This window comes from Paraburkholderia sp. CNPSo 3272, assembly GCF_024206495.1.
Classification (GTDB): domain Bacteria; phylum Pseudomonadota; class Gammaproteobacteria; order Burkholderiales; family Burkholderiaceae; genus Paraburkholderia.
Window position 1 is genome coordinate 1 of sequence record NZ_JAMBPQ010000034.1, and the last position, 57,671, is coordinate 57,671.

The 57,671-nt window shown below is 64.7% G+C and carries 49 protein-coding genes, 1 tRNA gene and 2 rRNA genes (1 of these 52 running past the window's edge); 36 read left to right on the forward strand and 16 right to left on the reverse strand.

The features are described 5' to 3' along the window. Together M3I53_RS29045 and rrf are read left to right on the forward strand one after the other, a co-directional pair. Nucleotides 1–218 (forward strand): 23S ribosomal RNA (locus tag M3I53_RS29045); the annotation flags it as partial. A 171-nt stretch (nt 219–389) separates the two neighbouring features. Next, nucleotides 390–503, forward strand: a 5S ribosomal RNA gene (rrf, locus tag M3I53_RS29050). Between the two features lie 123 nt (nt 504–626). Here the strand turns inward: rrf and M3I53_RS29055 are convergent. Further along, nucleotides 627–1,820, reverse strand: a complete 1,194-nt coding sequence (locus tag M3I53_RS29055; protein WP_254319275.1) for a M20 aminoacylase family protein — start codon at nt 1,818–1,820, stop codon at nt 627–629. Nucleotides 1,821–1,998: 178 nt separating this feature from the next. Here M3I53_RS29055 and M3I53_RS29060 point away from each other — a divergent pair, with 178 nt between their 5' ends. Together M3I53_RS29060 and M3I53_RS29065 are read left to right on the forward strand one after the other, a co-directional pair. Continuing rightward, nucleotides 1,999–4,077 carry a molybdopterin-dependent oxidoreductase gene (locus tag M3I53_RS29060; protein ID WP_254319276.1) on the forward strand — a complete coding sequence of 693 codons (2,079 nt, stop codon included), beginning with the start codon at nt 1,999–2,001 and terminating at the stop codon, nt 4,075–4,077. Nucleotides 4,078–4,225: 148 nt separating this feature from the next. Continuing rightward, nucleotides 4,226–5,899, forward strand: coding sequence for a long-chain fatty acid--CoA ligase (locus M3I53_RS29065; protein ID WP_254319277.1), 1,674 nt, complete (start codon nt 4,226–4,228; stop codon nt 5,897–5,899). 168 nt (nt 5,900–6,067) lie between these two features. Here M3I53_RS29065 and M3I53_RS29070 read toward each other — a convergent pair whose 3' ends face one another. Next, on the reverse strand, nt 6,068–7,282 hold the full coding sequence (locus M3I53_RS29070) for a porin (RefSeq protein WP_254319278.1): 1,215 nt from the start codon (nt 7,280–7,282) through the stop codon (nt 6,068–6,070). Nucleotides 7,283–7,589: 307 nt separating this feature from the next. Here M3I53_RS29070 and coq7 point away from each other — a divergent pair, with 307 nt between their 5' ends. From coq7 to lpxC, 18 genes are all read left to right on the forward strand, one after another. Further along, a complete protein-coding gene (gene coq7, locus M3I53_RS29075) occupies nt 7,590–8,252 on the forward strand; it encodes a 2-polyprenyl-3-methyl-6-methoxy-1,4-benzoquinone monooxygenase (protein ID WP_254319279.1) in 663 nt (220 codons plus the stop codon). A 396-nt stretch (nt 8,253–8,648) separates the two neighbouring features. Beyond that, nucleotides 8,649–9,077 carry a division/cell wall cluster transcriptional repressor MraZ gene (mraZ, locus tag M3I53_RS29080; protein ID WP_028207782.1) on the forward strand — a complete coding sequence of 143 codons (429 nt, stop codon included), beginning with the start codon at nt 8,649–8,651 and terminating at the stop codon, nt 9,075–9,077. Between the two features lie 17 nt (nt 9,078–9,094). Next, nucleotides 9,095–10,048 carry a 16S rRNA (cytosine(1402)-N(4))-methyltransferase RsmH gene (rsmH, locus tag M3I53_RS29085; RefSeq protein ID WP_254319280.1) on the forward strand — a complete coding sequence of 318 codons (954 nt, stop codon included), beginning with the start codon at nt 9,095–9,097 and terminating at the stop codon, nt 10,046–10,048. After that, a complete protein-coding gene (ftsL, locus tag M3I53_RS29090; protein ID WP_254319281.1) occupies nt 10,045–10,401 on the forward strand; it encodes a cell division protein FtsL in 357 nt (118 codons plus the stop codon). The genes rsmH and ftsL overlap by 4 nt, the downstream gene beginning before the upstream one ends. Beyond that, complete coding sequence (locus tag M3I53_RS29095; RefSeq protein ID WP_254319282.1) at nt 10,398–12,293, forward strand: penicillin-binding protein 2; 1,896 nt, start codon at nt 10,398–10,400, stop codon at nt 12,291–12,293. Before ftsL ends, M3I53_RS29095 begins: the two co-directional genes overlap by 4 nt. Next, nucleotides 12,290–13,840, forward strand: a complete 1,551-nt coding sequence (locus M3I53_RS29100; protein WP_254319283.1) for a UDP-N-acetylmuramoyl-L-alanyl-D-glutamate--2,6-diaminopimelate ligase — start codon at nt 12,290–12,292, stop codon at nt 13,838–13,840. The genes M3I53_RS29095 and M3I53_RS29100 overlap by 4 nt, the downstream gene beginning before the upstream one ends. Continuing rightward, nucleotides 13,837–15,273 carry a UDP-N-acetylmuramoyl-tripeptide--D-alanyl-D-alanine ligase gene (gene murF / locus M3I53_RS29105; protein WP_254319284.1) on the forward strand — a complete coding sequence of 479 codons (1,437 nt, stop codon included), beginning with the start codon at nt 13,837–13,839 and terminating at the stop codon, nt 15,271–15,273. Before M3I53_RS29100 ends, murF begins: the two co-directional genes overlap by 4 nt. A gap of 20 nt (nt 15,274–15,293) precedes the next feature. Next, entirely contained in the window at nt 15,294–16,463 is a 1,170-nt protein-coding gene (gene mraY / locus M3I53_RS29110) for a phospho-N-acetylmuramoyl-pentapeptide-transferase (RefSeq protein WP_254319285.1), read from the forward strand. 28 nt (nt 16,464–16,491) lie between these two features. Next, entirely contained in the window at nt 16,492–18,009 is a 1,518-nt protein-coding gene (gene murD / locus M3I53_RS29115) for a UDP-N-acetylmuramoyl-L-alanine--D-glutamate ligase (protein ID WP_254319286.1), read from the forward strand. Further along, entirely contained in the window at nt 18,006–19,271 is a 1,266-nt protein-coding gene (gene ftsW, locus M3I53_RS29120) for a putative lipid II flippase FtsW (protein WP_254319287.1), read from the forward strand. The genes murD and ftsW overlap by 4 nt, the downstream gene beginning before the upstream one ends. Then, nucleotides 19,268–20,371, forward strand: a complete 1,104-nt coding sequence (gene murG, locus M3I53_RS29125) for an undecaprenyldiphospho-muramoylpentapeptide beta-N-acetylglucosaminyltransferase (RefSeq protein ID WP_254319288.1) — start codon at nt 19,268–19,270, stop codon at nt 20,369–20,371. Before ftsW ends, murG begins: the two co-directional genes overlap by 4 nt. Continuing rightward, on the forward strand, nt 20,368–21,762 hold the full coding sequence (murC, locus tag M3I53_RS29130) for a UDP-N-acetylmuramate--L-alanine ligase (RefSeq protein ID WP_254319289.1): 1,395 nt from the start codon (nt 20,368–20,370) through the stop codon (nt 21,760–21,762). Before murG ends, murC begins: the two co-directional genes overlap by 4 nt. A gap of 5 nt (nt 21,763–21,767) precedes the next feature. After that, entirely contained in the window at nt 21,768–22,709 is a 942-nt protein-coding gene (locus M3I53_RS29135) for a D-alanine--D-alanine ligase (RefSeq protein ID WP_254319290.1), read from the forward strand. Nucleotides 22,710–22,769: 60 nt separating this feature from the next. Then, on the forward strand, nt 22,770–23,525 hold the full coding sequence (locus tag M3I53_RS29140) for a cell division protein FtsQ/DivIB (RefSeq protein WP_254319291.1): 756 nt from the start codon (nt 22,770–22,772) through the stop codon (nt 23,523–23,525). A 27-nt stretch (nt 23,526–23,552) separates the two neighbouring features. Next, nucleotides 23,553–24,785, forward strand: a complete 1,233-nt coding sequence (gene ftsA, locus M3I53_RS29145) for a cell division protein FtsA (RefSeq protein WP_028207794.1) — start codon at nt 23,553–23,555, stop codon at nt 24,783–24,785. A 141-nt stretch (nt 24,786–24,926) separates the two neighbouring features. Then, entirely contained in the window at nt 24,927–26,129 is a 1,203-nt protein-coding gene (gene ftsZ, locus M3I53_RS29150) for a cell division protein FtsZ (protein ID WP_028207795.1), read from the forward strand. A gap of 262 nt (nt 26,130–26,391) precedes the next feature. Then, the gene (locus M3I53_RS29155; protein ID WP_028207796.1) at nt 26,392–26,901 is read left to right on the forward strand and encodes a peroxiredoxin; all 510 of its coding nucleotides are present in this window, start codon (nt 26,392–26,394) and stop codon (nt 26,899–26,901) included. 259 nt (nt 26,902–27,160) lie between these two features. Further along, the gene (lpxC, locus tag M3I53_RS29160; RefSeq protein WP_028207797.1) at nt 27,161–28,078 is read left to right on the forward strand and encodes a UDP-3-O-acyl-N-acetylglucosamine deacetylase; all 918 of its coding nucleotides are present in this window, start codon (nt 27,161–27,163) and stop codon (nt 28,076–28,078) included. Nucleotides 28,079–28,178: 100 nt separating this feature from the next. Here the strand turns inward: lpxC and M3I53_RS29165 are convergent, their stop codons facing one another. Next, complete coding sequence (locus M3I53_RS29165; RefSeq protein ID WP_254319292.1) at nt 28,179–28,652, reverse strand: DciA family protein; 474 nt, start codon at nt 28,650–28,652, stop codon at nt 28,179–28,181. A gap of 344 nt (nt 28,653–28,996) precedes the next feature. Between M3I53_RS29165 and secA the strand changes: the two genes are divergently transcribed. The 4 genes from secA (at nt 28,997) to mutT (ending at nt 34,482) form a co-directional block, all read left to right on the forward strand. Further along, a complete protein-coding gene (secA, locus tag M3I53_RS29170; RefSeq protein WP_254319293.1) occupies nt 28,997–31,801 on the forward strand; it encodes a preprotein translocase subunit SecA in 2,805 nt (934 codons plus the stop codon). A gap of 119 nt (nt 31,802–31,920) precedes the next feature. Continuing rightward, nucleotides 31,921–33,162 (forward strand): bifunctional glutamate N-acetyltransferase/amino-acid acetyltransferase ArgJ, encoded by a 1,242-nt coding sequence (gene argJ / locus M3I53_RS29175; protein WP_254319294.1) that lies wholly within the window; start codon nt 31,921–31,923, stop codon nt 33,160–33,162. A gap of 19 nt (nt 33,163–33,181) precedes the next feature. Continuing rightward, nucleotides 33,182–34,054 (forward strand): ATP-binding protein, encoded by an 873-nt coding sequence (locus M3I53_RS29180; protein ID WP_254319295.1) that lies wholly within the window; start codon nt 33,182–33,184, stop codon nt 34,052–34,054. After that, nucleotides 34,051–34,482, forward strand: coding sequence for an 8-oxo-dGTP diphosphatase MutT (mutT, locus tag M3I53_RS29185; RefSeq protein ID WP_254319296.1), 432 nt, complete (start codon nt 34,051–34,053; stop codon nt 34,480–34,482). The genes M3I53_RS29180 and mutT overlap by 4 nt, the downstream gene beginning before the upstream one ends. A gap of 95 nt (nt 34,483–34,577) precedes the next feature. Here the strand turns inward: mutT and M3I53_RS29190 are convergent, their stop codons facing one another. From M3I53_RS29190 to M3I53_RS29230, 9 genes are all read right to left on the reverse strand, one after another. Further along, nucleotides 34,578–34,772, reverse strand: coding sequence for a DNA gyrase inhibitor YacG (locus tag M3I53_RS29190; protein WP_069268498.1), 195 nt, complete (start codon nt 34,770–34,772; stop codon nt 34,578–34,580). 49 nt (nt 34,773–34,821) lie between these two features. Next, entirely contained in the window at nt 34,822–35,577 is a 756-nt protein-coding gene (gene zapD, locus M3I53_RS29195) for a cell division protein ZapD (RefSeq protein ID WP_254319297.1), read from the reverse strand. 128 nt (nt 35,578–35,705) lie between these two features. Beyond that, entirely contained in the window at nt 35,706–36,326 is a 621-nt protein-coding gene (coaE, locus tag M3I53_RS29200; RefSeq protein WP_254319298.1) for a dephospho-CoA kinase, read from the reverse strand. Nucleotides 36,327–36,330: 4 nt separating this feature from the next. Next, nucleotides 36,331–37,248 (reverse strand): A24 family peptidase, encoded by a 918-nt coding sequence (locus M3I53_RS29205; protein WP_254319299.1) that lies wholly within the window; start codon nt 37,246–37,248, stop codon nt 36,331–36,333. Nucleotides 37,249–37,276: 28 nt separating this feature from the next. Further along, a complete protein-coding gene (locus tag M3I53_RS29210; RefSeq protein ID WP_254319300.1) occupies nt 37,277–38,497 on the reverse strand; it encodes a type II secretion system F family protein in 1,221 nt (406 codons plus the stop codon). Beyond that, nucleotides 38,494–39,780, reverse strand: a complete 1,287-nt coding sequence (locus M3I53_RS29215; RefSeq protein WP_254319301.1) for a GspE/PulE family protein — start codon at nt 39,778–39,780, stop codon at nt 38,494–38,496. The genes M3I53_RS29210 and M3I53_RS29215 overlap by 4 nt, the downstream gene beginning before the upstream one ends. An 84-nt stretch (nt 39,781–39,864) precedes the next feature. Then, nucleotides 39,865–41,184 (reverse strand): HlyC/CorC family transporter, encoded by a 1,320-nt coding sequence (locus tag M3I53_RS29220; protein ID WP_254319302.1) that lies wholly within the window; start codon nt 41,182–41,184, stop codon nt 39,865–39,867. A gap of 191 nt (nt 41,185–41,375) precedes the next feature. Continuing rightward, nucleotides 41,376–41,452 (reverse strand) — tRNA-Pro (locus M3I53_RS29225). Nucleotides 41,453–41,489: 37 nt separating this feature from the next. Then, entirely contained in the window at nt 41,490–42,482 is a 993-nt protein-coding gene (locus tag M3I53_RS29230) for a polyprenyl synthetase family protein (RefSeq protein ID WP_254319303.1), read from the reverse strand. Between the two features lie 293 nt (nt 42,483–42,775). On the opposite strand from M3I53_RS29230, the gene rplU reads away from it, so the two are divergent. The 4 genes from rplU (at nt 42,776) to proB (ending at nt 45,892) form a co-directional block, all read left to right on the forward strand. After that, nucleotides 42,776–43,087 carry a 50S ribosomal protein L21 gene (gene rplU, locus M3I53_RS29235; RefSeq protein WP_007180329.1) on the forward strand — a complete coding sequence of 104 codons (312 nt, stop codon included), beginning with the start codon at nt 42,776–42,778 and terminating at the stop codon, nt 43,085–43,087. Between the two features lie 26 nt (nt 43,088–43,113). After that, entirely contained in the window at nt 43,114–43,377 is a 264-nt protein-coding gene (rpmA, locus tag M3I53_RS29240) for a 50S ribosomal protein L27 (RefSeq protein ID WP_028207811.1), read from the forward strand. 207 nt (nt 43,378–43,584) lie between these two features. After that, entirely contained in the window at nt 43,585–44,676 is a 1,092-nt protein-coding gene (gene cgtA, locus M3I53_RS29245) for an Obg family GTPase CgtA (protein WP_254319304.1), read from the forward strand. A 97-nt stretch (nt 44,677–44,773) separates the two neighbouring features. Beyond that, nucleotides 44,774–45,892: a glutamate 5-kinase gene (proB, locus tag M3I53_RS29250; RefSeq protein WP_254319305.1), complete on the forward strand. Its 1,119-nt coding sequence runs from the start codon at nt 44,774–44,776 to the stop codon at nt 45,890–45,892. 103 nt (nt 45,893–45,995) lie between these two features. Here the strand turns inward: proB and M3I53_RS29255 are convergent, their stop codons facing one another. Next, nucleotides 45,996–46,565 (reverse strand): CNP1-like family protein, encoded by a 570-nt coding sequence (locus tag M3I53_RS29255; RefSeq protein WP_254319306.1) that lies wholly within the window; start codon nt 46,563–46,565, stop codon nt 45,996–45,998. A 119-nt stretch (nt 46,566–46,684) separates the two neighbouring features. After that, nucleotides 46,685–47,374 carry an RNA pyrophosphohydrolase gene (locus M3I53_RS29260; RefSeq protein WP_254319307.1) on the reverse strand — a complete coding sequence of 230 codons (690 nt, stop codon included), beginning with the start codon at nt 47,372–47,374 and terminating at the stop codon, nt 46,685–46,687. Between the two features lie 265 nt (nt 47,375–47,639). Between M3I53_RS29260 and M3I53_RS29265 the strand changes: the two genes are divergently transcribed. Continuing rightward, on the forward strand, nt 47,640–49,376 hold the full coding sequence (locus tag M3I53_RS29265; protein WP_254319308.1) for a proline--tRNA ligase: 1,737 nt from the start codon (nt 47,640–47,642) through the stop codon (nt 49,374–49,376). A gap of 36 nt (nt 49,377–49,412) precedes the next feature. Then, complete coding sequence (locus M3I53_RS29270; RefSeq protein ID WP_254319309.1) at nt 49,413–50,012, forward strand: MarC family protein; 600 nt, start codon at nt 49,413–49,415, stop codon at nt 50,010–50,012. Between the two features lie 86 nt (nt 50,013–50,098). Here the strand turns inward: M3I53_RS29270 and M3I53_RS29275 are convergent, their stop codons facing one another. Both M3I53_RS29275 and ffh read right to left on the reverse strand, forming a co-directional pair. Next, entirely contained in the window at nt 50,099–50,650 is a 552-nt protein-coding gene (locus tag M3I53_RS29275; RefSeq protein WP_254319310.1) for a hypoxanthine-guanine phosphoribosyltransferase, read from the reverse strand. Nucleotides 50,651–50,796: 146 nt separating this feature from the next. Next, on the reverse strand, nt 50,797–52,164 hold the full coding sequence (gene ffh, locus M3I53_RS29280) for a signal recognition particle protein (protein ID WP_254319311.1): 1,368 nt from the start codon (nt 52,162–52,164) through the stop codon (nt 50,797–50,799). A gap of 115 nt (nt 52,165–52,279) precedes the next feature. On the opposite strand from ffh, the gene M3I53_RS29285 reads away from it, so the two are divergent. From M3I53_RS29285 to M3I53_RS29300, 4 genes are all read left to right on the forward strand, one after another. Continuing rightward, complete coding sequence (locus M3I53_RS29285; protein WP_254319312.1) at nt 52,280–53,209, forward strand: inner membrane protein YpjD; 930 nt, start codon at nt 52,280–52,282, stop codon at nt 53,207–53,209. 22 nt (nt 53,210–53,231) lie between these two features. After that, nucleotides 53,232–53,558, forward strand: coding sequence for a PP0621 family protein (locus M3I53_RS29290; protein WP_254319313.1), 327 nt, complete (start codon nt 53,232–53,234; stop codon nt 53,556–53,558). After that, a complete protein-coding gene (ampD, locus tag M3I53_RS29295; protein ID WP_254319314.1) occupies nt 53,555–54,193 on the forward strand; it encodes a 1,6-anhydro-N-acetylmuramyl-L-alanine amidase AmpD in 639 nt (212 codons plus the stop codon). The genes M3I53_RS29290 and ampD overlap by 4 nt, the downstream gene beginning before the upstream one ends. Before the next feature lie 559 nt (nt 54,194–54,752). Next, a protein-coding gene (locus M3I53_RS29300; RefSeq protein ID WP_254319315.1) for a ribonucleoside-diphosphate reductase subunit alpha crosses the window boundary here: on the forward strand, nt 54,753–57,671 show its 5' portion. 72 nt of this gene lie beyond the right edge of the window; the window shows 2,919 of its 2,991 coding nt (coding positions 1–2,919); the start codon lies at nt 54,753–54,755; its stop codon lies off the right edge, out of view.

A 57,671-nucleotide genomic window follows, 5' to 3' on the forward strand; every position in this document is an offset into this window, starting at 1 on the left:
TGTACCGGTTGTCACGCCAGTGGCATCGCCGGGTAGCTATGTTCGGAAGAGATAACCGCTGAAAGCATCTAAGCGGGAAACTCGCCTTGAGATGAGATATCCCCGGGGCTTCGAGCCCCTTGAAGGGTCGTTCGAGACCAGGACGTTGATAGGTCAGGTGTGGAAGCGCAGTAATGCGTTAAGCTAACTGATACTAATTGCCCGTAAGGCTTGATCCTATAACAGGTGTGCCTCCGCCCCGCGTGGGTGAGCAGGACGCACAGGTTGAGATCATGTGTTGTGCCGGAAACAACACAACCCCAATTCAGCAAAAAACCTCTTTACGCTTCTTCCCGATTGGCTGTGGCGCCAGGTCCGAAAGACCCGAGCCGACGCAGCAACCCGTCATGCCTGATGACCATAGCGAGCTGGTCCCACCCCTTCCCATCCCGAACAGGACCGTGAAACAGCTCCACGCCGATGATAGTGCGGATTGCCCGTGTGAAAGTAGGTAATCGTCAGGCTCCTTATGCTGTAACGTCCCGAACCCCGGTGTCTCCGAAAGAGCACCGGGGTTCTGGCGTTTACGCATCTTCAGATGCATGAAAAAAGCCGTCTTGGACGGCTTTTTGCATTGGTGCCCAGAATCACTGCTGTGCCAGAAATTTCGTCGCCAAATGCACCCAAAACGACGACCCGACCGGCAGCAGTTGATCGTTGAAGTCATAGCTCGCGTTGTGCAGCATGCAAGGGCCTGCGCCGTGTCCGGCATCCCGGTGGCCGCCTTCGCCATTGCCGAGAAACGCGTAGCAGCCGGGCTTTTCCAGCAGCATGAACGAGAAGTCCTCGGCGCCCATGGTCGGTTCGACGTTCGCGTCGACGTGATCGGCGCCGACCACCTCACGCATGACCTCCGCGGCGAACTGCGCCTCCGCGCTGCTGTTCACCGTCGGCGGATAGTTGCGATGGAAGGTGATGTCGACCGAGCAGTCGTACGCTTGCGCCGTGCCCTCGGTGATCTTGCGCAGTCGCGATTCGATCAGATCCAGCGTTTCCGTCGTGAAGGTACGCACCGTTCCCGCGATCCAGGCCGTATTCGGCACAACGTTGACCGCATCGCCCGCATGAATCTGTGTGATCGAGAGCACGGCCGTATCGAGCGGCTTCTTGTTGCGCGTGATGATGCTCTGCAACCCGTTCGCGATCTGCACCGCCGTAAAGACCGGATCGCGGCCATTGTGCGGCAACGCGGCGTGCGAACCTTCGCCTTTGATTTCAATACGGAATTCGTTGCTCGAGGCCATAATCGGCCCTTCGGTCACGCCGAAGTACCCAGCCGGCATGCCCGGCCAGTTGTGAATGCCGAAAACGGCGTCCACAGGAAACTGTTTGAAGAGGCCGTCTTCGATCATGGCTTTCGCGCCGGCGCCGCCTTCTTCGGCGGGCTGGAAAATGAAGACGATCGTGCCGTCGAACTGTCCGTGCCGTGCGAGATATTGCGCCGCGCCAAGCAGCATCGCCGTATGGCCGTCGTGGCCGCACGCGTGCATCTTGCCCTGGTTGCGAGAGCGATGATCGAACGTGTTGAGCTCCTGGATCGGCAACGCGTCCATATCCGCGCGCAATCCGACCATCCGTTTGCCGGTGCCGCGTTTGAGCACGCCGACGACGCCGGTCTGGCCCATGCCGCGATGCACTTCAATGCCCCATTCCGTGAGCTTCGCCGCAACGAGATCGGAGGTTTGGGTTTCTTCGTAGCGCAATTCGGGATGCGCGTGGATCGTTCGTCGGAGGCCTTGGATTTCGCCTTGTGCGGCCTGGATTTCCGGAATCAGTTTCATGGCGGACGGTGCTCAAAAAGTGGGCGCCCGGCCTTCGTCTCCAGAATAGGCCGGGTCTAGACGGACCATTCTACGCCGAACCTTTTTTTTCGCGCCAACCCACAGGGTGCGTACAAGGCTCGCACGCCGAACATAATAAAATCGCTGTTACGACAGACGCTTCACCCACGGATTTCCGATGAACGCTCCAGCCGAATTTGCTCGTGCAGTTTGCCCACACGATTGTCCCGATACCTGCGCGATGCGCGTGACCGTCGAAAACGGCCGGGCGATCAAGGTGAGCGGCGACCCCGACCACCCGCCCACGCAAGGCGTGCTGTGCACGAAGGTCACCCGCTATGCGGAGCGTGTCCATCATCCGAAGCGATTGACGCAGCCGATGAAGCGTGTGGGGCGCAAGGGGGAAGGGCATTTCGAGCCCATCAGCTGGGAGGAAGCCTGTCGAATCGCGGCCGAACGCCTCGGCGAAATCGCGCAGCGAGCGCCCGAAGCGATCCTGCCGTACAGCTATGCCGGCACCATGGGACTGGTTCAGGGCGATAGCATCGCCCAGCGCTTCTTTCACAAGCTCGGCGCATCGCGTCTCGATCGCGCGATCTGCGCGGCCGCGGGCGCCGCGGGCCTGCGTTATACGTTCGGCTCGAGCCTCGGCATGCTCACCGAGTATTTCGCCCAAAGCGAGGTGATCCTGATCTGGGGCGCCAACCCGATCGCGTCGAACCTGCACTTCTGGACCCGCGCGCAGGAGGCGAAACGCAACGGGGCCAAGCTGATCGCGATCGACCCCTATCGCTCGCTGACGGCCGAGAAGTGCCATCAGCACATTGCGCTCAAGCCCGGCACCGACGGCGCGCTCGCGCTCGGCATGATGCACGTGCTAATCACCGAGGACCGTCTCGATCACGATTACATTGCGGCCCACACGCACGGCTTCGACGCGCTGAAGGCCCGTGCGCTCACCTACACGCCCGCGCGCGTCGCCGCGATCTGCGGCATCGAGGAACAGGTCGTCGTCGATCTCGCGCGCCTCTATGCCTCGACGCGCAAGGCGGCAATTCGCATGAACTACGGCCTGCAGCGCGTGCGCGGCGGCGGCAACGCGGTGCGCGCCATCGCCTGCCTGCCCGCGTTGACCGGCGCGTGGCGCGATCGCGCGGGCGGCGTATTGCTTTCGTCGTCGGGCTGGGCCCCTGTCGATGCGAACGCGCTCCAGCGTCCGGATCTGATCCCGGGCTGGCCGCAGCATCAGCCGCGCATCGTCAACATGAACCAGATTGGCGACGCGCTCACGCACACGGGCGACGCCGCATTCGGGCCGAAGGTCGAAGCGATCGTCGTCTACAACTCGAATCCGGTTGCGGTTGCGCCCGAGTCGGCGAAGGTCGCGGCCGGCTTCGCACGCGAAGACCTCTTTACGATCGTGCTCGAGCAGTTCCAGACAGACACCGCCGATTACGCCGACCTGCTGCTGCCGGCCACGACCCAGCTCGAACATCTGGATGTCCACAAGTCCTACGGCCACACGCACGTCATGGCGAACCTGCCTGCCATCGCGCCCGTTGGCGAGGCGCGGCCGAACACCGAAATTTTCCGCTCCATCGCGCGCGCGATGGGCCTGACCGAGCCGGCGCTGTTCGAAAGCGACGAAGACGTGGCGGCCCACGCATTCGACTGGAGCGATCCCGCACTGGGCGGCGCCGACTGGGCGGCGCTCAAGCGCGAAGGCTGGCTGAAGCTGAACATCGCCGAAGCACCGTTCGCGCGTGGCGGTTTTCGCACGCCCACGGGCAAGTGCGAGTTCCATAGCGAGGCGCTTGCGGAGGCCGGGCTCGATCCGCTGCCCGACTATCTGCCGCCGCACGAATCGGCGGACGGTGCGCCCGAACTCGCCGCGCGCTTTCCGCTCGCGATGATCTCGCCGCCTGCGCGCAACTTCCTGAACAGCACCTTCGTGAACGTGGAAAGCCTGCGCGCGACCGAAGGGGAGCCGCACGTGGACCTCCATCCTGCCGACGCCGCCCGCCGCGAGATTGCCGACGGCGACGAGGTTCGCGTGTTCAACGACCGCGGCTCGATGCGCGCGCGGGCGCGGGTGACCGATCGTGCACGCAGCGGTCTCGTGGTGGGCCTGTCGATCTGGTGGAAGAAGCTTGCGCCGGACGGCCGCAACGCCAACGAGGTGACCAGCCAGGCGCTCACCGATCTTGGCGGCTCGGCGACTTTTTACGATTGTCTCGTCGAGGTCGAGCGCGCCTGAAAGCGCCACACGCTGCCGCTACCAACCCCGCGAGGCACGTTCGAGGGGCCTTTCTAACTGGCTGATTTGCTGACATAAAAGCTGGGTCGCCATGCTACGATCCAAATTTTTAGCACGACCATTCGAAAAATCAAGGAGGAGACGCTGCATGGAAAAAGTCTGGCTGAAATCGTACCCGCCCGGCGTTCCCGCTGAAATCGACGCGAGCCGTTATCCGTCCATCACTGCGCTGCTCGAGGAGAGCTTCAGCGAATTCCGTGCAAAGCCCGCTTTCGCCTGCATGGGCAAGACGATCACTTACGGCGAGCTGGACCAGCTCTCCCAGCGTCTGGCCGCGTGGTTCCAGTCGCGCGGCATCGCACGTGGGGCGCGCATCGCGCTCATGATGCCCAACGTGCTCCAGTATCCGGTCGCGCTCGCCGCTGTGCTGCGCGCGGGATACGTCGTCGTGAACGTGAACCCGCTCTACACGCCGCGCGAACTCGAGCACCAGTTGAAGGACAGCGGCGCCGAGGCGATCGTCGTCCTCGAGAATTTCGCGGGGACCGTGAGCGCCGTTGTCGCGAATACGCGCGTGAAGCACGTGCTGGTCGCGGCGATGGGCGATCTGCTTGGCGCGAAGGGCTTCATCGTCAACTTCGTCGTACGTAGCGTGAAGAAGATGGTGCCCGCCTGGAACCTTCCCGGCCACGTGCGCTTCAACGACGCGCTCGCCGAAGGGGCACGCAAAGGCTTCACGCGCGTCGAGCAGACGCCCGAGGACGTCGCCTTCCTTCAGTACACGGGCGGCACGACCGGCGTGGCCAAGGGGGCGACGCTGCTGCACAGCAACCTGATCGCCAACGTGCTGCAGTCGGCGGCATGGACCGAGCCCGCGCTGGCGAAATTGCCATCCGGTACACAACCGGTAACGGTCGCGGCGCTGCCGCTGTATCACGTGTTTGCATTGACCGTTTGCGGGCTGCTGACGCTGCGCACCGGCGGTCTCGCGATCCTGATTCCGAATCCGCGCGATATCGCCGGCATGATCAAGGAGCTGCGTGGCTACTCGATCACGTGTTTCCCCGCGGTGAACACGCTTTACAACGCGATGCTCAACCATCCGGAATTCGGCAATCTGGACTTCACGCACCTGCTCGTTGCGAACGGCGGCGGCATGGCGGTGCAGGAGGCGGTGGCCAGGCGCTGGTACGAGCGCACGCATACGCCGATCGTCGAAGGCTATGGCCTCTCGGAAACCTCGCCCAGCGTGACCTGCAACCCGGTCACGGCGACGGAATACACCGGCACGATCGGTTTGCCGCTGCCTTCCACCGAAATCTCGATTCGCGACGATGCGGGCAACGAACTGCCGATCGGCGAAGCGGGCGAGATCTGCATCCGCGGGCCGCAGGTGATGGCGGGCTACTGGCAGCGGCCTGAAGAAACGGCGAAGGTCATGACGCCGGACGGCTACTTCAAGTCGGGCGACATCGGTCTCATCAACGCGCGCGGCTACATCAAGCTTGTCGACCGCAAGAAGGACATGATTCTGGTCTCGGGCTTCAATGTTTATCCGAACGAAGTCGAGGACGTCGTGGCCAAGCTGCCGGGCGTGTTCGAAGTGGCGGCGGTGGGCGTGCCGGACCAGAATTCGGGCGAGGCGGTGAAGCTCTATATCGTCAAGAAGGACCCGGCGCTCACCGACAAGGACGTGTTCGAGTACTGCAAGACGCAGCTCACCGGCTACAAGCGGCCGAAGATCATCGAGTTTCGCAACGATCTGCCCAAGAGCAACGTCGGCAAGATCCTGCGCCGCGAGCTGCGCGACGGTCGCGCCTGAAAACGCAAGAAAGAAGCCAAAGGCCAGCGAGTCGCAAGCAAAAAGCGGTCTGCCCATCGAGGGCAGGCCGCATTTTTTTGGGGGCGTGCGCACTGTGGCGAAACGACAAAACGCACCCAAGAAAAAAGGCGCCCGGAGGCGCCTTCGAGATTACAGCGACTGTTCTTCTTAGAACTTGTGACGGATACCGACGCGAGCCGTGAACACGTTGTTCGTGCTCGACGGCGTGATGGGGCCGTTGAGGTTCGCTACAGCGGACTGGTCCAGCGAGTTCGTACCCGTAGCGTGCTGGTACACGCCGATCAGGTAGACGTCCGTGCGCTTCGACAGGAAGTAGTCCGTGCCCAAGGCGTACTGGAAGTACTTCGCGCCCCTGTTGCTCGAGCCGTTCGCCAAGGTAACGCTGCGGCCGTCCGTGTAGTCGAACGCGAAGCCTGCGAGCAGAGCCGGCGTGAACTGGTACTTGAAGTTCGCTTCGACGTTGTTGAACGTCGCGTTCGAGCCGCGCTGGTAAGCAACTCCGCCCGTCGAGCCCGCGACCGCACCCAGGTTGCGGAAGCTGACGTTCGAATACGTCAGGCCAAACGTTGCTGCGCCAAGTGTGTATGCGCCGCCTGCACCGATGACCTGGTACGTATTAGCCGTCGAGAAGCCACCGTACACCGCGTTGCCGTTGATCGTACTAGCCGTAGTCGGCAAGTTCGAGAGCGGCGACGAGGTCGAGCCGTTGTTGAACAGGCCGCCGAAAGCGTTCGGCGTGCGTGCGTTCAGGTAACCAACGCCAAGAGCGAGGGGGCCGTTGTTGTAGCCGGCACCCAGCGACCAGATCTGGTTCCCGGTGATATTGCCTGCCTGGCCACCGAAGCTGTACGTACCGCCGAACGTGAGGCCGCCATAGTTCGCGCTGGTGTACTTGACCGTGTTGTTCGTACGGTACGCGTTGTTGAAGTTGTCCAGATCTTGCGGGTGAGCCACGATGTAGCCGCCCCACTGGTCGCCTGCTTCAAGCGGGCCGACGTAGTCGACGACGGAGTCGTACTGGCGACCCAGCGTGACCGTGCCGAACTGTGCGCTCGAGAGGCCGACGTAAGCCTGGCGGCCGAACATCAGGCCGCCCTGGCCGAGCTTGCCGTTATTCACGTCGAAGCCGTTTTCGAGCACGAAGACTGCCTTCAGGCCGCCGCCGAGGTCTTCAGCGCCGCGCAGGCCGAATCGGCTGCCTTGCAGAACGCCGCTCGACAGGTTGTACAGGTGCTTGCCACCCGAGTTCGTGTTGATATTGAAACCTTCGTCGATGATGCCGTACAGCGTGACGCTGCTCTGAGCGTGAGCAACGCCCGCGAACGCGCCCAGCGCAGCCAGCGCGAGAAGCGACTTCTTCATTGAATGATCTCCAGTGTTTGCGAATCTTTTGCGTCTTTTAACAGGACCGGTTTTTTATAGTGCGGGGTCCTGTCCTTCTAACTTCGCGAGAAGTTGCCACGTAATGTAACAAAAGGGTTAATGGTCACAAAGGAAAAGCCAGGGCCTCGCTAAGTACCTGTTTCGTTTACACAACATGGTCTAGAATATGCGGCTATCTATCGGCGCTGCCCCGGATTGACGGATGTGCGCGAGTTTGTGTAGTGGTGGAAGGGCAGTCCGGGCGAGCGGCCAATCCGGCTCGCCAGCGAAATGAAAGGGAGGCTGGATGACGCTAGATGACTTGATTACCGAATTCGACCGGGGCCTGCGCTCTCTCACCGGCGTGTCGCGCATGACGCGTCCGATGCCGCAGCCTTCCCCCGTTACTATCGAAGTGACGCCCGAGGGCGATGCCGTCCCGGCCGGCAGCGAACTCACGCCTGCCGAGCGCACGCACGCCGCCGGCCTCATGCGCGTCAACCACGTGGGCGAAGTGTGCGCACAGGCGCTGTATCAGGCGCAGAAAATCTCGGCGCGCTCGCCCTCGCTCAAGGCTGCCTTCGAGCAGGCCGCGCGCGAGGAAGAGGATCACCTCGCGTGGACCTCGCGCCGGCTGCAGGCGCTGGACTCGCGTCCGAGCCTGCTTAACCCGCTGTGGTACGCAGGCGCGCTCGCGATCGGCTTCGCCGCCGGCCGCCTCGGCGACAAAGTGAGCCTCGGCTTCATGGCCGAAACCGAGCGCCAGGTCGAGCATCATCTCGACAGCCACCTCGACAGCCTGCCGCCCGCCGATCTCGAGTCGCGCGCGGTCGTCGAGCAAATGCGCGCCGATGAAATCTCGCACGCAAAATCGGCCACCGATCTGGGCGGAGCCGAATTGCCTTTGCCGGTGCGCTCGCTAATGCGCGTAGCATCGAAATTCATGACGCGAACCGCCTACTACATCTGATTATTGGGCTTGGGCCGACAATCGCTGTCGGTCCAAACCCGGATTAATCTTTCAGAGCTTTCAGCCCCGGTTTTAATCCCCGCAAGCCCCCGCTCGATCCCGCCATAGGCCGTTTATCGCCACGCTTTTCACGTATCACCTTCACAACCTGCGTTAGTTCATTCATTCATAACGGTTTTTGGCTTTTGTCCCGACTTCAACAAGTGCCGCTAAGTCCTTGTTCTAGCGGATAAATTTCGTCAAAAAACGTCCGGTCTCCCTTGACCCTCGTGGGGCGTTCCTCTAAAGTGGGAGACAGTGTGAGAAAGTGTATTTTTGTGTGATTTCAGACGCGTATTCAGGTAGATTTTCCGGGATTTAGGCGGGCGGCCAAAGCGCCGCATTAGGGGGAGCAAATTGTTCCAGGGGGCGTCGGCGCTGACACTCGATGCGAAAGGACGGATGTCGATTCCGTCTCGCTATCGGGAAGCGCTGCAACAACAGGCAGAAGGACGGGTGACGATCACCAAGCACCCGGACGGCTGCCTGTTGCTATTTCCGCGCCCCGAATGGGAAGTGTTCCGCTCGAAGGTCGCCGCCTTGCCGATGGATGCGCACTGGTGGCGTCGCATTTTTCTGGGCAATGCGTCCGACGTCGATGTCGACAGTGCGGGCCGCGTGCTCGTCTCACCTGAATTGCGTCTGGCAGCAGGAATGGAAAAGGAAGTCATGCTGCTCGGCATGGGTAGTCATTTTGAGTTGTGGGATGCGCAGACCTACGCCGCCAAGGAACAGGCGGCGATGGCGCAGGGCATGCCCGACGCCTTGAAAAATTTCACGTTCTGATCGCGGTTCAAAAAGCTATGGCATCTGCGATGGGACAGGGACTGCAGCATCGCACGGTGCTGCTAGACGAAGCGGTGAACGCACTGGTCACGCGCGCGGACGGCGTCTATGTGGACGGCACGTTCGGTCGCGGTGGGCACAGTCGCGCGATCCTCGGGCGTCTCGGCGAGGCTGGGCGCCTGATCGCGTTCGACAAGGACCCGCTGGCGTTCGCGACAGCGCAAACCGTGAACGACGCGCGGTTTTCGATCGTGCATGAGAGTTTTGCTTCGCTGCGCGACGAGCTCGCGTCGCGCGGGGTAGGGCGTGTGTCGGGAATATTGCTGGACCTTGGCGTGTCGTCGCCGCAAGTCGACGATCCGCAGCGCGGTTTTAGTTTCCGCGCGGATGGCCCACTCGACATGCGGATGGACCCGACGCGCGGCGAGTCCGCCGCTGACTGGCTCGCTCGGGCCACGTTGCAGGAACTGACGGAGGTAATTCGGGATTATGGGGAAGAACGGTTTGCTTTTCAGATTGCAAAGGCGCTTGTTGCTCGCCGGGCAGAGTCCGACCGTCTCGGGCCTCTCGACAGCACGGGCGAGCTTGCCCAAATCGTGGCTAACGTCGTCAAAACCCGTGAGAAGGGTAAGGACCCGGCAACCCGCACCTTTCAAGCTATACGGATTCACGTCAATCAAGAGCTTGCGGAGCTGCAGGTCGTTCTAGAAGCAGCACTGTCGTTGCTGGAACAGGGGGGGCGGCTGGTGGTCATCAGCTTTCATTCGCTCGAAGACCGGATCGTCAAGCGGTTCATGCAGGCGCACGCGAGCGCGCCGGCGGTGGATCGCCGCCTGCCGATTCGCGCCGTCGACCTGCCGAGTCCGCCGCTCAAGCTGCTCGGCCGCGTGTTCGCGAGCGACGAGGAAGTCGCCGCGAACCCGCGCGCCCGCTCGGCCGTAATGCGCACCGCGGAGCGCATCACGCCATGAATCGTCTGAACATCTTCCTGCTGATCGTCGTCATGGGGTGCGCGCTTTCCGTCGTGAACGCCAACAATCAGCAGCGCCAGATCTTCATCCAGTTGCAACGCGCGCAGTCGCAGGAGCATCAGCTTCAGCAGGACTACGCACAGCTTCAATATCAGCAGAGCGCGCTGTCGAGAACGTCGCGCATCGAACAGATCGCCACCGACTCGCTCAAGATGCAGCCCGTCACGACCGGACGCACGCAATATCTGACGCTCGCGCCCGGCAGCGTAACCGCCGTCGACGCCCCCGTGCCGACCTCGGCGCCCCCGCAGGGCGCCGCGCCCACGACTGGCCGCCGCGGAGGCACGCGATGAAAAAGGACAATCGCCGCAAGAGCGTCGCCTTCAGCGCCAACCCCATTCTCTCCGTGCGCCTGCCGATGTGGCGCTCGAAGCTCGTCGTGTTCCTGCTCTTCATGGCGTTCGTCGCGCTCGCCGCGCGCGCGTTCTGGATTCAGGGCCCGGGCAACGCGTTCTATCAGAAGCAGGGCGAAAGCCGCTACCAGCGCACGATCGAGCTGCCGGCCACACGCGGCAAGATTCTCGACCGCAACGGCCTCGTGCTCGCCACGAGTCTGCCCGTGCGCGCGATCTGGGCGATTCCCGAAGCCGTGCCCGACGATCTCGGCGCCGACAAGCTCAACCAGCTCGGCGCGCTGCTCGGCATGAACACGAAAGAGCTGCGCGCGAAGCTCTCCGAAGACAAGACGTTCGTCTATGTGAAGCGCCAGGTGCCGCTCGACGTCGCGCAGAAAGTAACGGCGCTCGACATTCCGGGCGTTTACCAGCGCAACGAATACAAGCGCTTCTATCCGGAAGGCGACGTCACCGCGCACTTGATCGGCTTCACCAACGTCGAGGACGAAGGCCAGGAAGGCGTCGAGCTGTCGGACCAGAAGGTGCTCGCGGGCGTGCCGGGCATTCGCCACGTGATCAAGGACCGCATGGGCCACATCGTCGAGGACGTCGACGAAACGGTCGTGCCCCACGATGGCAAGGACGTCGAACTGTCGATCGACAGCAAGATTCAGTACATCGCCTATTCGAACCTGAAAGCCGCCGTCGAGAAGTTCAAGGCGAAGGCCGGCGCCGCGATGGTGGTGGACGTGCGCACGGGCGAAGTGCTCGCGCTCGTGAACTATCCGACCTACAACCCGAACGATCGCTCGCACCTCACGGGCGAGCAGTTGCGCAATCGCATCCTTACCGACGTGTTCGAGCCGGGTTCGATCATGAAGCCCTTCACGGTGTCGCTTGCACTGGATCTGCACCGCGTCTCGCCGAGTACACTGGTGGATACGGGCGCGGGCCACTTCACCCTCGACGGCGCGACCATCACCGACGACGCCGGTTTTGGCGTGCTGACGGTGGGCGGCGTGATCCAGAAGTCGAGCAACATCGGCGCGACCAAGATCGCGATGACGCTGCGCCCCGAAGAAATGTGGGACATGTACACCAGCATCGGTCTCGGTCAGGCGCCGAAGGTCGGGTTCCCCGGCGCGGCGGCGGGCCGTCTGCGTCCGTGGAAAAGCTGGCGCCGCATCGAGCAGGCGACGATGTCCTACGGCTACGGCCTCTCGGTTTCGCTATTCCAGCTTGCGCGCGCGTACACGGCGATCGCGCACGACGGCCAGATTCTGCCCGTGACGATCTTCCGCCACCCCGGCGACACACAGCCGGTGCAGGGCACGCAGGTTTTCGCGCCGACCACGGCGCGTGAAGTGCGCACGATGCTGGAGAGCGTGGTGTCGAAGGACGGTACCTCGCCCGACGCCGCGGTGCCCGGCTACCGCGTGGGCGGCAAGTCCGGTACGGCGTACAAGCATGGGCCGCACGGCTACGATCATTCGAAGTATCGCGCGTCGTTCGTCGGCATGGCGCCGATGCCCAATCCGCGCATCGTCGTGGCCGTTACGGTCGACGAACCGACGGCCGGCAGCCACTTCGGCGGCGCGGTGTCGGGTCCGGTGTTTTCGGGCATCGTCGGCGATACGCTGCGCTCGCTCAACGTCCCGCCGGATATGCCGGTGAAGCAGCTGGTCGTCGAGGACAATAGCGCCGCCGGCGCCTCGGCCCCGGCCGTCGCGAACGCGCCAGCTACGCCCGTGAAGCACGTGGCGAACGCGGCCGCCGCCAAAAGCGCCGCAGCCGCGCATCACATGACCGTCGCGGACAACGCGAAAAATCGACCCGGAGTCGTCCGATGAGCGCCACGCGCACCCAGCATCCCGCGCACCGGCAGATCGCGGACGCGCTCGCATGGCTGCGCGCGCACGTCACGCCAGAAGCGGGCCTGCACGCCGATACGCGCTCGCTCAAGCCGGGCGATGTGTTTCTCGCCTATGCGGTCGAGGGTGCGGACAGCCGGCCGCACATCGCCAATGCAATCGAGCGGGGCGCTGCAGCCGTGCTGTATCAGCCGGAAGGGTATGCGGGCGAGAAGCTCGACGCGTCGAATGCGCTCGCTGTGCCGCAGCTCGACGTGCTCGCGGGCGAAATCGCCAGCGGCTGGTATGGCGACCCGAGCGATGCGATGCTCGTGGTCGGCGTGACGGGCACGAACGGCAAGACGTCGTGCAGCCAGTGGATCGCCTCGACGTTCACGGCCATCGGCCAGAAGTGCGCAATCGTCGGCACGCTGGGCACGGGCTTTCCGGGCCAACTCGTGCACACGGGCTTCACCACGCCCGATGCGCCGCAACTGCAACGCAGCCTCGCGCAATTGCGCGGCGCCGGCGCACTGGCGATTGCGATGGAAGTCTCCTCGCACGCGCTGCATCAGGGCCGCGTGAACGGCACCTCGTTCGACATCGCCGTCTTCACGAATCTCACGCAAGACCATCTCGACTATCACCACACGTTCGAGGCCTACGAGGCCGCGAAGGCGCGTCTGTTCGCATGGCCGGGCCTGCGCGCCGCGATCATCAACGCTGACGACGCAGCGGGCCGCCGCCTGATCGCCGCGACGCGCGGCAAGGCTCGCACGATCGCGTACAGCGTGGCGACTCCGGCCGCCGACGCACCCGTCGCCGACGCCTGGCTGCGCGCGAACGACGTGCGCGCGACCGCCACCGGCACGGCGTTCCATCTGGAAACGTCGGATTGGGGCGAGGCGCAAGTCGAGGCGCACGTGCTGGGCCTCTTCAACGTGAGCAATCTGCTCGGCGTGCTCGGCGCGCTGCTTGCGGCGAATGTGCCGCTCGTCGCGGCGCTCAACGAGATCTCGAAGCTGCAGCCGGTGAACGGCCGCATGGAGCGCCTTGGCGGCCGCGCCGATCGCGACGAGCCGCTCGTCGTGATCGATTACGCCCATACGCCGGACGCGCTCGAAAAAACGCTCGAGGCGCTGCGCCCGATGGCGGCCGCACGCGGCGGCCAGCTCGTCTGCATGTTCGGCTGCGGCGGCGATCGCGACGCGACCAAGCGCCCGCTGATGGGTGCGATCGCGGAACGCCTGGCCGACCAGGTCGTCGTGACGAGCGATAACCCGCGCAGCGAATCGCCTGCCGCGATCATCGAGCAGATCGCACAAGGCATGCGCGACGCCGCGAAGGCGCGCCGCATCGAGGATCGCGCGAGTGCGATCCTGCAAGCGGTGCGCGGCGCGGCGCGCGAAGACGTCGTCGTGCTGGCCGGCAAGGGCCACGAGGCGACCCAGGAAATCATGGGCAAGAAGCGCGCGTTCTCCGATCAGGACCACGCGCGGCTTGCACTCGCCGCCCGTGCCACGCACGGGCGCGGAGGTGGTGAATGACGATGCTTTCCCTACGGGAAGCCGCGGCGCTGATTCCCGGCGCGAGCGTCCTCGGCGACGAGAACGCCACGTTCGAGCGCATTTCGACCGACAGCCGCACCACGGGCCCCGGCGATCTCTTCGTCGCGCTCAAGGGCGACCGCTTCGACGCGCACGACTTTCTCGGCGAGGTCGCGAACCGCCACGTGAGCGCGGCGCTCGTTTCGCGCAGCCCCGGCGACTGGCGCATTCCCGCGCTGCGCGTGGACGACACGCGCAAGGCGCTCGGGGCGCTCGCGCTCGGCTGGCGCCGTCGCTTCTCGATGCCGCTCGTCGCCGTGACGGGCAGCAACGGCAAAACGACGGTCAAGGAAATGATCGCGTCGATCTTCGCGGCGGCCGTTGGAGAAAATTTGCGTCTCGCGACCACCGGAAACCTCAATAACGACATCGGCGTGCCGTTAACGTTGCTGCGTTTGAGCGGCGCTCATCGGCTGGCGGTGGTCGAACTCGGCATGAATCACCCGGACGAGACCGAGTTGCTCGCGAAATTCGCCGAGCCGACGGTCGCGGTGGTGAATAACGCGCAGCGCGAGCATCAGGAATTCATGGCGACGGTGGAAGCCGTCGCACTCGAGCATGCGAGCGTGATTCACGCGCTCAAGCCCACGGGCGTCGCGGTGTTTCCCGCCGACGATGCCTACGCGAGCATCTGGCGCGTGGCGGCGACGGGTTCGCGCATTCTCGACTTCGCGCTGCATACGGATACGCGTGCGGTTGAAGCCGCAGTCACCGGCAAGCTCGTCGACAAGCTGGAGGGCAACCGTCTCGCGATCGCGACGCCGGAAGGCCATCTCGAAGTGGAGTTGAAAGTGCTGGGCGCGCACAACGCGCACAACGCGCTCGCGGCCACGGCGGCGGCGATCGCGTCGGGCGTATCGCTCGAAGCGATCGGGCGCGGGCTCGAGGCGTTCGAGCCGGTTAAGGGCCGCTTGCAGGTGAAGCGCGCGGCGCTTGGCGAACTGACGGGCGCGACGGTGATCGACGACACCTACAACGCGAATCCCGATTCGGTGCGCGCGGCGATCGACGTGCTGGCTTCGCGCATGTCGCCGCGCGTGCTCGTGCTGGGAGACATGGGCGAAGTCGGCGACGACGGTCCCGCGTTTCACCGCGAGGTGGGCGCTTACGCGAAGGAACGCGGCATCGACGCGCTCTACACGCTCGGCGACGCAGCGCGTGACAGCGCGGCGGCGTTCGGCGCGCAGGCGCAGCACGCCGCCGACGTGGGCGAGCTCGTGCGCATGCTGGCCGGTGCCGGTTACGGCGCTGGCGCAACGATTCTCGTGAAAGGCTCGCGCTTCATGCAGATGGAGCGCGTGGTGGCGGCTTTGACAAACCCGCCCACGAATCCGCAAAACCCTGCACCGGACCCGAAGTCCGGTGCGCACTGAAATACGAAGGAATACAAGGCATGCTACTGGCGCTGGCGCAATGGCTGCAGAATGACGCAAGCTTCTTGCGCGTGTTCAGTTATCTGACGTTCCGTGCGGTGATGGCCACCATCACCGCGATGGCGATCGGGCTTTTTCTCGGCCCGTGGGTGATCCGCAAGCTCACCGCAATGAAAGTCGGCCAGGCCGTGCGTACGGACGGTCCGCAAACTCACCTGGTGAAGTCCGGCACGCCCACCATGGGCGGCGTGCTCATTCTGCTGGGCATCGCGGTTTCCACCTTGCTGTGGGGCGACCTCGCGAACCGCTTCATCTGGATCGTGATGCTCGTCACGTTCGGCTTTGGCGCGATCGGCTGGGTCGACGACTATCGCAAGGTCGTCTACAAGGACCCGCGCGGCATGTCTTCGCGCGAGAAGTACTTCTGGCAGTCGGTGATCGGTCTGTTCGCGGCGGTGTATCTCGCGTTCAGCGTCTCCGAGGCGAGCAACGTGCGCGTGTTCGATCTCTTCATGGCATGGGTGCGTAGCGGCCTCTCAATGGGCCTGCCCGCGCGCGCCGACTTGCTGCTGCCGTTCCTCAAGTCGATCAGCTATCCGCTCGGCGTGTGGGGCTTCATCGCGCTCACGTATTTCGTGATCGTCGGCGCGAGCAACGCCGTGAACCTCACCGATGGCCTCGACGGTCTCGTGATCATGCCAGTCGTTCTCGTTGGCGCGTCGCTCGGCGTGTTCGCCTATGTGATGGGCAGCTCGGTCTACTCGAAGTATCTGCTCTTTCCGCACATTGCCGGAGCCGGCGAACTGCTCATCTTCTGTTCGGCGATGGGCGGGGCAGGGCTCGCGTTCCTCTGGTTCAACACGTATCCGGCCCAGGTCTTCATGGGCGACGTGGGCGCGCTCGCGCTCGGCGGCGCGCTGGGAACCATCGCGGTCATCGTGCGTCAGGAAATCGTGCTCTTCATCATGGGCGGCATCTTCGTGGCGGAGACGCTCTCCGTGATGCTGCAGGTCACCTGGTTCAAGTACACGAAAAAGCGTTACGGCGAAGGGCGCCGCATCTTCAAGATGGCGCCGCTGCATCACCATTTCGAGCTGTCTGGCTGGAAAGAAACGCAGGTTGTCGTGCGTTTCTGGGTTATCACGCTGATGCTGTGTCTGATCGGTCTGTCCACGCTCAAGCTGCGTTGAGCCTCTAAGTAAGCAAGGGAAGCAAGCGATGTTTGGCGAGAAGTTTCGGGATCGGCAAAAGCCGATGGTGCTCGTGCTGGGACTCGGGGAATCGGGTCTCGCGATGGCGCGCTGGTGCGCGCGGCATGGTTGCCGCCTGCGCATTGCCGACACGCGCGAAGTGCCGCCCAATCTTCCCGAACTCGCCGCGCGTGGCATCGACGCCGATTTCGTGGGCGGTCCGTTCACGACGGCGCTGCTCGACGGCGTGGAGCTCGTCGCAATCAGCCCGGGCCTCTCGCCGCTCGCCGAAGATCTCGTGCCGCTGATCGCGGCGGCCCGCGAGCGCGGCGTCGAAGTGTGGGGCGAGCTCGAACTCTTCGCGCAGGCGCTGCGCCATCTCGGCGAGAGCGGCTACGCACCGAAGGTGCTCGCCATCACCGGCACGAACGGCAAGACCACCACGACGAGCCTCACGGGCATGCTTTGCGAGCGCGCGGGCAAGCGCGTCGCGGTGGCGGGCAACATCAGCCCGGCCATGCTCGACAAGCTCGCCGAAGCCATCGACAACACCGCGCTGCCCGACGTCTGGGTGCTCGAACTGTCGAGCTTCCAGCTGGAAACGGCGCACACGTTCGAGCCGCACGCCGCGGCGGTCCTCAACATCACGCAGGACCATCTCGACTGGCACGGCGGCCTCGACGCCTATGCGGCCGCGAAGGGCCGCATCTTCGGGCCGCGCACGACGCGCGTGCTCAACCGCGACGACGCGCGCGTCATGTCGCTTGCGAGCGTGAAGGCGAGTGGCGACGCGAAGGTCGTGACCTTCGGCCTGAACGAGCCCGAGAACGACGGCGATCTAGGCCTGTTGCGCGAGAACGGCATGCAGTGGCTCGTGCAGGCCAACGACCTCGACGCGGCCGACGTGCCTGTCTCCCCGCGTCGCCGCAAGCAGCAGGAAGCGGCGCCAGTGAACCTCGGCATGAAGCGCCTCATGCCCGCCGACGCCCTGCGTATTCGCGGTCTGCACAACGCGGCCAACGCGCTCGCGGCGTTCGCGCTCACGCGCGCGATCGATCTCGCGCCCGCGCCGCTTCTGCACGGTCTGCGCGAGTATCGCGGCGAGCCGCATCGCGTGGAGCTGATCGCATCGATCGACGGCATCGACTACGTGGACGACAGCAAGGGCACGAACGTCGGCGCGACGGTGGCGGCGCTCGACGGCCTCGCGCAGCGCACCGTGCTGATCGCCGGTGGCGACGGCAAGGGCCAGGACTTCGATCCGCTCGTCGCGCCGGTCGCGCGCTGGTGTCGCGCCGTGATGCTGATCGGCCGCGACGCGTCGAAGATCCGCGCGGCGCTCGAAGAAACCGGCATCGCGATGACCGACCACGCGACGCTCGAAGAAGCCACGCGCGCGGCGACGGCACTCGCGCAACCCGGCGACGTCGTACTGCTTTCGCCCGCTTGCGCGAGCCTCGACATGTTCCGCAACTACGCCCATCGCGCGGCCGTGTTCCGCGACACCGTAGAAGAAATCGCCGCAGAACGGGGGACGATGATATGAGCTGGTCCGAGCGATTCGGTGCGCGCCTCTCGCGCGAAGACGGTCAGGCCGGCGGGTCGTCGGGCGGCGGCGCGCGCTCGGGCGGTCTCGCGAGCGTCGTCAACGGCGTGCGTCCCGGCCGCTCGCGCATGCTCGACTACGACCACTCGCTGCTGTGGGCCGTGATCGCGCTTCTGGGCCTTGGCGTGGTGATGGTGTACTCGGCCTCGATCGCCATGCCCGATTCGCCCAAGTACGCCTCGTATCGCGACTGGGCGTTCCTCGTGCGCCACCTCGTTTCGCTCGTGATCGCCACGATCGCGGCGCTCGTTGCGTTCCGTATTCCCGTTTCGACGTGGGAGCGTTACGCGCCCAAGCTCTTTCTCATCTCGCTCGCCATGCTCGTGGTCGTGCTGATTCCGCATATCGGCAAGGGCGTGAACGGCGCACGTCGCTGGATCCCGCTCGGCATCACGAACATGCAGCCGTCGGAAATCATGAAGCTCGCCGTGACGATCTACGCGGCGAACTATACGGTGCGCAAGCAGGAATACATGCATAGCTTCGCGAAAGGCTTCCTGCCGATGGCATTCGCCGTGGGCGTGGTCGGCGCGCTGCTGCTGCTCGAGCCTGACATGGGCGCGTTCATGGTGATCGCCGCGATCGCCATGGGCGTGCTGTTCCTCGGCGGCGTGAACGGCAAGCTGTTTGGCGGCCTCGTTGCCACGGCAGTGGGCACCTTCACGCTGCTCGTGTGGGCGTCGCCGTGGCGCCGCGAGCGGATCTTCGCGTACCTCGATCCGTGGGACGACCGCTACGCACAGGGCAAGGCGTATCAGCTCACGCACTCGCTCATTGCCTTTGGTCGCGGCGAGTGGTTCGGCGTCGGTCTTGGCGGCAGCGTCGAGAAGCTCAACTATCTGCCGGAAGCGCACACCGACTTCATTCTCGCCGTGATCGGCGAGGAACTCGGTTTCATCGGCGTCCTCGTCGTGATCCTGCTGTTCTACTGGATCGTGCGCCGCTCGTTCGAGATCGGGCGTCAGGCGCTCGCGCTCGACCGCACGTTCGCGGGGCTCGTCGCCAAGGGGCTTGGCGTGTGGTTCGGCGCGCAGGCGTTCATCAACATGGGCGTGAACCTGGGGCTGTTGCCGACCAAGGGTCTCACGCTGCCGCTCGTGAGCTATGGCGGCTCGGGCATCTTGCTGAACTGCATCGCGGTGGCGCTGCTGTTGCGTGTGGATTACGAGAACCGGGTCTTGATGCGCGGAGGCAAGGTATGACCGCAGCAACGCGCACGCTCATGGTGATGGCCGGCGGCACCGGGGGACACGTGTTCCCGGGGCTCGCCGTCGCGCATCGCATGGAGCAGTGGGGCTGGCGCGTGGTGTGGCTCGGCAATCCCGCAGGCATGGAAGCGACGCTCGTGCCCAAGCACGGCATCACGATGGAATACGTGCGCTTTGGCGGCGTGCGCGGCAAGGGTATCAAGACCAAGCTGATGCTGCCGCTGAACCTGCTGCGCGCCTGCACGCAGAGCCTCGCGGCGCTGCGCCGCGTGAAGCCCGACGTCGTGCTCGGCATGGGCGGCTACATCACGTTCCCGGCGGGCGTGATGAGCGCGCTGTCGGGCCGCCCCCTCGTGCTGCATGAACAGAATTCGATTGCGGGTCTCGCGAACAAGGTGCTCGCGAAGCTGGCCAGGCGCGTGCTCGTGGCGTTTCCGGGCGCCTTGCCGAACGCCGAGTGGACCGGCAATCCGATCCGCGAAGCGCTTGAACACGTCGACGCGCCCGCGGCGCGCTACGCCGCGCGCAGCGGTCCGCTGCGCGTGCTCGTAGTGGGCGGCAGTCTCGGCGCGACGGCGCTCAACGAAGTGGTGCCGCGCGCGCTGTCGCTGCTTGCGCCGCAAGAGCGTCCGCACATCGTGCATCAGGCGGGCGCGAAGCACATCGACGCCTTGCGTCAAAACTATCTCGACGCCGGACTCGAATTGAACGACACGGTGCAGCTCGTGCCGTTCATCGACGACATGGCGAGCGCCTACCGGAACGCGGATCTCGTGATCTGCCGGTCGGGCGCGATGACGGTGGCCGAAATCGCGGCCGTGGGCGTGGCGGCATGCTTCGTGCCGTTCCCCTACGCCGTGGACGACCACCAGACCACCAACGCCGCGTTCCTTGCCGACAAGGACGCAGCGCTCGTGGTGCAGCAACGCGACCTGACGGCGGAAGGACTTGCCGACTGGTTGCGGCATCAGACCAGAATATCGCTGGCGGAAATGGCCGGGCGCGCTCGCGCGCTCGCGAAACCCGACGCCGCCGATCAGGTCGCGCGTATCTGCGCGGCCGTGGCGGGCGTAAGTGCGGGAGGAAAGCAATGAAACACATCGTCAAACATATCCATTTCGTCGGCATCGGCGGCGCGGGCATGAGCGGCATCGCCGAAGTGCTCGTCAATCTCGGCTATCAGGTAAGCGGCTCGGACCTCACGAAGAACGGGGTCACCGATCGACTCGCCGCGCTCGGCGCGCGCATCGCGATCGGCCATGCCGAAGAGAACATCGAAGGTGCGAATGCCGTGGTCGTTTCGACTGCGGTGCGCAGCGACAACCCCGAAGTGCTCGCGGCACGCCATCGCCGCATTCCCATCGTGCCGCGCGCCGTGATGCTCGCGGAACTGATGCGTCTGAAGCAGGGCATCGCAATTGCAGGCACGCACGGCAAGACCACCACGACCTCGCTCGTGGCGAGCGTGCTGGCCGCGGGCGGGCTCGACCCGACCTTCGTGATCGGCGGCCGCCTGATCAGTGCGGGCGCGAACGCGCGTCTCGGCACGGGCGACTTCATCGTGGCGGAAGCCGACGAATCGGACGCATCGTTCCTGAACCTGTTTCCGGTGATCGAAGTCATTACGAACATCGACGCCGATCACATGGACACCTACGGGCACGACTTCGCGCGCCTGAAGCAGGCGTTCATCGAGTTCACGCATCGCCTGCCGTTCTATGGCATTGCGGTGCTGTGCGTGGACGACCCGAACGTGAAGGAGATTCTGCCGTTCGTCTCGAAGCCGATCATTCGTTACGGCTTCGCGTCCGACGCGCAGGTGCGCGCAGTCAACGTGGTCGCGCGCGAAGGCAAGATGTATTTCACGGTGATGCGCGAAGACGCGCCGTCGCTCGACATCGTGCTGAATCTGCCGGGCACGCACAACGTGCAGAACGCGCTCGCCGCGATTGCGATCGCGACCGAGCTCGAAGTGAAGGACGCCGATATTCAACGCGCGCTCGCGGAATTCAATGGGGTGGGCCGCCGTTTTCAGCGCTATGGCGAGATTCCCGTCAACGGCGGCGGCGCCTGGACGTTGATCGACGACTATGGTCATCACCCGGTGGAAATGGCCGCGACGATCGCAGCTGCGCGCGGCGCGTTTCCCGAGCGCCGTCTCGTGCTGGCGTTCCAGCCGCATCGCTATACGCGCACGCGCGACTGCTTCGAGGACTTCGTGCGCGTGCTGTCGACCGTCGATGCGCTCGTGCTGACCGATGTCTATGCGGCCGGCGAAGCGCCGATCGTCGCAGCCGATGGCCGCGCGCTCGCACGCGCGATTCGCGTGGCGGGCAAGGTCGAGCCGGTGTTCGTCGAGACCGTGGATGAAGTGCCGGAGGCGCTTGCAGCAGTGGTGCGCGACGGCGATGTGGTGATCACGATGGGCGCGGGTTCGATCGGCGGCGTGCCGGGTCGAATCGCCCAACAGGAACAGAAGGCGTGAGTGACATGAGCAGTATCGATCCGAAACAATTTGGCAAGGTCGCGGTGCTGTACGGCGGCGTGTCGGCCGAGCGCGAAGTGTCGCTCAAGTCTGGCACGCTGGTGCTGCAGGCGCTGCAGAGCGCCGGCATCGACGCGCATCCGTTCGACCCGTCCGCGCGCCCGCTTTCGGCGCTCAAGGACGAAGGTTTCGTGCGCGCGTTCAACGCGCTGCACGGCGGCTACGGCGAAAACGGCCAGATCCAGGGCGCGCTCGACTTCTACGGCATTCGCTATACGGGCACGGGCGTGCTCGGCTCCGCGCTCGGGCTCGACAAGTTCCGCAGCAAGCTCGTGTGGCAGCAACTCGGCATTCCCACGCCGCCGTTCGAAGCGGTGCTACGCGGCGACGACTACGCGGCGCGGGCGCCGCAGATCGTCGCGAAGCTCGGCCTGCCACTCTTCGTGAAGCCCGCGAGCGAAGGCTCGAGCGTGGCGGTGATCAAGGTGAAGGCGGAAGCCGATCTCGTGCCGGCGCTCGAAGAAGCCGCGAAGTTCGACAAGATCGTGCTGGTGGAAAAGAGCATCGAAGGCGGCGGAGAGTACACCGCGTGCATCGCGGGCGACCTCGACCTGCCGATCATCAAGATCGTGCCGGCGGGTGAGTTCTACGACTACGACGCGAAGTACATCCTCGACACGACGCAGTATCTGATTCCCTGCGGCGTCGCGCCGGAGAAAGAGGCGGAATTGAAGAAGCTCGCGCGCCGCGCGTTCGACGTGCTCGGCTGCACCGACTGGGGCCGCGCCGATTTCATGATGGACGGCGCAGGCAACGCGTACTTCCTCGAAGTGAACACGGCGCCTGGAATGACCGATCACTCTCTGCCGCCGAAGGCCGCGCGCTCGGTGGGCATCGAGTATCGCGATCTGGTGGTACGCGTGCTGGCACAGACGCTAAAAGATTGAACCCCTAATTAATCTCTGACCGACGAATTGCCGAACCGGTATTGAACCGACAATCTCGAAATGTGGAATAACGTACGCCAGCTCAACCTTGCCGCCAACGCGTTGCACGCGCTGCTCGCGCTCGCGCTGCTGGCGGCTGGCTGCTACTGGCTTGTGCAGCGCCCGAACTTCGCGCTGCGGGAGATCCGCATCGAGGGCGACACCGAGCACATCAACTCGCCCACGGTACGTGCGAGCGTGGTCGGCCGGCTGAAGGGCAACTTCTTCACGGTCGATCTCGATACGGCGCGCGCCGCGTTCGAGCAGATGCCGTGGGTGCGCCACGCGAGCGTGCGCCGCGTGTGGCCCAACGCACTGGCTGTCACGCTCGAAGAGTACAAACCGCTGGGTACGTGGGGCAGCGATCAGCTCGTGAGCACGGACGGCGAGCTGTTCACGGCGAACCAGGGCGAACTCGACGAAGAGTTGCCCGCGTTCGACGGCCCCGACGGCACCGCGCCCGAGGTGGTTGCGCGCTACCGCGACCTGGAGAAGTGGTTCGCGCCGCTCGGGCTCACGCCCGACGAAGTAATGCTCTCGCCGCGTTACGCGTGGACGGTGAAGCTCTCGAACGGCATGCAGGTGGAGTTGGGCCGCGAGCGTAACGCCGACACAATGAGCGAGCGTTCGCACCGCCTCATCGCGGCATGGTCGGCGGTGACGCAACGTTGGGGCAAAGAGATCGAATACGCGGACTTGCGTTATCCGAACGGGTTTGCGATAAGGGCGGCCGGTATGCGCTTCATCAGTGACACGCCCGCTCCGGGCAAGAAGTAACAGGACATCACACGCAACGAGCACGATATGAGTAAAGACTATAAGGATCTGCTGGTCAGCCTCGACATCGGGACGTCGAAGGTGGTGGCCGTCGTCGCCGAATTGAAGGGCGAAGGCCACTACGAAGTGATCGGTCTCGGCCAGAGCGAATCGAAAGGTCTCAAGAAGGGCGTGGTGGTGAACATCGAGGCCACGGTGCAGTCTATCCAGAGAGCGCTCGAAGAAGCGGAACTCATGGCCGACTGCAAGATCACTAACGTATTCACCGGCATTGCGGGTAGCCACATTCGCAGCTTCAACTCGAGCGGCATGGTTGCCATCAAGGAGAAGGAAGTCACGCAGGCGGACGTCGCGCGCGTGATCGAAACGGCGAAGGCGATCAACATCCCGACCGATCAGCAGGTGCTGCATATCCTCACGCAGGAATTCATCATCGACGGGCAGGAAGATGTGCGCGAGCCGATTGGCATGAGCGGCATCCGCCTGGAAGTGAAGGTGCATATCGTGACGGGCGCGGTGAGCGCGGCGCAGAACATCGTGAAATGCGTGCGCCGCTGCGGCCTCGAAGTGAACGACCTCATCCTGCAGCCGCTCGCTTCGTCGCTGGCGGTGCTGACCGAGGACGAGAAGGAATTGGGCGTGGTGCTCGTCGATGTCGGCGGCGGTACGACCGACATCGCGATCTTCAGCGAAGGCGCGATTCGCCATACCGCGGTGATTCCGATCGCGGGCGACCAGGTGACGAGCGACATCGCCATGGCGCTGCGCACGCCCACGCCCGACGCGGAAGACATCAAGGTGAGCTACGGCATCGCGAAGCAGGCGCTCGCCGATCCGGACGAGATGATCGAAGTGCCGGGTCTGGGCGAACGCGGTCCACGCACGCTGTCGCGCCAGGCGCTCGCCGCCGTGATCGAGCCGCGGGTGGAAGAGCTTTTCTCGCTCGTGCAGCAGGTGGTGCGCGAGTCGGGCTACGAAGAACTGTTGAGCTCGGGTGTCGTGCTAACGGGCGGCGCCGCGATGATGCCGGGCATGGTGGAGTTGGGCGAGGACATTTTCCTGAAGCCGGTGCGCATCGGCGTGCCGGAATACGCGGGCGGTCTGGCCGACGTGGTGCGCAATCCGCGCTACTCGACGGCGATGGGCCTGCTCGTCGAAGGCCGCTCGCAGCGCATGCGCGGGCGCAAGGTTGCAGTGCAGTCGGGGTCGATGGGCCAGGTCTTTTCACGCATGAAGGACTGGTTCCTCGGCAGCTTCTAAGTACAGAAGTCGCAGGACAGAAGGCGAAGTACGAGCTTCGAAAATCGCGCTGGTGACGGCGGCTAGCGCGCAGTGGAAGGTTGCCCGATCTTCCACTGGATAACGGCCGAGGAGCGGAATCTTTTTCTTGACGGAGGCAACATGGAATTCCAGATGCTGGAAACCGAAACCAACGGCACCATCATCAAGGTGGTAGGCGTTGGTGGTGCGGGCGGCAATGCCGTGCAGCACATGATCAACCGCGGCGTGCAAGGCGTCGATTTCATCGTGATGAACACGGACGCACAGGCGCTCTCGCGCTCGCGTGCATCGGCCGTGATTCAGCTCGGCAACACGGGCCTTGGCGCCGGTGCGAAGCCGGAGATGGGCCGCGCGGCAGCAGAAGAAGCCCGTGAGCGCATCGCCGACGCACTGCGCGGCGCGCACATGGTCTTCATCACCGCCGGCATGGGCGGCGGCACCGGCACGGGCGCAGCCCCGGTCGTCGCGCAGATCGCCAAGGAAATGGGCATTCTCACCGTTGGCGTGGTGAGCAAGCCGTTCGAGTTCGAAGGCGGCAAGCGTATGCGTGTGGCGGAAGCCGGCTCGCAGCAACTGGAGGATCACGTCGACTCGCTGATCGTCGTCCTGAACGACAAGCTGTTCGACGTGATGGGCGATGACGCCGAGATGGACAAGTGCTTCCAGTGCGCGGACGACGTTCTGAACAACGCCGTTGCAGGCATCGCCGAAATCATCAACGTCGACGGTCTCGTGAACGTCGACTTTGAAGACGTGAAGACGGTGATGGGCGAGCAGGGCAAGGCGATGATGGGCACGGCGACGGTTGCCGGCGTCGATCGCGCACGCCTCGCGGCGGAACAGGCCGTGGCGAGCCCGCTGCTCGAAGGCGTCGATCTGTCGGGTGCGCGCGGTGTGCTGGTCAACATCACGTCGAGCCGTTCGCTGCGTCTTTCGGAAACGCGCGAAGTGATGAACACCATCAAGAGCTATGCTGCGGAAGATGCGACGGTGATCTTCGGTGCGGTGTACGACGACGCGATGGGCGACGCGCTGCGCGTGACGGTGGTGGCAACGGGCCTCGGCCGTGCTGCGAAGAAGCAGCAAGCCGCGCCGATGCAACTGCTGCGCACGGGCACGGACAACCAGCCGATCCCGGCTCCGGCGGGTTCGTACGCACCGCAGCACAGCGGCCACGGCAACACGGCCGACTACGGCGCGCTCGACACGCCGGCAGTGTGGCGCACGTCGCGCGACACCGCGGCTTCGCACGTGCAGGCGCTGCAGGAAAAGGGCGTCGACACGTACGATATCCCGGCGTTCCTGCGCAAGCAGGCGGACTGACACGCGAGCCGATCTGACTGCGGCAGGGCACGCGTTGCCCCGCCCGCAGACAGACAGCGCGCTGCGTAGCAATGAAGGCGAGCAAGACCATCAAGGCCGCATCCGCGAGGATGCGCGGCAGGGACGGTTGCCCGCCACGCGTTGAGCGTGGGGGACAGGCGCGGTGTCGCCAGGCGTTCCTGTGTAACCTTGGAGTACATCGTTGCCCAACATTGCACGACGCCGGCGCGACACGCTTGCGCATCGTTGCGAAGGACGAGTCATGATCAAACAGGGTGAAACGCTGCCCGAAGCGACCCTCTTCGAGTTCGTCGAAGACGCGCGCGAGGGTTGCACGCTGGGGCCGAACAGCTTCGACGTGCAAAAGGAAGCGGCGGGCAAGCGCGTGGTGATCTTCGGATTGCCGGGCGCATTCACGCCCACGTGCTCCGCGAAGCACGTGCCGGGTTACGTCGAACACTTCGACGCGCTGCGCGCGGCCGGTGTCGACGAGGTCTGGTGCGTGTCCGTCAACGACGCGTTCGTCATGGGCGCGTGGGGACGCGATCAGCGTACCTCGGGCAAGGTACGCATGATGGCCGACGGCAGCGCAGCGTTGACTCGTGCACTCGGACTGGAGCAGGATTTGTCGGCGCGGGGCATGGGAATCCGTTCCCAGCGCTATGCGATGGTGGTCGACGACGGCGTGGTCAAGACGCTGCACGTCGAAGCACCCGGCAAGTTCGAAGTGAGCGATGCTGCGAGCATACTTGCCACGTTGACCCGCGCATGAGCGCGTTCGCGGGCGCGGCGTTGCCCTGAAGCAACGTGCACCTGCTGCGCAAATGTGACAGGCCATTACGTGAGCCAGCGGGCCGATTACCCCGGGAACGCCTCCGTTCCGGGCATCGGCCCGCCCTCCATCCTCATCTGGTAACACGGGGGAAACAGTTTGTCACGCTGGTGAAAACGACGAACTCGGCGCAACTGGAGTATAATTCGTGCTATGACTTAAAAAGTCCCGATTGGGATTTTCAATGAGCAAGAAGACCATGTTGAAGCAGCGAACCATCAAATCAATCGTGAAGACAGTCGGCATCGGCCTGCATTCGGGGCGCAAGGTCGACCTGACGCTCCGTCCGGCGGCGCCGAACACGGGCATCGTGTTTTCGCGCGTGGATTTGCCGACGCCGGTGGATATCCCCGCATCGGCGATGGCGATTGGCGATACGCGCCTCGCCTCGGTGCTGCAGAAAGACGGCGCACGTGTCTCGACGATCGAGCACCTCATGTCCGCCTGCGCAGGCCTTGGCATCGACAACCTCTACGTGGATGTGACCGCCGAGGAAATTCCGATCATGGACGGCAGCGCGGCTTCGTTCGTGTTCCTGATCCAGTCGGCCGGTATCGAAGAGCAGAACGCTCCGAAGAAGTTCATCAAGGTCAAGAAGCCGGTGGAGATCCGCGACGGCGACAAGTTCGCACGTCTCGAGCCTTACTTCGGCTTCAAGCTCAAGTTCACGATCGACTTCCGCCACCCGGCCGTCGACAAGACGGGCCAGGCGCTCGAAGTGGACTTCGCGAATACCTCGTACGTGCGCGAAATCGCGCGCGCCCGCACGTTCGGCTTCGCGCACGAAGTCGAGATGATGCGCGAACTGGGCCTCGCGCGCGGCGGCAGCATGGACAACGCGATCGTGCTGGACGAGTACCGTATTCTGAACAACGACGGCCTGCGCTACGACGACGAGTTCGTGAAGCACAAGATGCTCGACGCGATCGGCGACCTCTACGTGGTCGGCCATCCGCTGCTGGCGGCGTACGATGCATACAAGTCGGGCCACGGCCTGAACAACGCGCTGCTGCGCGAGCTGCTCGCGAATGAGGACGCCTACGAGATCGTCACGTTCGACGATCCGCAGAAGGCGCCGCGCGGCTTCGGCTACGAGGCGCAGACCGCTTTCGCTTGAGTCTCGAGCGCGATTTGGCAGAAAAAGGGCAGCTTTATGCTGCCCTTTTTCTTTTTGCGCGGTTTTGTTGCGCGGTTTCGTGAGATTTGGGCGCGCCGGATTAGCGCTTTTTCGCGTGGCGCGCCGCCATCTTCGCGAGGGCGGCCTGCAGCGGCGAGGCCTCGAGTGATTCGCTCAGCGCCTGGAGCGCTGCGGCGCCTGCTGGCGTCATGCGCGCCTGCTTGGGCGGTGCGGGATCTTTCACGGCTTGGGGGCGCACGCGGATGCGCACGCTGTTCAACGCCCAGCCGCGTGCCTGCAGGTCGGTCACGAGCCGCGGTTCCAGATGCCGCAGCCGCGCGGCGAGCGCGTTGTGCGCGGTGAACAGGGCCAGCGTGCCGTCCTTGATGAAGCCGGGCTCGACGCTCGCCGCGAGATAGTCGGGCAGCAGCGCGTTCAGGTCGCGCTGGATCGCCGCGATCTGCTCGACGCCGGCGCGCAGCGGCGCGAACGCGTCCGTGCGGCTCAGCACTTCAGCGAGCGGCTGGGGGGCGCGTGGTCCCCTGGACCTTGAAAACGGCGAAAAACGGCTCATGTGGCGTATGGATGGGCGAGCGCGCAGGCGCGACTGCGATGCCGTCATTGTAGCCTGCGCACCACTCATCCAAGCGCCTTCAGGCCATTCGGCCAGGGCCGCATCGCGGCCCCTCGCCGCACGGCGGGAAGGCCCTCCGCGCGGGCACCGCGCGCGCCAGAGCCGTCTTTGCGCTGACACAGGCGGGTGAGAGGGCGCGTGCTAAAATGCCCGATTCGAATCCACCATTTTGGGCTAAAGCCGCCGAGGTCCCTCCGGTCCGGATGCGTAGTGCACATCCTGCACAACCCGCTGAACCCACCCTCAGGAATCCCGGCCGAAGCCGCGACGCAGACACCGATCCGATGACCACCGGTTTCTTACAGAAAATCTTTGGCAGCCGCAATCAGCGCCTGATCAAGCAATATCAGAAGACGGTCGCGGCGATCAACGCGCTCGAACCGAAGATCGAGCAATACACCGACGAGCAACTGCGCGCGAAGACGGTCGAGTTCCGCGAGCGCGTGGCCAATGGCACCTCGCTCGACGAACTGCTGCCCGAGGCGTTCGCCGTTTGCCGCGAGGCAAGCAAGCGCGTGCTGAAGATGCGCCACTTCGACGTGCAACTGATCGGCGGCATGGTGCTGCATTACGGCAAGATCGCTGAAATGCGGACCGGCGAAGGCAAGACGCTCGTCGCCACGCTGCCCGTCTACTTGAATGCGCTGTCGGGCCGCGGTGTGCACGTCGTGACGGTGAACGACTACCTCGCGCAGCGCGATGCCGAATGGATGGCGCGCCTCTATAACTTCCTCGGTCTGTCCGTCGGCATCAATCTGTCGCAGATGGATCACGCGATGAAGCAGGAAGCTTACGCCGCGGACATCACCTACGGCACGAACAACGAGTTCGGCTTCGACTACCTGCGCGACAACATGGTCTACGAGACCGAGGCGCGCGTGCAGCGTGCGCTGAACTTCGCCGTGGTCGACGAGGTGGACTCGATCCTGATCGACGAAGCGCGTACGCCGCTCATCATCTCGGGCCAGGCCGAAGACCACACCGAACTCTACGTGCGCATGAACGCGCTGCCGCCGCTGCTCGAGCAGCAGATCGGCGAAGAGAAGGCCGATGGCACAGGCGTGGAAAAGCCGGGCGACTACACGCTCGACGAGAAGGCGCGCCAGGTGTTCCTCACCGAGTCGGGTCACGAGAAGGCCGAGCGCATGCTCGCCGAGTGGGGCCTGATCGGCCAGGGCGAAAGCCTCTACGCGCCGCAGAACATCACGCTGATGCACCACGTGTACGCCGCGCTGCGCGCCCACACGCTGTTCTTCAAGGACCAGCACTACGTGGTGCAGAACGGCGAAGTCATCATCGTCGACGAATTCACCGGCCGCCTGATGGCCGGCCGCCGCTGGTCGGACGGCCTGCACCAGGCCGTGGAAGCGAAGGAACACGTGAAGATCCAGAGCGAGAACCAGACGCTCGCTTCGATCACGTTCCAGAACTATTTCCGCATGTACGCGAAGCTCTCGGGCATGACGGGTACGGCCGACACCGAAGCGTACGAATTCAACGAGATCTACGGTCTCGAAACGGTCGTGGTCCCGACAAACCGCACGCCCAAGCGGATCGACAAGCAGGACCAGATCTACAAGACCGCGAAGGAGCGTTACGACGCCGTCATTCGCGATATCCGCGATTGTTACGAGCGCGGTCAGCCGGTGCTCGTGGGCACGACGTCGATCGAGAACTCGGAACTGCTCTCGAACCTGCTGACCAAAGCCGGTTTGCCGCACGAAGTGCTCAACGCCAAGCAGCACGCGCGGGAAGCCGCGATCGTTGCCGAAGCGGGCCGTCCGAAGCGTGTGACCATCGCCACCAACATGGCGGGTCGCGGTACCGACATCGTGCTGGGCGGCAATGCCGAAAAGCAGGCCTCGTTCATCGAAGCTGACGACGCCATCCCCGCCGACGAAAAGGCGCGCCGCATCCAGCAACTGAGTGACGAGTGGCAGACGCTGCACGATCAGGTGAAGGCCGCGGGCGGTCTGCACATCATCGGCACCGAGCGTCACGAGTCGCGCCGGATCGACAACCAGTTGCGCGGCCGTGCGGGCCGTCAGGGCGACCCGGGTTCGTCGCGTTTCTATCTCTCGCTCGAAGACCCGCTGCTGCGCATTTTCGCGGGCGACCGCGTGCGCGCGATCATGGACCGCCTGAAGATGCCGGAGGGCGAGGCGATCGAGGCGGGTATCGTCACGCGTTCGATCGAATCGGCGCAGCGCAAGGTCGAAGCGCGCAACTTCGACATCCGCAAGCAGCTGCTCGAATACGACGACGTCTCGAACGATCAGCGCAAGGTGATCTACCAGCAGCGCAACGAATTGCTCGAAGCGCATGACATCACCGAAACGATCGGCGCGATGCGTCATGGCGTGATCACCGACATCGTGCGCCAGTTCGTGCCGCACGGCAGTATCGAAGAGCAGTGGGACGTGCCCGAGCTCGAAGAAGTGCTGCGCAATGAGTGGCAGCTCGACCTCGCGATCCAGGAGATGATCAACGAGTCGTCGTCGATCGACGCCGACGAAATTCTCGAAGCCGTGCTCGCGGCCGGCGATGAAGCGTACGAGCAGAAGGTCGCGCTCGTGGGCCGCGAATCGTTCAGCGCGTTCGAACGCTCGGTCATGCTGCAAACGCTCGACCGCAGCTGGCGCGAACACCTCGCGGCGCTCGACCATCTGCGTCAAGGCATCCATCTGCGCGGTTATGCGCAGAAGAACCCGAAGCAGGAGTACAAGCGCGAGGCGTTCGAACTGTTCGCCGCGATGCTCGAAGCCGTGAAGCTCGAAGTCACGCGTATCGTGATGAACGTGCAGATCCAGTCGCCGGAGCAGCTCGAACAGGCGGCCGAGCAGATCGAAGAGCAGGGTCATCATGTCGAGAACGTCGAGTTCCGCCATGCCGAATTCGCCGAAGCCGACGCGGCGCCGGCGCCCGCGGCTGCCGCACCGGTGGCCGCCGATGCCGCCGCCGCAATGGTGGGCGCGGCCATGAGCCATACGCCGCCGGTGGGCAGCGAACTGCCGAAGGTGGGCCGCAACGATCCGTGCCCGTGCGGCAGCGGCAAGAAGTACAAGCAGTGTCACGGCAAGATCGCGTGACGCAGGCTTGAACGTAGATTCCGGTGGCCCGCTTCCCATGGCGGGCCTTGCGTTTTGAATCCCGATGCCGGCCAGGCTCAGCGCCCTGGCCGGCATCGCCATTTCGACAGGTCGCCACCATGGCTGTCAATTTCCCCTCGATTGATCCCGCTCAACTTCATCCGGTCGCCGGCGTGACGCTCGGCTGGGCGGAAGCCAACATCCGCAAGCCCAATCGCAAGGACGTCCTGGTGATTTCCGTCGACGAAGGCGCGAGCGTGGCCGGCGTATTCACGCTGAACCGCTTCTGTGCCGCACCGGTGACGGTGTGCCGCGAACATCTCGCGAAGGTGCGCGCCGGCGGCAAGGCTATTCGCGCGCTGGTGGTGAACACCGGCAACGCGAACGCGGGCACCGGCGAGCCGGGCATGAAACACGCACGCGAGACCTGCGATGAACTCGCGCGCCTTGCCGGCCTCGAGTCCTCGCAGGTGCTGCCGTTCTCGACCGGCGTGATTCTCGAGCCGCTGCCCATCGACCGCCTGAAGGCGGGCCTTCCCGCCGCGCTGGAGAACCGCAAGGCCGCGAACTGGTATGACGCCGCGCAGGCCATCATGACGACCGACACGCTGCCTAAGGCCGTGTCGCGTCAGGTCACGGTGGACGGCCACACCGTCACGTTCACGGGCATCAGCAAGGGCGCGGGCATGATCAAGCCGAACATGGCAACCATGCTCGGCTTCCTGGCCTTCGACGCGAACGTTGCTCAGCCCGTGCTCGACGAGCTCGTGAAGTACGTGGCCGACCGCTCGTTCAACTGCGTCACCATCGACGGTGATACCTCCACCAACGACTCGTTCATCATGATCGCCTCGGGCAAGTCGAGCCTGCCGGCGATCACCTCGACTGACACGCCCGCCTACGCCGCGCTGCGCGACGCCGTGACGGCCGTCGCCCAGGAACTCTCGCACCTCATCGTGCGCGATGGCGAAGGCGCGACCAAGTTCATGACCGTGCAGGTGGAAGGCGGCAAGGATGTGGCCGAGTGCCGCCAGATCGCGTATGCGATCGGCCATTCGCCGCTCGTGAAGACGGCGTTCTACGCATCGGACCCCAACCTCGGCCGTATCCTCGCTGCGATCGGCTATGCCGGCGTGACGGACCTCGACGTCGACAAGATCGACCTGTATCTCGACGATGTGCTCGTGGCGAAAGCGGGCGGACGCAACCCGGCTTACCGCGAAGAAGACGGTCAGCGCGTCATGAAGAAGAGCGAGATCCTGATTCGCGTGCTGCTGGGCCGCGGCGACGCGCAGGCCACGATCTGGACCTGCGACCTCTCGCACGACTACGTGAGCATCAACGCCGATTACCGCTCCTGATTTCAAGCGCCTTTACTACATGGACAAGCTCGAACAGTTTCTGACCCGCGCCGAAGCGCTGCTCGGCCGCCTCGAAGCCGTGTTGCCGCCCTCGGCACCCGATGTCGACTGGAACGGGGCTGTCGCGTTTCGCTGGCGCAAGCGCCAGGGGCGCGGCTTCCTGCAGCCGGTTCCCGCGATCTCGCTGATCTCGCTCGACGACCTGCAGAACATCGACCGGCAGAAAGATCTCATCGACCGCAACACGCGCCAGTTCGTACAGAAGAAGCCCGCGAACAACGTGCTTCTCACCGGCGCGCGCGGCACCGGCAAGTCGTCGCTGATCAAGGCCTGCCTGAACGCGTACGCGCAAGAGGGCCTGCGCCTGATCGAAGTCGACAAGGACGATCTGCATGACCTCGGCGATATCGTCGATCTCATCTCGACGCGGCCCGAGCGCTTCATCGTGTTCTGCGACGACCTCTCGTTCGAGGAAGGCGAATCGGGCTACAAGGCGCTGAAGGTGGCGCTGGACGGTTCGGTGGCCGCGCAGTCGGACAACGTGCTGATCTACGCGACCTCGAACCGGCGCCATCTGCTGCCCGAGTACATGAGCGACAACGAGACGTACAAGCACATGCCCGACGGCGAGATTCATCCGGGCGAAGTGGTGGAAGAGAAGATCTCGCTGTCCGAGCGCTTCGGCCTTTGGGTGAGCTTCTATCCGTTCAAGCAGGACGACTATCTGACGATCGTCGGCCACTGGCTGCGCCATTTCGGCTGCGACGACGCCGAAGTCGAATCGGCGCGCGGCGACGCACTCGTCTGGGCGCTCGAGCGCGGCTCGCGTTCGGGCCGCGTGGCATGGCAATTCGCACGCGACTGGTCGGGCAAGAAGGCGCAAGAGGCATGAGAGTGGAGGCCAACACTGCAAACGATGCTTCCGGAAAGACGCGCCCCGTGACGGAAGTCGCGGTAGGCGTGCTGGTGCAGCCCGATGGCCGCTACCTGCTCGCGCAGCGCCCCGAAGGCAAGCCGTATGCAGGCTACTGGGAGTTTCCGGGCGGCAAGCTTGAAGCGGGCGAGAGCGTCGAAGCGGCGCTTGCGCGCGAGTTGCACGAGGAACTGGGCATCGACGTGAAGGCGTGTCACCTGTGGCACACGCTCGAACACGATTACCCGCACGCCTATGTGCGGCTCTACTTCTGCAAGGTGACCGAGTGGACCGGCGAGCCGCATGGGCGCGAAGGCCAGGCGTTCGTCTGGCAGTCACTGCCGGCGAGCGTGGAGCCGCTCTTGCCCGCGACGATTCCCGTGCTGGAGTGGCTTGCCGCGGAGTAACGCCCTGCGGACGATTACGATGCAAAAGGCCGCTGTGTGCGATGCACAGCGGCCTTTTTTTCGTCCGGCGCAAGCGCGTCGCGGCGCTTTAATCGCTATTGGCGCGTATCCGTGGGCGGCGCGTCTTCCGGCGGCGTTTCGTCGTCGGCGCCGCCAATGCGGTACTTTTCGGCGGCCCATGCGCCGAGATCCATTTGCTTGCAACGCTCGGAGCAGAACGGCCGGAAGCGGTTCTCCGGCACCCAGCGGACTTCCTTGCCGCAGCTCGGACATTTGACGACAGTGGTCATGCGATAGAACTTGGTTTGCGTTGAGTCTGGCTTGGCGACGCGTTTGCTTTCAGAGGCTACACAGCGTGAGCTGGAACGGCACGTCGTGATCGACGGCTCGCGGCCGCAGATCGCCATCCTGCACGGTGAAGCGCACCCACAGCATGTACTTGTTGGCGCTCGCTTCGGGGATCATGCGCAATTCCGGTGCCACGCGGACCTGCATGAGCTGGTAGGCACGGCCAGACAGCATCTGCTGATAGCTGCCCTGCATTGCCATCACCTTCGACGCCTGGCCCGACTCGCGCGCGAGGCGCAGCACGATGGCGGCGGCATCGCGCAGCGGCAGCAGCGGCGTGACCCATTTCGCGATGTCCTGACGGCGCTGATCGGCGTGCAACTGCTGCCAGGCGTAATACGACGGCAGATCGAACTTGCAGGTGCCGCCGGGAATGATCGCGCGGCTGCGAATGCTCGTGAGCCACTCGTTGTCCATCAGATGCTGGCCCGTCTTGCCTTGCATCTGCGTGAGGCCGGCGAGCGTGTGCTCGATCTCGCCCAGCACGGTTTCGAGCGCATTCTGCTCGATGCCAGGGTTGCCGCGGAACGGCGCGAGCGTTTGGCGCTGTCGCTCGAGTTCCTTCATGAGATCCGACTTCAGGTCGGCGCGGCCTGCGACTTCGGCGATTTCGAAGAGCGTCGTGAGCGCGACGTGATGTTCCCTCGGATCCTCCTGGGTCAGGAAAAACGTGAAGCGCTCGAACAGGTCTTCGAGGCGCAGCAGCGTCCGGATTCGCTCGTTGAAGGGATACTCGTAAAGAATCAAGCGCGCTCGCCTCGGGCGTGGTGGGTGACGGATTGCAGGACATTCTAATGCCGTGGGACTACGGTCGCAATCGCGCCGGCCCGGCGCTATCCCGATGTGACCCGCTAATCGCGCGGCGATGGCGCGTTTTACGCTTGGCTGGCCTTTGCGGCAGCGAGCCCGAGATACGTCTGATGCAATGCGTCGACGTCGTGATCGAGCGATTCGAGCGTCGCGCCGTTGTCGTTCACCACCACGTTGTCGGCGGCCGCGAGGCGCGCTTCGCGCGTGGCCTGCCGCGCGATGATTGCGAGCACTTGCTCACGTGTGAAACCGTTGCGGCGCATGACGCGCTCGATCTGCGTTTCCACGCTGCAATCGACGGTGAGCACGCGATCGACGCGCGTTTTCCAGGTACCCGACTCCACGAGCAAGGGCACGACCACAATGACATAAGGGCCGCTGGCCTCTCGCGTTTCGCGTTCGGTTTCGGAGCGGATCAGCGGGTGCGTGATGGCCTCGAGTCGCTTGCGCGCGGACTCGTCGCCAAACACGAGCGTGCGCATGCGCGCGCGGTCCATCGAGCCGTCCGGCGCGACGAATTCAGGGCCGAATTCCGCGGCGATCTGCGCCATCGCGACACCGTGCGGCGCGGTAATGCGATGCGCGATGAGATCGGTGTCGACGATCGTCACGCCGCGCGCGGCAAAGCCATCCGCGACCGTGGACTTGCCGCTGCCGATGCCACCCGTCAAGCCGACCGCGAACATTTGATCAGTTCCCCCACGCAAATACGCCATAGAGCGGTGTGCCCGCAAACAATGTGACGAGCGCGCCAGCGGCCAGATACGGGCCGAACGGCAGCGGCTCCTCGAAACGCATACGTCCCGTCAGCGTAGCGATGATGCCGACGAGCGCGCCGGCCACTGCAGCGATCACGACGATCTGCGGCAGCGCGCTCCAGCCGAGCCATGCGCCGAGCGCGGCGAGCAGTTTGAAGTCGCCGTGGCCCATGCCTTCGACGCCACGCAACAGCCTGAAGACCCAGTAGACGCACCAGAGCGCCAGATAACCCGCGACCGCACCGATCACCGCTTCACGCAGCGTGACGAAGGTGCCGGCAAAATTGACCAGCAACCCGGCCCACAGCAGCGGCTGCGTGATCTCGTCGTGCAGCATCTGGTGTTCGAGGTCGATGGCGCTTGCGGCGATGAGCGTGGCGCACAGCACGAAGGCGGCGAGCGCCTTGCCGCTGGGCCCGAAGGCGAGCAGTGCGCCGGCCGCGCAGGCAGCGCCCGCGATCTCGATGAGCGGGTAGCGCACGCTCACGCGCGCATGACAGTGCGAGCAGCGCCCGCGCAGCGCGACCCAACTGAGCACAGGGATGTTTTCCCAGGCGCGCAAGACGTGGCCGCAGTGCGGGCACGCGCTGCGTGGGAGCCAGAGGTTGTAGCGCGCGGGCAGCCCGTCTTCTTCGAAGAGCGGACCGGGCGTGCCGGTCGCTTCGGCCACATCGGCGCGCCACGCGCGCTCCAGCATGAGCGGCAGCCGGTGCACGACGACGTTGAGAAAGCTGCCGATGACGAGCCCGAACGCAATGGCGAAGACCATGAGCACGCCGAATGGCAGACCGGCGAGAGCGGCTGCGAGCGGCGTTGCGGTATCGGGCGCGGACAGGAGTTGGACGGGCATGAGATGGAACCGGAATCTGGCAGCGATCCTACACCACGTTGCCCAGTTGAATAATGGGAAGATACATCGCAACGACGAGGCCGCCGACCAGCGCACCGAGTACGACGATCACGAGCGGCTCGCACAGGCTCGACACGAGCGCGATCTTTTCGTCGACCTGACGGTCGGCGAGCGAGGCCACATCGAGCAACATCGCGTCGAGCGCGCCCGATTCTTCCGCGACCGCAACGGGCTGAACCACATCGGCCGGAAAGCATCCCGCCGCACGCATGGCTGCGGCGAGCCGCTCGCCGTGCCGCAGGCGCTCGCTAATGCCTGCGCTCGCGCGATCGAAGAATGCGTTGCCGCTTGCGTGCGCGAGCGAATCGAAGGCGTCGGCGAGTGGTGTGCCGGCGGCGAGCAGCGTGCCGAGCGCACGGCTCCAGCGGGCGGCGCACAGCGTGGTGAGCAGCGCGCCGCAAAGCGGGAGCTTCAGCAGCGTGCGTCCGAACGCGATGCGTGCGGTTTCCGAGCGGCGCAAAGCCGCTTGCAGGGCGAGCGTGCCGGTGGCTGCAGCTACGGCGGCCGGCACGCTCCAGCGCGCGGCGCCCGCCGAGAGCATCAGCACGAACTGCGTGGGCGCGGGCAGGGCGGCGCCGAAGCCGTCGAAGATCTGCTTGAACGTGGGCACGACCCAGACCAGCAACGCCGCCGTAATGACAAACGCGAGCAGCAGCACCGCGACAGGGTAGGCGAGCGCGGCGCGCACTTTGGCGCGCTGCGCCGCGGCACGCTCGCGGTCGTCGGCGAGGCGCCCGAGTACGGCGGCGAGCGCACCCGAGGCTTCGCCAACGGCGACGAGCTGGCAATACAGCGCGTTGAAGCGCGCCGGATGTTGCGCGAGCGACTCGGCAAAGCGCAGGCCGCCGGCGATGTCGCGCGCGAGCGCCGAGGCAATGCGCGGCATGCCGTTCGGCCCCGGTGAGAGCGCGAGCAGCTCGAGCGCGTTCGCAAGCGGCAGGCCGGCACGCAGGAGGCTCGCGAGCTGACGTGTAAAACGCGTGACGTCCGTGTGGCTTGCCCTGGGCGCGCCCGCGTTCGATCTGCGCTCGATGGCGAGCACGGTGATGCGCTCGCGCTTGAGCGCGACGCGCACAGCCGTGGCGTCGAGCGCGATCACCGTGCCACGCTTCGTCGCGCCCGATGCGTCGAGACCGCGCCACGCGAAGCGCCACTCGGATGGGCCGCGATGGGCGCGCGCGGTGCTCATGGAGTGTCCGTAGCGCCAAGCGCTTCGGTGAGACTCGTGGTGCCGTCGCGCACGCATGCGAGCGCCGCGTCGCGCAAGGTTGCCACGCCGCTTCTGCGTGCTTCGCGAGCGATTTCGTGCGCGCCGCGCGCCGTGACGATCAGCTCGCGTATGGTCTCCGAGATCGGCAACACTTCGTGAATCCCCACGCGGCCGCGATAGCCGATGCCGTGGCAAGCGTCGCAGCCGCGCGCGACATAAGGCTGCATCATGTCGCCGTCGTGCGCGTTCAGTCCCGCCGCGACGAGCGCCGCCGGCGAAGCTTCGCCGCGTACGCGGCACTGCGGGCATAGCCGCCGCACGAGACGTTGGGCCGTGATGAGCCGAAGCGAGCCCGCCAGGTTGTACGGTTCGACGCCGATGTCGACGAGCCGTGCGCAGGCCGCGCTGGCGTCGTTCGTGTGCACGGTCGAGAGGACGAGATGGCCGGTCTGCGCCGCCTTGACGGCCACGCTGGCGGTCTCTTCGTCGCGAATTTCGCCGATCATGATGACGTCCGGGTCCTGGCGCAGCAGGGCACGCAGTGCCACTGCAAAGGTGAGCCCGGCCTTCTCGCGCACGTTGACCTGATTGATGCCCGCGAGCTGGATTTCGGCGGGATCTTCCACCGAGCAGAGATTGCGCGCCGTGCCGTTGAGCCGTTGCAGGAAACAGTAGAGCGAGAGCGTCTTGCCGCTGCCGGTGGGGCCCGTGACGAGGACAAGACCATGCGGGGCGCCGATCGCTTCGGCGACTGCGTGCTGTTGCGCTTCATCGAGCCCGAGTTCGGCAAGCGACAGATCGGCGGGAAGCGCTTCGAGCCTGCGCAACACGAGCTTTTCGCCGTGCAGCGTGGGCAGCGAATTCACGCGATAGTCCTCGGCGGCTCGCGACGCCGCCGAGGGTGCGAGCCGCAGCCTGCCGTCCTGCGGAATGCGCCGCTCGGCGATGTCCATGCGCGCGAGCACCTTGATGCGCGTGACGAACGCATCGCGCAGATGCGCCGGCGGCCGCGCCATTTCGTGCAGTACGCCGTCGATGCGCAGACGCACGCGCCAGCCGTGTTCCATCGGCTCGATGTGCAGATCGGAGGCATTGCGCCGCGCGGCTTCGCGCAGCGTTTCGGAGAGCAGGCGAACGGCGGGTGCGTCGTCGACCTGCGGTGCGGAGGCAGGAGGAGGTGTGCGCGCCGTTGCTCCACCGCCCGCACCGCCTTCGGCAGCTGCGGCGGCGCAAGGTCGCGCACGATAAGGAGTAGAAAGCATCGGCATGCCGGCGCGAAGCCGCCTCTAACAGATGACGCCTTCATCATGGCGCGCGGCGCACTGCGCCGCCACCTGGCCGAACGGCTAGCGTCCCGGCAGCAGCTTCTTCGCCTTTTGCAGCGTGCCCTGGCGCGGCTTGGCGCCGGGCTTGAAGAGCTTGACCGTGCGGACGGCCTGGTCGTCGCTGCGCAGCACTTCCAGCTTCACGTCACCGATCTGCAGGCACACGTCGCCTTCGGGAATTTCTTCGAGCACTTCGAGGATCAGGCCGTTGAGCGTCTTGGGCCCATCGGTGGGCAGCTTGATATGCAGCCAGCGATTGAGTTCGCGCAGAGGCATGCTGCCCGGCACGATGCATTCGCCTTCGTCGTTCCAGCCGCCGCGTCCGGTGCCGCTGCGCGGCATCGACGTGGTGAATTCGCCGATCAGCTCCTCGATGATGTCTTCGGGCGTCACGAGCCCTTCCATCTCGCCGTATTCGTTCACGACGAGCGCGATGCGATGGCGGCTTTCCTGGAAGTACTGAAGTTGCTGGAACCCGGGCGTGCCGGTGGGCACGAAGTACGGCTCGGTGAGCAGTTCGCGCAGCGTCTCGCGCTCGAATTCCTGGTTGTGCAGCGCGGCCAGCGTCTTGCGCACATGCAGCACGCCAAGCACGCGGTCGATATCGCCTTGATAGACGATCAGCTTGTTGTGATAGCAGGTCTCGAGCTGATGCAGGATGTCTTCGAGCGGGGCGTCGTAATCGAGCGCCTCGATGCGCCGGCGCGGAATCATCACGTCGTCGACGGTGATGTTCTCCAGGTCGAACAGATTGAGCAGGATGCTGCGGTGCTTGGTCGGCATGAAGCTGCCCGACTCGAGCACGATGGTGCGCAACTCCTCGGTGGAGAGCCGCTGGTCATGCGCCTTGTGCGTATTGATGTGCAGGATGCGCAGGATGGTGTTCGCAAACATGTTGACGAACCAGATGATCGGCTTCGTCACACGCATGAGCGGCGCGATCAGGAGGCTCGCAGGCAGCGCGATTTTTTCCGGAAACGTTGCGCCCACAATCTTCGGCGTGATTTCCGCGAACACTATGATGAGAAACGCGACGATGCCCGTCGCGACCGACAGCACGAGGTTGTTGCGGCCGAAGGTATGGAGCGCGATCGAGGTCGTGAGGACCGGGATGATCGTATTGAACAGATTGTTGCCGATCAGGATCACCGAAAGCAGCAGGTCGGTGCGCGCGAGCAGCTTCTGGGTGGTCTTCGCGCCGAGCGTGCCGTGGTTGGCGAGGTATTTGAGCCGATGGCGATTGAGCGCCATCATCGCCGTTTCGGAGATGGAGAAGAAGCTGGAGCAGATGAGCAGGACGAACACGGCGCAAATCTGCGCCCATAAGGGAAGGTGGTCCACGCGTCGAGACAATGAGGGGGGCGGATGGGGAAACTATAACAGAGGGGTACCGCAGTTCCAGGGCGGTTGGCCGAACGGACAAGGCCGCTGCCGGCTGCGCGACGCGCAGCGCGTTGCCGGCACAGGCTGCGGGTACGCGAGAGACAGACGAAAAAAAACCGCGCAATGCATGCGCGGTTTTTCTCGAATTCTGGTCGGGGTGAGAGGATTCGAACCTCCGGCCTCTACGTCCCGAACGTAGCGCTCTACCAGGCTAAGCTACACCCCGAATTGACTGCTGGACTCCACAACCCGCTTCATCTGTTTCAAGACTGGCGCGTCGTCGAGTAAGAGCATAATTCTAGCAGGCTATCTTTGTGAATGGAAGGGGGGAACGCTGAAATCGCGTCGGCGGCGGCCTGGGCCTCGGTGCGCGCGCATTGCAGCGTGTGCTCGAGCGCGCCCGAGCGCGTGATCGCCGCGAAGATTTCGTCGAAGCGCGTCGTGCCGCCTTGCTCGATCGCTTCGCGCGCAAGCGCGGCTTCCGCAGCTGTGCCGTGCTCGATCAGCCAGATGAGCGGCAGCGTGGGTTTGCCTTCGCGAAGGTCGTCGCCCGCGTTCTTGCCCATCGATTCAGGCGTGCCCGTGTAGTCGAGCCAGTCGTCCATGATCTGGAATGCCGTGCCGATGCGCCGCCCGTACTCGGCCGCGGCTTCCTCGGTGCTGGCATCCGCCCCCGAAAGCACCGCGCCGAGTTGCGCCGCGGCTTCGAAAAGCTTGGCGGTCTTGTAGCGGATCACCTGCATGTAGCGGTCGGTGTCTACGTCGGCGTCGTGCATGTTCAGCAGTTGCAGGACTTCACCCTCGGAGATGATCGTCGTGGCAGCGGACAGGATTTCCATCACGCGCATCTTGCCGACGCCCACCATCATCTCGAACGAGCGCGAGTACAGGTAATCGCCCACCAGCACGCTGGCGGCGTTGCCGAACAGCGCGTTGGCCGTCTGGCGGCCGCGCCGCAGGTCCGATTCGTCGACGACGTCGTCGTGCAGGAGCGTGGCCGTGTGAATGAACTCGACCACTGCCGCGAGCACATGGCGCTCCGTGCCGTGGTCGCCGAGCGCGCCGGCCACCATCAGCAAGAGCGCCGGGCGCAGCCGCTTGCCGCCGGCGCCGATGATGTACTCGGAGATCTGGTTGATCAGCATCACCTCGGACGCCAGGCTGTGCCGGATGACGCGATTCACCTGCTCCATGTCACTGGCGATGGGGGCAAGGAGGTTGGCTGCGCTGGGGGATGGGGTGGCGGTGGACGACATGATGGCAAATAGGGGTAGTGCCGCGGATTATAAGGCGAATCGACAGCATGCCGGACGCTGCGCTGCCGTCCTGCTGATGGCTCCCTCTATTTTCACGCGGCCCGGGCGGGCGCATGGATGCTGGCGCTATGCGGCGCGGATCGCCCGGGAGCCTGTCTGACGGCCCCAGGATCCCTCGCGCGCACTCGCGCAACGGAGCGTACACCCTTTTGACCGCGCAGCTAACTCTATGTATAATCTAAGGTTTCGGGCGCGCAGTGTGTCCCGAAATTATTGAAAGAGTGAGGTTCTCAATGTACGCGGTCATAAAAACCGGCGGCAAGCAGTACAAAGTTGCCGTTGGCGAAAAACTTAAAGTAGAACAGATACCGGCTGACATTGACGCAGAAATCACGCTCGACCAGGTTCTCGCAGTGGGCGAAGGCGAATCGATTAAGTTCGGTACGCCGCTGGTCAGTGGGGCTTCCGTCAAGGCCACCGTTGTGTCGCAAGGCCGACACGCCAAAGTGACCATCTTCAAGATGCGTCGCCGGAAGCACTACCAGAAGCATGGCGGCCACCGCCAGAACTACACCGAACTGCGCATCGACGCGATCAACGCGTAAGCGCACGCAGGTAAAGGAGCAAACAAATGGCACACAAAAAGGCAGGCGGGTCGTCACGTAACGGCCGCGACTCAGAGTCGAAACGACTTGGCGTGAAGGTGTACGGCGGCCAGGCGATCCTCGCAGGCGGCATCATCGTTCGCCAGCGCGGCACGCGCATGCACCCGGGCCTGAACGTCGGCATCGGCAAGGACCACACGCTCTACGCGCTGGTCGACGGCCACGTCGCGTTCACGATCAAGGGCGCAGCCAACAAGCAACTGGTCAACGTCGTCCCGGCAGCGGCCTGAGCCTCAAGCTTTAGACCGCTCGCGAGCGGACTGCACGCGACGCAAGGAAGGCCCCGCGAAGTTTGCGGGGCCTTTTTATTTATCCGTAGTCTTTCGGGGTCGTAACGGGCTGCCGTTGACTCGCGGCGCGTTGCCGGCCGTTCGGCCAGATTGGCCAGTTTCGGCCATGGCGGGCAAAATATCGATATTCACGGGACGGAGTAACTCATGAAGTTCATTGACGAAGCGAAGATCGAAGTCATCGCCGGCGATGGGGGCGATGGCAGCGCGTCGATGCGACGCGAGAAGTTCGTCCCGTTCGGCGGGCCGGACGGCGGTGACGGCGGGCGCGGCGGCAGCGTCTACGCCGTCGGCGACCGCAACATCAACACGCTCATCGACTACCGCTATACAAAGAAGCATCAGGCGCGCAACGGCGAGAACGGCCGCGGCTCGGACTGCTACGGCAAGGGCGGCGACGACATCACGCTGCGCATGCCGGTGGGCACGGTCATCACGGACCAGGAGACGGGCGAGCTGATCGCCGACCTGACCGAGCACGAGCAGCAGGTGATGGTCGCGAAGGGCGGCGCGGGGGGCCTCGGCAACCTGCATTTCAAGTCGTCCACGAACCGCGCGCCGCGTCAAAAGACCGACGGCAAGCCCGGCGAGCGCCGCATGCTCAAGCTGGAGCTGAAGGTGCTGGCCGACGTCGGCCTGCTCGGCATGCCGAACGCAGGCAAGTCCACGTTCATCGCCTCGGTGTCGAACGCGAAGCCCAAGATCGCCGACTACCCGTTCACCACGCTCGCGCCGAATCTGGGCGTGGTGCGCGTGGGGCCGAGCAAGAGCTTCGTGATCGCCGATATTCCGGGCCTGATCGAAGGCGCCGCCGAAGGCGCGGGCCTCGGCCACCAGTTCCTGCGTCATCTGCAGCGCACGAACCTGCTGCTGCATCTGGTCGACCTCGCGCCGTTCGACGAAAGCGTCGATCCGGTTGCCGAGGCGAAGGCGATCGTCGGCGAACTGCGCAAGTACGACGAGACGCTCTACGACAAGCCGCGCTGGCTCGTACTGAACAAGCTCGACATGGTGCCGGAGGACGAGCGAGCCGAACGTATCGCCGACTTCGTGAAGCGCTTCGAGTGGGACGGTCCCGTGTTCGAGATTTCCGCGCTCACGGGGCAGGGCTGCGAAAACCTGTGCTACGCGGTGTATGACTACGTCTCCTCGCACTCGGACGCGCGCCGTGCAGCCGAAGCCGAAGACCTCGCCTCCGACGTGCGCTTCCGCGAGGGGCAGGGCGGAACCGCGCAGTAGCCGCAGGAGTAATTCGTCGCACCGGCCGGCGCGCGAGCCGCGCCGGCCGCGCCAAGGAAACTTCACGCGTCATCAGTCATTTGGGAGACCGCGCAGCATGCGTTCCGTCATCGCCGATTCGCGGCGTCTGGTAGTGAAAGTCGGTTCGAGCCTCGTCACCAACGACGGCCGCGGGCTCGATCATGCGGCAATCGGCCGCTGGGCCGAGCAGATTGCGGCGCTGCGTGCGCAGGGCAAGGAAGTCGTGCTCGTGAGTTCGGGCGCGATCGCCGAAGGCATGCAACGGCTCGGCTGGACCAGGCGGCCGCGCGAGATCGACGAGCTTCAGGCCGCCGCGGCAGTCGGGCAGATGGGGCTCGCGCAGGTCTACGAGAGCCGCTTTGCCGAGCACGACATCCGCACTGCGCAGATTCTGCTCACGCATGCGGATCTGGCGGACCGCGAACGCTATCTGAATGCGCGCTCGACGTTGCTCACGCTGCTGCGCCTCGGCGTCGTGCCGATCATCAACGAGAACGACACCGTGATCACCGACGAAATCAAGTTCGGCGACAACGACACGCTCGGCGCGCTCGTCGCGAATTTGATCGAAGGCGACGCGCTCATCATCCTCACCGACCAGAGCGGCCTGTATACGGCCGATCCGCGCAAGGACCCCGGCGCGACGCTCGTGCAGGAAGCCGATGCAGGCAAGCCGGAGCTCGAGGCAATGGCGGGCGGCGCGGGGTCGAGCATCGGCCGCGGCGGCATGCTCACCAAGATCCTCGCGGCCAAGCGCGCCGCGCATAGCGGCGCGAATACGGTGATCGCGAGCGGGCGCGAAGCGCAAGTGCTCGTGCGTCTGGCTGCAGGCGAGGCGATCGGCACGCAGCTCATCGCACGCACGGCGCGCATGGCGGCGCGCAAGCAGTGGATGGCCGACCACCTGCAGGTGCGCGGCCACGTCGTGATCGACGACGGCGCGGTGCAGAAGCTCACGGCGGACGGCAAGAGCCTGCTGCCGATCGGCGTGACGGGCGTGCAGGGTGCATTCGCGCGCGGCGAAGTGATCGCTTGCCTGAACGGCGCGGGCGTAGAAGTGGCGCGAGGGCTCACCAACTACAGCAGCGCGGAAACCAAGCTGATCCAGCGTCATCCGAGCGGCGAGATCGAGGGCATCCTGGGCTATATGCTCGAGCCGGAACTGATTCACCGCGACAATCTCGTGCTGGTTTGACGGGCGTTCCCGGGCAGCCGCGCAGCGCCAAAAGTCAAAAAGCCGCTGTGGCCAAAGGCCGCAGCGGCTTTTTCATGCCCATCGAAGCATGTCGGGGCGCGACTTAACGCACCAGCGTCGACTGCGTGCGGCCGTAGCGTAGATTTTCGATGAGGGTCGACGCCTTCGCGATCGGCATCTTGTTGGCGCAGAAGTAGTCCTGATAGAGCCTCGACTGGTACGCGTTGAGCGTGCCGTTCTCGATGCGCGACCAGTTGTTCGCGACGGTCTGGTCCCAGCCGTTGTGATCGGCGTCGAGGCTCGCGTAGAGGCGCCACTCGTAGGTGTCGCAACGAATCCCTTCGTAGTTCACGTTACGGGCGCCAGTCGGGCTCGTGATGACGATCGTGTAGCGCACGACGCCGTCCGTGCCGACCGTGAGCGAGGCAGGATCGACGGCGAACTTGAGCGGCGAATTGTTCGAGACGTCGAACGGCAGCAGCGTCGCGCCTGCCTGCGGCAGCGCCGGCAGGCCTTCGAGCTTGTTCTCCTGCCATTCGCCCTTGCGGTCCAGAAGGTAGACGAACGCGCTGTCGTCCTTGTTCGTGGGACCGGAACTGGAGCACGCGGCCAGTCCTGATACAAGCAGCACACCGCCTGCGGCGCATGCCGCAGCAAGAGCAAATCGTTTCAAATTGGTTTTCCTCGAAGCACGGGCGCGCGTTACGAACGAACTGCGCCGCGAATGCGAACCGGCGGGGCCTGGCGCGTGATGCGCCGGGCCCCGCCGGTTCGGGCGTTCTTTGCGTTGGCTCAAGCCCCTTGATCCTGCTCGTCCTGCGCAGGCTCGATGATACTCTGCGCCGACGCGCAATCGCTTTCGATCGACGTACGCGAAGTACGTTCGAGTACGCCTTCCGATGCGGCCTCATACGGCTCGGCGTGCACCGCGTCTGCATGCGCCGACGTCACGATGCGCGGGTAGCGCACCTCGTGAGCCTGCACGCTCAGGCGCTCCTGACGCGGCGCGGGCCGGCGCAGGAAGCGCGAGAGTTCGGTCAGCGCGAGCTGATAGACGTCGCGCTTGAACTCGATGACCGCCTCGAGCGGCACCCAGTATTCATTCCAGCGCCACGCATCGAACTCGGGATGCTCCGTTGCCCGCAGGCAGATATCGCAGTCGCGCCCGACCATACGCAGCAGAAACCAGATCTGTTTCTGGCCGCGATAATGACCGCGCACTTCGCGCTTGATGAACTTGTCCGGCACCTCATAACGCAACCAGTCGCGTGTGCGACCGACGATCTTGACGTGCTCCGGATGCAAACCGGTTTCTTCGTGCAACTCCCGAAACATTGCCTGCATAGGGGTTTCACCATATTTGATGCCCCCTTGCGGAAACTGCCAGGAATGTTCGCGAACCCGCTTGCCCCAAAACACCTCGTTTCGCGCGTTCAAGAGGATGATGCCGACGTTCGGGCGAAACCCCTCACGATCCAGCATACAACCACCTTCGAATCCTTTAAAATTGCTTTGATTATAAACAGATAACGGCCCTCACGCACCCGCCGTCCGTGACCCGCCGTCCGGAAAGTTGAGCGAATGGCCGCGACCGCGCAAAACGGTCTCGGGGCGCGATCGGCTTGGCATCTGGCCCGCGTCATCGGCGCGGCACGCGGCACGTTGTCATAATGGCGGGTTCGTGAACTCCTCCGTTGGTCACTTCTTCGGGCGGTCTGCACCGGGCCGCCGCTTTTGGATAATTTGAATGAAAGCCTCCCGTTTCTTTATCGGCACCCTGAAGGAAGCGCCCGCTGACGCGGAAATCGTCAGCCACAAGCTGATGGTCCGCGCGGGCATGATCCGTCGCATCGCTGGCGGCATTTACAACTATTTGCCGATCGGTCTGCGTTCGATCCGCAAGGTCGAGCAGATCGTGCGCGAGGAAATGAACCGCGCCGGCGCGATCGAGCTGCTCATGCCGGCCGTGCAGCCGGCGGAGCTGTGGCAGGAATCGGGTCGCTGGGAACAATACGGGCCGGAACTGCTGCGCTTCAAGGATCGCAAGCAGAGCGACTTCGTGATGGGCCCGACGCACGAAGAGGTCGTCACCGACATCGCGCGCGGCCAGATCAAGAGCTATCGCCAACTGCCGGTGAACTTCTACCAGGTGCAGACGAAGTTCCGCGACGAAATCCGTCCCCGTTTCGGCGTGATGCGCGGGCGGGAATTCATCATGAAGGACGCGTACTCGTTCGATAAGGACGTCGAAGGTCTCAAGCTCTCGTACCAGAAGATGTACGACGCTTACGTGCGCATCTTCACGCGTCTCGGCCTGCAGTTCCGCGCAGTCGCGGCCGACAACGGCTCGATCGGCGGCAGCGGCTCGCACGAATTCCACGTGATCGCGGAAACGGGCGAGGACGACATCGCCTACTGCCCGACCTCTGACTTCGCGGCCAACGTCGAAGCCGCCGAAGCGCTGCCGCTCATCGCGCAGCGCGGTGCCCCCACGCAAGCGCTCACGAAGACGCCCACGCCGGGCGCGGCGAAATGCGAGGCTGTGGCTGAACTGCTCGGCATCCCGCTCGAAAGCACGATCAAGTCGATCATCCTCGCGACGGATAACGAAGGCGCCGAGCCCACGATCTGGCTGCTGATGCTGCGCGGCGACCACGATCTGAACGAGATCAAGGTCGGCAAGCTCGAAGGCCTGAGCGGCTTCCGCTTCGCGACCGAAGCGGAAATCGTCGAGTGGTTCGGCACGCCGCCCGGGTACCTCGGTCCGCTGGGCACGAAGAAGCCGGTCAAGGTGATCGCCGATCGCACGGTCGCGAACATGAGCGATTTCGTAGTGGGCACGAACGAAGTCGATTTCCACACCACGGGCGTGAACTGGGGCCGCGATCTGCCGGAGCCGGTCGTTGCCGACATCCGCAACGTGAAGAAGGGCGATCCCTCGCCGGACGGCAAGGGTGTGATCGACATCTGCCGCGGCATCGAAGTGGGCCACGTGTTCCAGCTCGGCACGAAGTACTCGGAAGCGATGAACGCCACGTTCCTCGCCGAGAACGGCAAGCCTGCGCCGATGCAGATGGGCTGCTACGGCATTGGCGTCACGCGTATCCTCGGTGCAGCCATCGAGCAGAACTTCGACGAGAAGGGCATCATCTGGCCTGAGTCGATCGCGCCGTTCCAGGTCGTCGTGTGCCCGATGGGCATGGACCGCAGCGAGCTCGTGCGCGAGCACGCCGAGCGCGTCTACAACGAACTGCTCGAAGCGGGCGTGGACGTGATTCTCGACGACCGCGGCGAGCGCCCGGGCGTGATGTTCGCCGACTGGGAGCTGATCGGCGTGCCGCATCGTCTCGTGATCGGCGAGCGCGGCCTGAAGGACGGCAAGATCGAGTACCAGGGCCGCCGCGATACCGAAGCGACGCTGCTGCCGGCCGATGAGGCCGCGCAGACGGTGGCGCAGAAGATCCGCGCGGCGCTCGCAGTTTAACGACGACCCCATCACGGTTAAAGGAGCACTGCGAGCGTGGAGTACAGTTTTCTGTCCGCTACGGTCCTGCTGCTCCTCATCACCGACCCGCTCGGGAATATTCCGCTCTTCATTAGTTGCCTGCGCGGCGTTGCCAAGCAGCGCCGCGCCATCGTGATCCTGCGCGAGGTCGCGATTGCGTTCGTGATCCTGCTGATCTTCATGGTCGCCGGCAACAGCTTCCTGCGCATGATGGGGCTCACGGATACCTCGCTGCGCATCGGCGGCGGCATCGTGCTGTTCCTCATCGCGCTGCGCATGATCTTTCCGCATCCGGGCGGCCCGTTCGGCGGCGGCGACAAGGGCGGCGAGCCGCTCATCGTGCCGCTCGCGATTCCTGCGCTGGCCGGCCCTTCGGCGCTTGCCACGGTCATGCTGCTCACCTCGCAGGCGCCCGGCAAACTTTATGAATGGGTGGCCGCACTCGTCGTCACGATGGTGATCTGCGCGGTGGTGCTGGTGATGGCGGAGCGCATCCAGCAGTTGCTAGGCGAGCGCGTGGTGACAGCCTTCGAGCGGCTGATGGGCCTCGTGCTCGTGGCGATATCGGTGGAGATGATCCTGGCGGGAATCGCCAACTTCGTGCATCACCTCTGACGCCGCGTGCAGCGGGCGTCGCAGGCAACAAAAAAGCAGCCCGCGGGCTGCTTTTTTTCATGGGCGTCGGACAGTCGACGCGCGCTTCACGCGCCTTCGGTCAGCGCGCGGATGGTCGGCAGATTGCGCCAGTAACCCTTGGCGTCCATGCCGCAGCCGAACACGTAGCGGTCCGGCACCGAAAAGCCGCAGTAGTCGGGATGCAACGGCTTGGCCTTGGTGAGGGTCTTCTCGCACAGGACGGCCGAGAGGAAACGCTTCGCGCCCATGTCCATGATGCGGTCGCGAATCGCGGCCATGGTCTCGCCTTCGTCGAGGATGTCGTCGAGCACGAGCACCACACGGTCCTTCACCGACTCGCGCGGCGCCACGCGCCACTGCATCTCGGCGCTGCCCTTGATCGCGTTGCGGTAGCGCGTGAGGTGGATGTAGTCGAACTCGAGCGGGAAGTCGAGGTGCGGCAGCAGCATGCCGGTGAACACGGCGGCGCCGCCCATCACCGACAGCACGAGCGGGAAGTCCTCGCTGATCTCGGCACGGATGGCGTCGGCCATCCGGCCGATCGACGCATTGACGTCGCCTTCCGAAACGATCTCTTCGGAGTGGCGGAAAATGTGCAGGGCTTCTTCGCGATTCATGACTCTGGCGGGAAGGTAGCTGTAGCTATTGAAGTGTGGAAAATAACGGCGGCGCGCGCTACAGCATAAACCCGCGCATTGGTCCGTCGCGCACCGCGTCGAGTGGGGCCGCCGTGCGCGCGATGTGCGCCGCGCGGCCCGCAGGGTCAGCGCATGCCGGGCATCATGCCCTTCATGCCGCGCATCATCTTTTGCAGGTTGCCACCCTTGAGCTTCTTCATCATCGTGCGCATCTGCTCGTACTGGTTGAGCATGCGGTTCACTTCCTGAACCTGCACGCCCGCACCCGCCGCAATGCGGCGCTTGCGCGTGGCCTTGATGAGTTCTGGCTTGGCTCGCTCGGCGGGCGTCATCGAGTTGATGATGCCTTCCATGCGGCGCATCTGCTTCTCCGCCTGGCCCATGTTGGCGCCCGAGGCGGCCTGCTGGAACTGAGCGGGCAGCTTGTCCATGAGCGACGACAGGCCGCCCATGCTCTTCATCTGCGAGAGCTGCGCGCGGAAGTCGTTGAGGTCGAAGTCGCCGCCTTTCTTGACCTTGTCGGCGAGCTTTTGCGCGGCCTGGACGTCCACGCCACGCTGCGCTTCCTCGACGAGCGCAAGAATGTCGCCCATGCCGAGAATACGGTTCGCCATGCGGTCCGGGTGGAACACCTCGAGGCCGTCGAGCTTTTCCGCGACGCCGACGAACTTGATGGGCTTGCCCGTGATGTGGCGCACGGAGAGCGCCGCGCCGCCGCGCGAGTCGCCGTCGAGCTTGGTGAGCACGACGCCGGTGAGCGGCAGGGCGTCGTTGAACGCCTTCGCGGTGTTGACCGCGTCCTGGCCGAGCATGGCGTCGACCACGAACAGCGTTTCAGCGGGCTTGAGCGCGGCGTGCAGCGCGGTGATCTCGTTCATCATCGCCTCGTCGATACCGAGGCGGCCGGCCGTGTCGACGAGCAGCACGTCGTGATAGTGGCGCTTGGCCCAGTCGACCGCCGCGGCGGCGATGTCGACGGGCTTCTGGTCCGGCTGCGAGGGGAAGAAGTCGGCGCCGACCTGTTCCGTCACCGTCTTCAACTGCGCGATAGCCGCAGGGCGGTAGATGTCGCACGATACGGTGAGGACCTTCTTCTTGTACTTCTCGCGCAGGAGCTTGGCGAGCTTGCCGGTGGTGGTGGTCTTGCCGGCGCCCTGCAGACCCGCCATGAGGATGACGGCAGGCGGCGTGACGGCGAGATCGAGTTCGGCGGCACGGCCTTCGTAGTCGCCGCCGATCACGGCGGTCAGCTCGCGCTGCACCACGCCGACGAGCGCCTGGCCAGGCGAGAGGCTGGAGATCACTTCCTCGCCGAGCGCCTTCTCCTTCACCTTGGCGATGAATTCGCGCACGACGGGCAGCGCCACGTCCGCTTCGAGCAGGGCGAGACGCACCTCGCGCAGCATTTCCTGCGTATTGGCTTCGGTCAGCCGGGCTTCGCCGCGCAGCGTCTTGACGACGCGCGCCATCCGTTGAGTGAGATTGTCGAGCATTGGGAGGCGGTGAGCAGTGCGGCCCGGCCCGCGCGCGCAAAACGGGAATGCGCCGCGTTTCGTCGCCGATTCGTTACGTGAGCGCGCGGCCAGGGGCCTATAGTAAACTTCGAACATGGATATTGTACTGTATGCCCTCACCGTGCTCCTGTACGGCGGATTGTGCGCCGCCGACTGGCGCGCGCTGCGCCGCGCGGGCGCCGCGCCGCTGCTCGGCAGCGTGCCGCCCGTTCCAGTGACGCTCGGCGCGGGCGGCGACGCCCTGCGCGCGCGGACCTTCGGCCCGCTTTCGCGTGCGCTGCTCTTCGTCGCGCTCGCCGCGCACGGCGTGCTCCTGCACATGACGATCTTCCCTGCCAATGAAATGGTGTTCGGCTTCGCCTTCGCGTTGTCGGCCATGTTCTGGCTCGGGGCCGGCATCTACTGGATCGAGAGCTTTTTCTTTGCGCTCGACGGCCTGCGTCTATTGCTGCTGCCGTTGGCGGGCGTCGCGTCGATCCTGCCGCTCGCGTTCGGCGGCGTGCGCGTGCTGCCCTATGCGGCCGCGCCGATGTTCAAGCTGCACTTCGTCATCGCGAACATCGCCTACGGGCTCTTCGCGATCGCCGCGTTGCATGCGGTGCTGATGCTCGCCGTCGAGCGCCGGCTGCATGCCCTGAAGGGCGCCGGCTTCCAGCGCAACGCGAGCAATCGCGGCGGTGGCTGGCTCTCGAACTGGATCGAGACGCTGCCGCCGCTCCTCACGATGGAAAAGCTGCTGTTCCGCCTGATCGGCGCGGGGTTCGTGCTGCTCACGGCCACGCTCGTCTCGGGCATCGTGTTCAGCGAGCAGTTGATCGACCGGCCGCTTTCGCTCGATCACAAGACCGTCTTCGCGATTCTCTCGTGGCTGATGTTCGGTGCGTTGCTCACCGCGCGCAAGATTTCCGGCTGGCGCGGCCGCGCTGCGCTGCGCTGGGTGATCGCATCGTTTATCGCCTTGCTGCTCGCCTATGTGGGCAGCCGTTTCGTCTTCGAGGTGCTGCTGCACCGCCCTGTGGTTTGAGTCGTGTGAGTCGCGTGTTCCGATGAGACAGATTCTTCTCCTCGTCCTGCTGTTCGTGGTCGGACAGTGGTTCGTCAAGGCGCTGCGCCGTGCGCAGACGCAAACGCGTGCCGGTGCGCAGCCAGAGCAGGGCGCGCAGCCGGGGCAGGGCGCCGCGCGCAACGCCAAAGGCGGCGCGAGCGCGAGCAGCAAGGCTGCGCTGCCAGAGCCGATGGTGCGCTGCGCCGAGTGTGGCGTGCATGCGCCGCGCAGTGAATCGGTGAATGTGGGCGCGCGCTCGTTCTGCAGCTCCGAGCACGCGCGTGTCTGGGACGCGCGCACCACGGCCCAGGATCGCCCCGCACGATGAGCGCTGCTGGATCGCCAGGACTGCCGGGATCGCGCGCGTACGCAGTCGATGCGCAGGGCTGGGTGCCCGGCGCGCGCCACCTGCCTTCGCCCAACTTCGAGGCCCGCCCGCCAGGCGCCGTGCCGACGCTCATCGTCGTCCACAACATCAGCCTGCCGCCCAACGTCTTCGGCGGCCCCGAGATCGCCGATCTCTTTCTCAACCGCCTCGACTGCGACGCGCATCCGTACTTCGACGCCAACCTGCGCGGCGTGCGCGTCTCGGCGCACTTCGTCATTCATCGCGATGGCACGCTCGAGCAGTTCGTCTCCTGTGACGAGCGCGCGTGGCACGCGGGCGCGTCGAGCTTCTTCGGGCGCGAGCGCTGCAACGATTTCGCCATCGGCATCGAACTGGAAGGCAGCGACACGACGGCCTTCGAGGCGCCGCAATACGCGACGCTCGCGGCTCTCGTGAAGGCGCTCGTCGCGCACTATCCGATCGAGGCGCTAGCGGGCCATTCGGACATCGCGCCCGGGCGCAAGACCGATCCCGGCCCGCACTTCGACTGGGCACGCCTCAAACACGATACGCAGCTCGCCGATGCCAGCTTCCCCTATATCCAGGGGCACGGTGCGCAGAACGCGGCGTCGTGACACGCTCGAACGTCTGCTGAGCCCTCTCCGGCTGCACAAGAAATAAGCACCTTTCGCGCGCGAACGCAGGGTCTTCGCGCGCGCCTCGTAGACCATTCGAAGGGGTATTTGCCGCCAAGGCCCGCGCTGCTTGGCTTGTGGTCTTGTCAAGATAGGACCAGCAAAAAAAGCCGTTTGATCGTACAGTTTCTTCCACTATACTTTGTACCTGAAACAAGGCTTCACACCATATGTTGTGTTGTACCGCGGCGCCCCGCTTCACGAGCAAGGCGCCGCGCGCGTTACCGGCATAGAAAAAACAGAAACTTTGTACGGTGCCGTCGGCCGAGAGAACCGGCGCACCGGCTGTAATCGAGAGAGAAGGTACAGCCAATGATCGCGACATCCACGATGAAGACCCAAGCAGTCCGTGATTCATCTGCCTTGTCGCATCCGGCAGCCTCGCCAGGCTGGACTTTTTTCTCTGCCCGATCGAGCGTGCACACGGGGGCACGACGTCGGCGTCCGTCTTAATCCGCGAACTCTCTTCGCACCTTTCCAGGACCCAGGAGCTTTGCACATGCAAACGACCGATAACGTCTCGACCCGGTATGAAGGCGCGCCCGCCGCGCACACGCTGGGTGGCCAACCGCAAGACGGCCAGACGAGCGCGCAGCAGTTCGCCGACCACAAGGTGATTCGCCGCAACGGTAGCGTGGTGTCGTTCGAACCTTCGAAAGTCGCGATCGCGATGACGAAGGCCTTCCTCGCCGTGAACGGCGGCCAGGGCGCGGCTTCGGCGCGCATTCGCGAGCTCGTCGAGCAGCTCACGCAGAATGTCGTGCGCGCACTCGTGCGCAGCCGCCCGAACGGCGGCACGTTCCATATCGAAGACATCCAGGATCAGGTCGAACTCGCGCTGATGCGCGGCGGCGAGCACAACGTCGCGCGCGCCTACGTGCTGTATCGCGAGAAGCGCAACCAGGAGCGCGCCCACGCGCCGGAAACGGCAGCGAGCGCAGCGCCCGGCATCAACGTCACGGACAACGGCGTCACGCGCCCGCTCGACATGCAGGCGCTGCGCGCGCTGATCGCCTCGTCGTGCGACGGTCTCGGCGACGCGGTCAACGCCGACCCGATCGTCGCGGAGACGGTCAAGAATCTGTACGAAGGCGTGCCGATGAGCCAGGTCTACGACTCGGCCATCCTCGCCGCGCGCACGATGATCGAAAAGGACCCGGCGTATAGCCAGGTGACTTCGCGCATCCTGCTGCACACGATCCGTCGCGAAATTCTGGAAGAAGAAGTGACGCAAGCCGAAATGGCCGTGCGTTACGCCGACTACTTCCCGCAGTTCATCAAGCGCGGCGTGGAAGCGGGCCTGCTCGACGACAAGCTCCAGCAATTCGACCTAAAGCGTCTCGGCAACGCGCTTGACGCAAGCCGCGACCTGCAGTTCGGCTACCTCGGCCTGCAGACGCTGTACGACCGCTACTTCCTGCACGTCGGCGGCACGCGCATCGAAATGCCCCAAGCATTCTTCATGCGCGTCGCGATGGGCCTCTCGCTCAACGAGATCGACCGCGAAGCGCGCGCGATCGAGTTCTACAACGTGCTCTCGTCGTTCGACTTCATGTCGTCCACGCCCACGCTGTTCAACTCGGGCACGCACCGCTCGCAGCTCTCGTCGTGCTACCTCACGACGGTTGCCGACGACCTCGACGGCATCTACGAAGCGCTCAAGGACAACGCGCTGCTCTCGAAGTTCGCCGGCGGTCTGGGCAACGACTGGACGCGCGTGCGCGCGCTCGGCTCGCACATCAAGGGCACCAACGGCAAGTCGCAAGGCGTCGTTCCCTTCCTGAAGGTCGTGAACGACACGGCCGTCGCCGTGAACCAGGGCGGCAAACGCAAGGGCGCGGTGTGCGCCTACCTGGAATCGTGGCACCTCGACATCGAAGAATTCCTCGAGCTGCGCAAGAACACGGGCGACGACCGCCGCCGCACCCACGACATGAACACGGCGAACTGGATTCCCGACCTGTTCATGAAGCGCGTGATGGAAGGCGGCGACTGGACGCTCTTCTCGCCCTCGACCTGCCCGGATCTGCACGACAAGTTCGGCGCCGAGTTCGAACAGGCTTACACGGCTTACGAAGAGAAGGTCGCGCGCGGCGAGATCAAGCTGTTCAAGAAGCTGCCGGCCGCGCAACTGTGGCGCAAGATGCTCGGCATGCTGTTCGAAACCGGCCATCCGTGGATCACGTTCAAGGATCCGTGCAACATCCGTTCGCCGCAGCAGCACGTGGGCGTCGTCCACTCGTCGAACCTGTGCACGGAAATCACGCTGAACACCAGCGACAGCGAAATCGCCGTGTGTAACCTGGGCTCGGTGAACCTGGTCGCGCACATGGTGGAGCAGGCCGACGGCACGTTCGCGCTCGACCACGACAAGCTCAAGCGCACCATCAGCGTGGCGATGCGCATGCTCGACAACGTCATCGACATCAACTACTACGCGGTGTCGAAGGCGCGCAACTCGAACCTGAAGCACCGTCCGGTGGGCATGGGCATCATGGGCTTCCAGGACTGCCTGCACGTTCTGCGCACGCCGTTTGCTTCGCAGGAAGCCGTGGAGTTCGCCGACCGCTCGATGGAAGCCGTCTGCTATTACGCGTACTGGGCATCGACAGAGCTGGCAGCCGAGCGCGGCCGCTACTCGACCTACCGCGGCTCGCTGTGGGATCGCGGCATTCTCCCGCAGGACACGCTCAAGCTGCTCGCCGAAGCACGCGGCGGCTACGTCGAAGTCGATTCGAGCGAGTCGATGGACTGGACGTCGCTGCGCGAGCGCATCGCGACGCACGGCATGCGCAATTCGAACTGCATCGCGATCGCACCGACCGCGACCATCTCGAACATCATCGGCGTGTCGCCTTGCATCGAGCCGACGTTCCAGAACCTCTACGTGAAGTCGAACCTCTCGGGCGAATTCACGGTGGTGAACGACTACCTCGTGCGCGACCTGAAGGCGCGCGGCCTGTGGGACGAAGTCATGGTCGCCGACCTGAAGTACTTCGACGGCATGCTCTCGCGCATCGACCGCGTGCCGGCCGATCTACGCGCTGTGTATGCAACGGCGTTTGAAGTCGACCCGACGTGGCTCGTCGAAGCCGCATCGCGTCGCCAAAAGTGGATCGACCAGGCGCAGTCGCTGAACATCTTCATGGCGGGCGCATCGGGCAAGAAGCTCGACGAGATCTACAAGCTCGCATGGGTGCGCGGTCTGAAGACCACGTACTACCTGCGCACGATGGCGGCGACGCACGTCGAGAAGTCGACGGTTGCGCACGGCGCGCTCAACGCCGTGCCGACGGGCGGCGAAGGCGGCGGCAATGCAGGCGGCGCGTTCGGCGGTGCAACGGGCGGCGCGTTCGGCGGTGCAGCAGGGTCGACCACGATGCAGGCCGCACCGCAAGCCGCGGTTGAAGCGGCGCCG

Coding starts and splice junctions, on each gene's coding strand:
- M3I53_RS29055 (WP_254319275.1), bottom strand. CDS start 1,820: ATGAAACTGATTCCGGAAATCCAGGCCGCACAAGGCGAAATCCAAGGC.
- M3I53_RS29060 (WP_254319276.1), top strand. CDS start 1,999: ATGAACGCTCCAGCCGAATTTGCTCGTGCAGTTTGCCCACACGATTGT.
- M3I53_RS29065 (WP_254319277.1), top strand. CDS start 4,226: ATGGAAAAAGTCTGGCTGAAATCGTACCCGCCCGGCGTTCCCGCTGAA.
- M3I53_RS29070 (WP_254319278.1), bottom strand. CDS start 7,282: ATGAAGAAGTCGCTTCTCGCGCTGGCTGCGCTGGGCGCGTTCGCGGGC.
- coq7 (WP_254319279.1), top strand. CDS start 7,590: ATGACGCTAGATGACTTGATTACCGAATTCGACCGGGGCCTGCGCTCT.
- rsmH (WP_254319280.1), top strand. CDS start 9,095: ATGGCATCTGCGATGGGACAGGGACTGCAGCATCGCACGGTGCTGCTA.
- ftsL (WP_254319281.1), top strand. CDS start 10,045: ATGAATCGTCTGAACATCTTCCTGCTGATCGTCGTCATGGGGTGCGCG.
- M3I53_RS29095 (WP_254319282.1), top strand. CDS start 10,398: ATGAAAAAGGACAATCGCCGCAAGAGCGTCGCCTTCAGCGCCAACCCC.
- M3I53_RS29100 (WP_254319283.1), top strand. CDS start 12,290: ATGAGCGCCACGCGCACCCAGCATCCCGCGCACCGGCAGATCGCGGAC.
- murF (WP_254319284.1), top strand. CDS start 13,837: ATGACGATGCTTTCCCTACGGGAAGCCGCGGCGCTGATTCCCGGCGCG.
- mraY (WP_254319285.1), top strand. CDS start 15,294: ATGCTACTGGCGCTGGCGCAATGGCTGCAGAATGACGCAAGCTTCTTG.
- murD (WP_254319286.1), top strand. CDS start 16,492: ATGTTTGGCGAGAAGTTTCGGGATCGGCAAAAGCCGATGGTGCTCGTG.
- ftsW (WP_254319287.1), top strand. CDS start 18,006: ATGAGCTGGTCCGAGCGATTCGGTGCGCGCCTCTCGCGCGAAGACGGT.
- murG (WP_254319288.1), top strand. CDS start 19,268: ATGACCGCAGCAACGCGCACGCTCATGGTGATGGCCGGCGGCACCGGG.
- murC (WP_254319289.1), top strand. CDS start 20,368: ATGAAACACATCGTCAAACATATCCATTTCGTCGGCATCGGCGGCGCG.
- M3I53_RS29135 (WP_254319290.1), top strand. CDS start 21,768: ATGAGCAGTATCGATCCGAAACAATTTGGCAAGGTCGCGGTGCTGTAC.
- M3I53_RS29140 (WP_254319291.1), top strand. CDS start 22,770: ATGTGGAATAACGTACGCCAGCTCAACCTTGCCGCCAACGCGTTGCAC.
- ftsA (WP_028207794.1), top strand. CDS start 23,553: ATGAGTAAAGACTATAAGGATCTGCTGGTCAGCCTCGACATCGGGACG.
- ftsZ (WP_028207795.1), top strand. CDS start 24,927: ATGGAATTCCAGATGCTGGAAACCGAAACCAACGGCACCATCATCAAG.
- M3I53_RS29155 (WP_028207796.1), top strand. CDS start 26,392: ATGATCAAACAGGGTGAAACGCTGCCCGAAGCGACCCTCTTCGAGTTC.
- lpxC (WP_028207797.1), top strand. CDS start 27,161: ATGTTGAAGCAGCGAACCATCAAATCAATCGTGAAGACAGTCGGCATC.
- M3I53_RS29165 (WP_254319292.1), bottom strand. CDS start 28,652: ATGAGCCGTTTTTCGCCGTTTTCAAGGTCCAGGGGACCACGCGCCCCC.
- secA (WP_254319293.1), top strand. CDS start 28,997: ATGACCACCGGTTTCTTACAGAAAATCTTTGGCAGCCGCAATCAGCGC.
- argJ (WP_254319294.1), top strand. CDS start 31,921: ATGGCTGTCAATTTCCCCTCGATTGATCCCGCTCAACTTCATCCGGTC.
- M3I53_RS29180 (WP_254319295.1), top strand. CDS start 33,182: ATGGACAAGCTCGAACAGTTTCTGACCCGCGCCGAAGCGCTGCTCGGC.
- mutT (WP_254319296.1), top strand. CDS start 34,051: ATGAGAGTGGAGGCCAACACTGCAAACGATGCTTCCGGAAAGACGCGC.
- M3I53_RS29190 (WP_069268498.1), bottom strand. CDS start 34,772: ATGACCACTGTCGTCAAATGTCCGAGCTGCGGCAAGGAAGTCCGCTGG.
- coaE (WP_254319298.1), bottom strand. CDS start 36,326: ATGTTCGCGGTCGGCTTGACGGGTGGCATCGGCAGCGGCAAGTCCACG.
- M3I53_RS29205 (WP_254319299.1), bottom strand. CDS start 37,248: ATGCCCGTCCAACTCCTGTCCGCGCCCGATACCGCAACGCCGCTCGCA.
- M3I53_RS29210 (WP_254319300.1), bottom strand. CDS start 38,497: ATGAGCACCGCGCGCGCCCATCGCGGCCCATCCGAGTGGCGCTTCGCG.
- M3I53_RS29215 (WP_254319301.1), bottom strand. CDS start 39,780: ATGCTTTCTACTCCTTATCGTGCGCGACCTTGCGCCGCCGCAGCTGCC.
- M3I53_RS29230 (WP_254319303.1), bottom strand. CDS start 42,482: ATGTCGTCCACCGCCACCCCATCCCCCAGCGCAGCCAACCTCCTTGCC.
- rplU (WP_007180329.1), top strand. CDS start 42,776: ATGTACGCGGTCATAAAAACCGGCGGCAAGCAGTACAAAGTTGCCGTT.
- rpmA (WP_028207811.1), top strand. CDS start 43,114: ATGGCACACAAAAAGGCAGGCGGGTCGTCACGTAACGGCCGCGACTCA.
- cgtA (WP_254319304.1), top strand. CDS start 43,585: ATGAAGTTCATTGACGAAGCGAAGATCGAAGTCATCGCCGGCGATGGG.
- proB (WP_254319305.1), top strand. CDS start 44,774: ATGCGTTCCGTCATCGCCGATTCGCGGCGTCTGGTAGTGAAAGTCGGT.
- M3I53_RS29260 (WP_254319307.1), bottom strand. CDS start 47,374: ATGCTGGATCGTGAGGGGTTTCGCCCGAACGTCGGCATCATCCTCTTG.
- M3I53_RS29265 (WP_254319308.1), top strand. CDS start 47,640: ATGAAAGCCTCCCGTTTCTTTATCGGCACCCTGAAGGAAGCGCCCGCT.
- M3I53_RS29275 (WP_254319310.1), bottom strand. CDS start 50,650: ATGAATCGCGAAGAAGCCCTGCACATTTTCCGCCACTCCGAAGAGATC.
- ffh (WP_254319311.1), bottom strand. CDS start 52,164: ATGCTCGACAATCTCACTCAACGGATGGCGCGCGTCGTCAAGACGCTG.
- M3I53_RS29285 (WP_254319312.1), top strand. CDS start 52,280: ATGGATATTGTACTGTATGCCCTCACCGTGCTCCTGTACGGCGGATTG.
- M3I53_RS29290 (WP_254319313.1), top strand. CDS start 53,232: ATGAGACAGATTCTTCTCCTCGTCCTGCTGTTCGTGGTCGGACAGTGG.
- ampD (WP_254319314.1), top strand. CDS start 53,555: ATGAGCGCTGCTGGATCGCCAGGACTGCCGGGATCGCGCGCGTACGCA.